Here is a 57,671-nt window from a genome sequence, read left to right on the forward strand (position 1 = left end):
CGACGTACCAATAGATGCTGGTGGCGCCCGCGCTCAGCTTGGCGCCCAGCTTGCGCATGCTGAGCCCGTCGAGGCCCTCCGCGTCGAGGATCTCGCTGCCGACCGTCGCGGTCGGGTCGAGCATGCGCTTGGGCTGCTGGTAGAGCATGGAGATCCGCCGGCCGCGTACGCCGTCCAACGCCCGTGAGGAGGCGGCGAGCAGGTCCAGGTCGCCCAGCCGCAGGCCCTCGGCGTGCATGTGCAACCCGGCCGGCAGCATGCGCAGCACCGAGTGGGCGGTCATGCTCTTGCCCGACCCCGATTCGCCGACCACGGCCAGCACCTCGCCGGGATCGAGGGTCAGGCTGATGCGGTCGAGGATGGGTGGGGCCTGTCCGGGCCGCCCGGCGTGAACGGTCAGGTCGCGGACCTCCAGACGCGCGCTCATGTCTGCTCCCGGGGATGCGGTGGGGCTTCTTGGTCGTCGCCGTGGCGGTAGCCGTCGGCGTGTTCGTGAGAGGCCGACGCATCCTGGTGGCGATGCGAGTGAGGGCGAAGGCGCTGCTTGGGCGGCTGGTCCGATGCCCCCGGCTGGAGCTCGCCGGCCTCGGCGAAGTGACGGTCCAGAAGCGCCTTGGCGGCGGACCTGTCACCGCTGGCGATGACGTGCAGCAGTTGCTCGTGCTCGGCCCACAGCTTGGAACGGTCGCTGTAGCTGTCGACGATCATCCGGAAGCACAGCTGCATCTCGTTGGCGATGAGGCCGTACAGCCGGTCCAGCCGGGTGCTGCCGGCGGCGCTGACCAGCCGGCGATGGAAGGCGAGGTCCAGGGCGGCCAGCGCGCTCTCGTCCGCGTGGCCGACGGCGTCCCTCATCCGCGCGACGATCACCTCGAGGTCGGCGACCAGGCCCGCGGAAACCCCTCGGGCGGTGACCCGGCGCAGTGCCTCCCGCTCGATCGCCTGGCGGGCGACGAAGATGTCCTCCAGGTCCTCTGCGGTCAGGGTGGGGACGAAGACCCCTTGGCGGGGGTAGCTGACCAGCAGGCCTTCTTGCACCAGACGCTGCATCGCCTCGCGCAACGGGCCGCGCGAGACCTCGAAGTACGCCGCGAGCTCGACTTCGTTCATCTGGGTCCCTGGCGGGAACTCCCCGCCGAGGATGCGGTCCCGCAACAGCCCGGTGACCACCTCCGTCAGCGTCCGCTTCGAGGTCCTGCCCGCCGGGGCCGGGGTCTGTTGGCTCATGAGTGTGCTTCTCCGGGTTCGTGTTCCGTTCCCACCGCTCGCGCTCTCCAGCCGCAGGAGCGCGTGATCGTTTCCAGTGTGACCGCCGCGCGGGTGCGGCGGGACTCCGCAGCTCATGTGGACCGCCCTGCCCGGGCCCGGCGCGTCTCCAGGCCGCGACCGGCGAGGGTGACGCTGAGGGCGGCGATGAAGATCGCGGCACCTGGGGCCAGGACCAGCATGGGCAAGCGGTCCAGGTAGGGGATGGCCTCGGACAACATCGACCCCCAGTCGGAGAACGGTGGCTGGACGCCGAGTCCCAGGAAGGACAGGGCGCCGACGGTGATGAGCTTGTGGCCGAAGCGCACTGCCGCGTGGGCCAGCAACGGAGGCAGGGCGTTGGGAAGCAGGTGGCGGCGGATGATGAACCACCCCGAGCACCCCAGAGCCTGAGCCGCTTCGATGAAGTCACGGCCGTTGATCTCCAGCGCGACGCCGCGGGCCAGCCGGCAGAACGGCGTCCACCCGCCGATGGTCAGGGCGAGCACCAGCGTCAGGTCACCGGTGCCGAGGATCGCGACGAGGAAGAGCGCGACCACCATCTCGGGGAAGGCCAGCAGGATGTCGGTGACACGCATGACGACGGTGTCGAGCCAGCCGCCTCGCCGCGCGACGACGAACCCCACGAGAGTGCCGGTGACGGCGCAGATCAACAGCGTGACCGAGGCGACGGCCAGGGAGAACCGGCCCCCGTCCAGCAGCCTGCTGAGCACGTCGCGGCCCAGGTGGTCGGTGCCGAGCAGGTGGGCCGCGGAGCTGCCTTCCAGGCGCGCGACGAGGTCCTGCTGCGCCGGCGGATAGGGCGCCAGCCACGGTGCCAGCAGCAGGAGCGTGGCGATGACCCCGAACAGGATGGACCCGGCCAGCAGTGCCGGCGGCCACGTTCCGCGCCCGCGGCGCGGCGGGGCGGTGGCGGTCTCGGCCGGTGACGGCGGAGGCGCGGCGCCGGGTTCGTCGCGACGGGCGTCGTCGCCGAAGACGTCAAGCACGGACACGGCTCGTCCTCGCGTTCGGGTTGATGGCGGTGTAAAGGACATCGGTGAGGGTGGTGATGAGCACGGCCAGGCCGACGACCGCCACGACCCCACCCTGGATGAGCGGGACGTCGTTGTTGATGACCGCGTCGTACATCTGCCGCCCGACTCCGGGTACGGCGAAGATGACCTCGACGACGACCGACCCGCCGAGCAGGCCGGCCAGCCAGACCGCGAACAGGGTCAGGACCGGCAGAACGGAATTGCGAAGCCCGTGACGCAGCATGGTCTGGGCGAAGCTCAGCCCGCGCCCGCGGGCGGCGGTGATGTAGGGCGCCTCGAGCACCTCGATCATCGACGAGCGGGCTACCTGGGTGAAGTAGCTCATCGGCCGCAGCGCCACGGTCAGGCAGGGAAGCACCATCGACTCCACCCCGTGCCAGCCGGAGGAGGGCAGGACGCCGAGCTGCAGGGCGAACACCAGGACCAGGACCGGGCCGAGCCAGTACTCCGGGACGGCCACGAACGCCTGCGTGACGCCGGTGATCGCCCCGTCGAGCGGGGTCCCGCGCCGTACCGCGCAGACGGCTCCCAGCGGGACCGCCACGAACAGGGCGAGCAGGAGGGCGATGACGGCGATCGAGGCGGTGACCGACAACGCCCGCATCAGCTGGGGGAGGACCTCCGTGCCGTTGGTGAACGACCGGCCGAGGTCACCCTGCAGCGCCGAGCCCAGCCAGGACAGGTACTGCTGGAGCAGCGGCCGGTCCAGCCCGTACTCGACCCGGAGGCGGGCCAGCGTCTGCGGGTCCTGGACCAGGTCGCCCACCCTGGCCCGCAGGATCCGCGCGGCCGGGTCGCCGGGCGTGACGTAGGGGATGAGGAACACCAGGAAAGAGGCGACCAGCAGGGTCGTCACGAGGACGGCGAACCGTCTCAGCACGTACAACACTCGGGTACCTCCGGGTCGTCACACGTTCGCGGATCGATCAGCGCACGGCGTCGAGCGCGCGGAAGAACGCCCCGGCGGCCGGCAGGAACCAGGGCGGCCCGAAGTGGCCGGGAACCGGCGGGAACGCCAGCCCCTTCCAGGGGTTGACCGTGGGGTCGCCGCCGATGACGTCGGCCATGACCTTGCCCATGTGGGTGGCCATCTGGACCCCGTGGCCGCTGTAGCCGACGGAGTAGTGCATCCCGTCCCGTACGCCGGCGTGGACCATCTGATCCATCGTCATGTCGACCAGCCCGCCCCAGCAGTAGTCCAGCCGGACGTCACGCAGCCGCGGGAACACCTCGGTGACGGCCTTGCGCAGGATCTCGCCGCTCTTGAGGTCCGACTGGGCGTCCGACAGGGCGAACCGGGCCCGCCCGCCGAACAGCAACCTGTTGTCCGGCGTGGGACGGAAGTAGTACAGCAGGTTCTTGGTGTCCGACGCCATCCGCCGGTGCGGCATGAGCTGGGCGACGAGGTCGTCCGGCAGGGGTTCGGTGACGACGATGAAACTGCCCACCGGCACGATGCGGCGGCGCAGCCACGGGGTCAGCGACCCCGTGTACCCGCTGGTGGCGATGAGCACGTCTGAGGCGGTCAGGACGCCGCGCGTGGTCTGCACCCGATGCCCGTTGACCGGGCCGACGCGGCGGACGCCGGTCACCGCGGCGTTCTCCGCGACCAGGGCCCCGTGGCCGACCGCGGCGCGGGCCAGCCCCATGACCAGCTTCCCGACGTGGGCACCCGCCCCGTTCGGGTCGACCTGCGCACCGTGATAGCGGTCGCTGCCGAGCTCGTCCCGCATGCGGCCGCGGGGGACCAGCTGGACCGAGCGGCCGATGAGCCTCTCGATCATCTCCGCCGACCGCTCCAGCGCGGCGTAGTGCGCCGGTTTGGCGGCCAGGGTGAGCTTGCCGGACCGCATGAAGTCGCAGGCGATCTCCTCGTCGGTGACGATCTTCTCGACGGTGTCGATCGCGTCGTCGTAGGCGGTGAACATCGCCGTCGCACGCTCCGCGCCGTACCGCTTGACCGCGGCGGGGAAGGAGATGGCCAGGCCGGTCGTGGCCATGCCGCCGTTGCGGCCGGAGGCTCCCCAGCCCACGGTGTGCGACTCCAGCACGGCGACGCTGGCGCCGCGGCGGGCGAGGTGCAGCGCGGCGGACAGGCCGGTCAACCCGGCGCCGATGACCGCGACGTCGACCTGTTCGGGGAGTTCGGCACGGCGGAAGTCGCCGGCCGGTTCGGCGGTGTCGAGCCAGTAGCTGGTCAGCTTCACGACGTCCTCCTTCCGATCAGAGACCCAGCACAGCGGGGACGCCGGACAGGTCTGTGGTCTCGGCGTACCGGTAGAAGGGGGTGGAGGGGTCGTAGCCGCGGTTGACGTAGACCTTGTGCGGGATCCGCAGCTCGTGGGCGGGGATCAGGTCGTACCAGATGTGCGAGGAGACGTGCACGATCTCGTCGCGTTCGCAGCCCAGCTGGTCGAGCATGTACTCGAAGGCCTGGTAGCGCGGCTTGTAAGCCTTGGCCTGCTCGGCGGTGAACACCTTGTGGAAGGGGGCGCCGAGCTGGTCGACATTGTGCCGCAGCGCCTCGTCGACGGCGTTGGAGAGGATCACCAGAGGGTAGGCGTCGGCGAGCTTGGCCAGGGCCGGGGGAACGTCCGCATGGGGACCCCAGGTCGGCACGCAGGCCACGATGGCCTTGCCGTCGGAGGCGCGGTAGCCGATGCCCCAGCGTTCGCAGGTGCGCCTGAAGGAGTCCTTGAGCACGTCGGGGTAGAGCTTGAACTCGCCGAGCACCTCGTCCATCCGGTACGCGCGGTAGTCCTTGAGGAAGAGCGGCATGTCCTCCTCGGAGATCCGGTCGGCGACCAGCGGCTTGACGGTGAGGTTGAGATCGAAGCTGGTCAGGGTCCCATAGCAGTCGAAGGTGATGTATTTGGGGCGCACGCTGGTCAGGTCCACGAGCAGTTCCTCCGGTGGGGGTCGGTCCGGTGGGAGTGGGAGCGTCGGTGCGAGCGGCGAGATGTCACGCTCGGTGTCAGCCGCCTGAGGCGACTGGCCGTGTGGTGTCTGGAACGCTAAGCATCCGATTCTCTGCTGTCAACAATTCCGAGCCGCCTGCTTGTAAAGAGTATGTTTCCCCAGCTTCTGTCGATCTTCAGGAGCTGATTGCCTGGTATTGGTGCTGATTTTCACTGCCCGTACGCTCCTCGTCTCCGGAAGATTGTTGACAACAGTTGACCGTCGCTGGCTGTTGTGGACAAGATGTGATGGCGCGGCAGACGCCACTCGGCAGCCGACCGCCCCTCTCCCGGTCCCGCGACTCACCCTCTCGGCCCCGCGACCCCCCCTCCCGGCCCCCGCGACTCACTCACCCAGTCCCGCGACTCACCCTCCGCCGGCATGAACGGACTCTCGATGCGAGCTTCCACGACCCCAGACGATCACGGCCACGGCCACGGACACGGACATGGCCACGACCACCCGCACGATGACGCTCCCGCCGCCGCCGTGAACGGGCACGGGCACGACCACCACGAGTCCGAGGTTTCGGCCGCCACCGGCCACGGGCACGGCCACGGACATGGGCACGGACATGGGCACGGACATGGGCACGGACATGGCCACGGCGACGACCACGGCCACGACCACGGCACCGGCCTGTGGGCGAGGGTCAAGCACACGCTGATCCCGCATGCCCACGACGCCAACGACGCGATCCAGAGCGCCGAGGAGTCGGCCCAGGACGGGATCCGCACGGCCTGGATCGGGCTGGCCGGCATGATGGCCACCGCGATCGGCCAGATGGTCATCGTCGCGGTGTCCGGCTCGATCGCCCTGCTGGCCGACACCATCCACAACCTCGGGCACGCCGCGACCACGATCCCCCTGATCATCGCCTTCCGGCTGGGCCGGCGCGCGGCGACCAAGAAGTACTCCTACGGTTACCGGCGCGCCGAGGACCTGGTCGGGCTGTTCATCTCCCTGGTCATCGTCGCCTCGATCGGGTTGATCATCTGGGAGTCGATCGACGCGCTGATCAACCCGCACCCGCTGACCAACCTGTGGTGGGTCTTCGCCGCGGGGCTCGTCGGCTTCCTCGGCAACGAGATGGTGGCCGTGTACCGCATCCGGACCGGCCGTCGCATCGGCTCGGCCGCGCTGATCGCCGAGGGCCAGCATGCCCGCGCCGACGGATACACCTCGATCGCCGTCATCGCCGGTGTGGTCGGCGTGTGGCTCGGGTTCGACCGCGCCGACGCCATCGTCGGCCTCCTCATCGCCGTGGCGATCAGCGGCATCCTGGTCAACTCCCTGATCATCATCGTCCGCCGCCTCATGGACGGTGTGGAGCCGGAAACGATCGACCGGATGCGCACCACCATCGCGGGCGTCGACGGCGTCGTGTCCGTCGGCGAGGTCCGCGTCCGCTGGTCGGGTCACCGCATGGAGGGAGACGCCGAGATCGGCCTCGACTCCGGGCTGAGCATGATCGAGGCCCACGCCGTGGCCGAGAACGTGCAGCACTCCCTGATGCACGCGGTGGGCAACCTCGACCGGGTCACCGTCCACGTCCACCCCACCTTCGACGGCGTGATCCCCGACGACCTCCACGAGCTGTCCGGCCACCACGCCTCGAAGGAGGCCCGGGAGGCGTACCGGGCGAAGCTCGCCACGCAGGGAGCGGGGTGACTCCCGTGGAATGGTCGATCCACCCGCTGAGCGAGCGCACCCTGCCCGGCGCCCAGTCGGTGATGCGGCGCAGCATCGCCGAGGACTTCGGCGACGCCTACGACCCGCGGATCCACGCCGACGTCGACGACCCCATGACCCACTACGCCCCGGGAAACGGCCCCTTCCTCCTGGTGGTGACCGACGACGGCACGGGTGAGGTCCTGGCGACGGGCGGCATCCGCAGCGGACGGCTGAAGCCCGGCCTCACCCCGCAACACGTCGTCGACCGCTACGAGGACGGCCGGCACGGCCAGCTCGTACGCGTCTACGTCCGCAAGGAAGCCCGCCGCGGCGGCATCGCCAGGGCCCTGGTCCGCGCGGGGCTCGACCGCGCGGACCAGGAGGGGCACTACGAGGCCATCGCTCTGCACACCTATCGCCACTCCCCGGGCGCCGTCGCCTTCTGGGAGTCCTTCGGCGCCCGGCTCGTCCATGACGACACGCAGGGAGCCAGCGGCGCGGTCTTCTACGACCTGCCGCGCAGTCCTCACAGCCACCCCCACCGCACTGGCGAGACAGGAGAACACCATGTCCAAGCGTCGTGACGTCTTCATCTTCGTTGCCGAGCCCACCAAGATCGAGGATGCCCGCACCAGCCTCGTCGACTGGCTGCGCAGCCTCGAGGGCCACCCCGGCTACCTCGGGGGTTCGGTCCTGCGCGAGTGCGCCGGCGAGCTCATCCCGAACACGCTGGTGATGACGCTGGAGTTCGAGAGCACCGAGGCCGCCCGGGCCCTGTGGCCGAAGATCGAGAACACGATCAACCCGCTCTACCCCGATGACAAGTCCGACAAGTCGATCGACCAGGGTGCCGCGTTCTTCACCGGCGCGGACGCTCCCGTGGCGCCGGAGGACCTGAGGTTCACCCGCGGCAACGGCCTGGTGGCCCGGATGCTGCACATCCACGCCGAGGTCGTCGAGGACGTCGTGGTCGCCGCCTGACCTGCACCGTTCCCCACCCGTAGTCCCCACCCCGATGTGATGAGGAGCCTTTCTTGACGAGCACCAGCCTGTGGCATCCGCAGACCGCGATGTCCACCATCGAGGAAACCCTCACGGTCATCGCGTCGGGGCGGGGAGCCTCGGTGCGTACCGAGGACGGCCAGGACCTGCTCGACCTGCCGGCCAGCCTGTGGCACGCCAATGTCGGACACGGCCGGACCCGCATCGCCGACGCCGTCCGTCAGCAGATGAACGTTCTGGAGACGTACCACCTGTTCCAGGGCATGGCCAACCGCCCCGCCATCCGGCTCGCCGAGCGCCTCGCGGAGCTGAGCCCCATCCCCGACGCGAAGGTCTTCCTCACCAGCGGCGGCTCCGACTCCGTCGACACCGCCTGCAAGCTCGCGCGCCGGCACTGGCAGCTGGCCGGGCGGCCCGGCAAGCGCGTCATCGTCTCCCGGCAGCACGCCTACCACGGTCTGCACGGGTTCGGTACGAGCATCACGGGCATCCAGAGCAACCGCGACGGGTACGGCAGCGACTCGCTGATCCCCGAGACCGCCCGCGTCCCGTGGAACGACCTGGCCGCCACCGAGGCGGAGCTGCTCCGGCTCGGACCCGACAACGTCGCCGCCGTCATCGCCGAACCGATCATCGGCACCGGGGGCGTGCTGCTGCCCCCGCCCGGCTACCTCACCGGGCTGGCCGAACTGTGCCGTCGCCTGGACATCCTGCTCATCGCCGACGAGGTCATCACCGGTTTCGGGCGGGTCGGGCAGTGGTTCGCCTGCCAGCGCTTCGGCATCGAGCCGGATCTCCTCACCATGGCCAAGGGCATCACCTCCGGCTACCTGCCGCTGGGCGGCGTGCTGGTGTCCCGGCGCGTCTGGGAGCCCTTCTTCGCCGAGACCCCCGACGCCCCGACGTTCCGCCACGGTCTGACGTACTCGGGCCACGCCGCGGCCTGCGTCGCCGCCGAGGTGAACCTGAGCATCCTCGAGGAGGAAGGTCTGCTGGAGCGCGTCCTGGACCTCGAGCCCGTCCTGGCCCAGGCCCTCACCCCGCTGCGCGACCACGAAGCCGTCGTCGACGTCCGGGCCGGTGCCGGACTTCTCGCGGCGGTCCAGCTCGCCCCCGACGTCGACGCACGTCCCGTACTGCGCGCCGCGCGGGAGCGGGGCGTCCTCACCCGGCTGCTGGCCGACAACTCCCTGCACGTCAGTCCCCCGTTCGTCATCACCGCCGAGGAGATCTCCCGTGCCGCCGACGTCCTCAAGTCCGCTCTCGACCGTGCCCGTACCCTCGAATCCGCCTGAGCCCGCGCAGGCGTCGGCGCTGCGGCCGGCTGACATCGCCCGGCACCGCGACCTCACGGAGACCGCGGCCGCGTCGCTGCCCGGCGGCTTCCTGGCCGCCGAGTGGACGGCGCCGCGCTCCGGGCGGACCTTCGACGTCGCCGATCCCGCGCTCGGCCGGCCGGTCGCCGCCGTCGCCGACTGCGAGCCGGGTGACGCCCTGCTCGCGCTGACCGCGGCGAACGACGCGTTCCCCGCCTGGGCGGCCGCCCCGACCCGGCGGCGGGCGGACATCCTGTACGGGCTCTACCAGGCGATGCTCGCCGACGAGGAGCGCCTGGCGGCCCTCATCACCCTCGAGGTCGGCAAGACTCTCGCCGAGGCGCGCGGCGAGGTCCGTTACGCCGCCGAGTACGTCCGCTGGTACGCCGAGGAGGCGGTCCGCAGCTCCGGCCGCAGCACCCCGACCCCCGACGGCAGCTGGCACATCGTCACCGCCCCGCGTCCGGTCGGCCCCTGCCTGCTCATCACCCCGTGGAACGTGCCGCTGGCGATGGCCACCCGCAAGGTCGCGCCCGCCCTGGCCGCCGGCTGCACGGTCGTGCTGAAACCGGCCGAACTCACCCCGCTCACCACGCTGGCCTTCGCACAACTCGCACGGGACGCGGGCGTCCCGGCAGGAGTCCTCACCGTGGTCACCACCACGGACCCGGGGTCGGTCTGCGGCACGCTCATCGCCGACCCACGACTGCGGAAGGTGTCCTTCACCGGGTCCACCCCCGTCGGGAAACTGCTGCTGCAGCAGGCCGGCGCGCACGTGCTGCGCACGTCGATGGAACTCGGCGGCAACGCCCCGTTCCTGGTCTTCGACGACGCCGACCTCGACCTCGCGGTCCGTGAGGCGGTCATCGCCAAGATGCGCCTCGGGGGCCAGTCGTGCGTGGCCGCCAACCGGTTCCTCGTCCAGGAACCGGTGGCCGACGAGTTCGCGGCCCGCCTCACCGAGGCGCTCACCGCGATCAGGGTCGGGTTGGGAACCTCGGACGTCGACCTCGGCCCGCTCATAGACGACCGCGCGGTCGCCAAGGCCGACCGGCTGGTCGACGACGCCGTCGCGAAGGGGGCGACGCTGCTGGGGCGTGCCGACGCACCCGGCGGTCCCGGCAGCTGGTTCGCCCCTGTGGTGCTGGACCACCTCAGCGCCGACGCTCTCCTGCAGCAGGAGGAGGTCTTCGCCCCGGTCGCGGGCATCCGCCGGTTCCGGACGGAGGACGAGGGGGTGGCGCTGGCCAACGACACCCCGTTCGGGCTCGCGGCGTACCTGGTGGCGCGCGACAGCGACCGGATAGCCCGGGTCGCCGGCCGGTTGGACAGCGGCATGGTCGGCATCAACCGGGGGCTGCTGTCCCACGTGGCCGCGCCGTTCGGCGGGATCAAGGAGTCCGGGCTCGGCCGGGAGGGCGGCGCCGAAGGACTCGTCGAATACCAGAACCTCAAGTACCTCGCCGCCCCGGCGCTGGCCTCATGAGACTCGCCGGAACCGCTCGAAGGAGGGCGGCGGTCATCGGGACCGGAGCGGTGGGGAGCATGGCCGCCTGGCAGCTGGCCGAGCGCGGCCTGGAGGTGCATGCCTTCGATCGCTGGGGCGTCCCGCACCACCGCGGGGCCTCCGGCGGGCAGAGCCGCCGGTTCGCGGTCATCAGCATGGGCGACCCGGACCTGCCGCCGCTGGTCCTCCGGGCCGAGCAGCTGTGGCGCCGGCTGGAGGAGGCGACCGGACGGCGGCTGCTCGAGCAGACCGGCGGACTGATCCTCGGCCCCGCCGGCAGCACCTCCGTACGGAAGGCCGTGACCAGCTGCGAGAACTGGGGGCTGGCCCATCGCGTCCTCGACGCACAGGACGTGCGGCAGGCTTTCCCCCAGCACGCCGTCGAGGATGAGGACATCGCCGTCCATGACCCGGCGACCGGCTTTCTTCGTCCCGAGCCGGCGATCCTCGCCGCGATCGAACAGGCCACGACGCTCGGGGCGACCGTGCGCCACGACACCGAGGTCCTCGACATCGACGTGAGGTCCGAGACCGTCGGGCTGACCTACCGAAGCGGCGCGGACCGACCGCACAGCGAGACGTTCGACGCGGTGGTCATCGCCCCCGGCGCCTGGGCGGCCACGCTGCTGCCGGACGGGCTGCGGGAGGCGATCGGAGTGGCCGGGCTGACCGCGCGCCGGCTGGCGCAGACCTGGTTCGTACCGGACGACCTCTCGCTGTACGGTGCGGAACGCTTTCCGGTCTTCGAACGCGTCGCCATGCCGGACGGCGCCTCCATCTACGGCTTTCCCAGCCTGGACGGGGCAACGGTGAAGATCGGCGTGAAGAGCCGCCCGCACCCGGAGGTGGCCGACCCGGCGCGCCCGGATCCCCACCTCGCCGCCGACCACCTGGCGGAGATCCGCGATGTCGTCGGGCGCCGGCTACCCGGGCTCAACCCGCGTCCGGTGCAGACCTCGGTGCACGTGGAGTCGTACACAGCGGATGGTCAGCCCGTGGTCGGGCTGCTCCCGGGCGCGGCGCACGTCGCGGTCGCCGTCGGATTCTCGGGCGGAGGATTCAAGTACGCACCGGCGATCGGCGAGGCCCTGGGCGACCTCCTGGCGGACGGTGCCACCGAGGCCGGTATCCGGCAATTCGCACCGGGCCGCTCGGCGACGGTGTGAGCAGATCGCCCGGCCTCAGGGGACGGTGAGGGCGTTCCCCAACCCCTTCGTTCGCCAGGGCGATGGCGTAGGGGAGCGTCACCGGGCCGAGCCAGGTGAAGCCGAACGTGCCTCGAGGTACCGGCGGAGCGCCCCCTGCCCATCTGGAATGAACCGGTGCTGCTTCACGGCTTCGCTCAACTCGGCACTCGTCAGCCAGCCCACCCAGCTCACCGGCATCGGGACACCGTCACATTGGTGCGGGGTCACTTCGCCAGCACCCGGACTTGATCGGCCGGAGGAGCGGCCACCGTCGTGTCATCCCAGTTGGAGAAGGTGATCTCCATCGGCGTCTTCGCGGTCAGCCGTTGCCGCACTGGCCGCCCCTGGCCATCGAGCCAGAGCTCGTACGTGGCCTGCGCGCCGAACTCCTCGAGCAACTTGTCGAGCAGCCGCCCCTGCGCCGCCTTGTCGCCGGCCCGGACCATGGCGTACTCGTCCTCGGTGTCCTGCAGCATCGGCAGCGGGTCGTACACCTCCAGGAACGCGCTGAGGTCCAATCCGTCGAGTGCCGCCCGCACGTCGATGGTGACCGTGTAACGGTCGAGCCCGCCATCGAGTACGGGGCCGCTCGCTCGTCCCCGCGCTGCCAGCAGCGCATGCACCCGGTGACTGTTCACCAGCGTCGTAGCCTGGCTTGTCGCCACGCTGATGCCCAAGAGATTGTACGGCTCGTGCTCTTTGGTGATCTTGTCCCAGGTCTTGCCCGGTGCCACTTCCTCCTCCAGCATCTGCATATACGTGGCACCGCCCGTCCGGATGAGCCGTCCGCGCAAGCCATCGCCCAGATCGGCGGAGACATCCTGGTCCTGCCCCTTGATGACCACGGTGGCGCTCTGGGCCCCCTTCTTCGCCATCCGCTTGACGTCAGGGTGCGCCTGCAAATACGTCCCGACATATCCGGCGACCTCGGGAGCGGTCTTCGCTCCCGAACCACAACCCGCCGCCAGCAGCGCCAACACGGCGATCATCACATATCTGCGCACGCCGGGCATGCTTGCACGTCTGCGTGCAGAACCCTGCGGGCGGGAGGTGCAGATCGCGTGCAGAAAGACCTGTCCACAGCCCCGAAACCGCGGCGGATCCGATCCGGAGCGGGCTGCCGAGCTTCTCCTCCCACGGGGTGAACCAGCAGCGCCTCCCGAACCCGGTCGGTCTGCCGCTCCTTGTCGCACACGTTCGCGGCCGGCCACGAGGCCGCCTTGTCCAAGCCGGCGAGTGCGCACTCCCGGAACCTGAAGTATCGGCGGATCTCGCTGCGATGCTTTCCGTGTCGAAGAGAAGCCGCGGTGAGGGCCGCCTGTCAGCGTCAGGCCAGGACGGGGCCACGCTCCGGCAGCGTTTTGGAACCGGCAGCCGAGCCCATCGGTGCCGGCCGTCAGCTCGGACACCACCATCATGATGGCCCCTGGCCCCTCGAGGCGAATGAGGGTGCCGCCGAACGTGGTGTCGGCAGGGGCGGAAACTCGGATGACGTGCCGCCCGGTCAGCGATCACGATAGCGGTCATGCTGGTCGATCACTTTCCGCCGGCCGGGCTGCGGCTGACCACGCCGCGGCTCGAGCTGCGGCTGCCATCCCCCGAGGAGCTGGCCGAGCTGGCCGGGCTGGCCGCCGACGGCGTCCATGACCCCGACGCCTCGCCGTTCCTCGTACGGTGGACCGACGCGCCGCCCGCCGAGGCCGCCCGCAGCGTGGTCCACCACCACTGGCGGCAGCTCGGCGCGTGGACGCCGCAGGAGTGGTCGCTCGACCTCACCGTGTTCCGCGACGGTGTGGTGGCCGGGCAGCAGAGCCTCTCCGCCCGGGACCTGGGCATCACGCGTCAGGTACGCACGACCTCCTGGCTCGGGCGCCGCCACCAGGGGCAGGGGATCGGCACCGAGATGCGGGCGGCCGTACTCCACCTCGCCTTCGCCGGTCTGGACGCCGAGGTGGCGCTGTCAGGCGCGCTCGAGCACAACGTCGCCTCCCTGGCCGTCTCCCGCAAGCTCGGCTACGAGCCCGACGGCCACTGGCGGCACGCGATGGACGGGAAGATGGTCGTGGAGCACCGGTTGCGCCTGACCAGGGACGCGTGGGAGCGGCACCGCACCGTTCCCGTCCAGATCGACGGGCTTGAGCCCTGCCTGCCCCTGATGGGCCTCGACGTGCCGTCGAGCCGCTGAGTCTGTCATCGATCGCGTGCGCTGTGCCGCATGAAACCGACGGTCTGCGTGACCAGAACGAGCAGGCGACTGGCGGTCAACGCGATCCACAGGCCCGCCAGGCCCCAGGCCGTCGTCACCGGTGTCATGGCCAGAGCGAGCAGGCCGTTCCCCACGATGGCCGAGCCCAGGGTCCAGGTCGAGCGCTTGAGACCCGTCAGGCCGGTGGCCATCACGACCCCGCAGTTGTCGGCCAGGGTGTAGGCCGCCAGCAGCGGTAACAGGGGCAGGGTCAGGGCGAGCACCCGGGCATCGGAGGTGAACAGGCCCAACACCGGCTCGCCCAGCGAGAGGACGATGAGCGCGCCGGTGAGCACGCCGATGGCCGCGACCGTCAGGGCCGCCCGGTTGACGCGACGGGCCTCACTAGGGGAGGTCGCTCTGGCGATCTCCGGCGTCGCGGCCTGCCCGACGGCGAAGGCGGTCAGGCCGAGGGGTCCGGCCAGCGACGTGAGGATCGCGTGGGCGGCAGCGCCCTGAACCCCTGTCCGGGCGGCGGCGTAGGCCGCGCCACCCATGACCGTGAACTTGATGACCACCGTGGCCGACATCGGGAGGCCCACCTTGGCCATGCGCCAGATCTCCCGCGGGCGGGGGCGTCCGGGCCACGGCGATCCTCCCGCCAGTCCCGGCAGGCGCAGCAGGAGAACGTTGGACACGGTGACGGCCAAGGGAGGTGCCGACGAGCTGGGCGATGACCCCGGCGCTCATGGACAGGAAGAGAGGCGCGGCCGCGTTCAGGATCATGCGATGAGGAGTGGGCATGAAAAGCAAAATCCCGGGCGGCCAACCGCTCGGGACAAGCTGATTATACCCCGACCGAGCTCGCGCCGGGTGGTGGCAGCGGCGAGTAGGGTGCCCGGATGATCGGGATACCGGAGGTGTTCGCGCGGAGCACGGCCGAGCGTGAGGGAGACCCGGGCGCGGCGTGGCTCGCGGAACTGCCCGGGATCGTGGACGAGCTGCTGGAGCGTTGGGGGTGCGTGCCGGACGGCGAGGTCATGCACGGAGGGGTCGGCGTCGTCGTCCCGGTGCGGCGGCGCGGTGAGGGGGTGGACGCAGTGCTGAAGGTGTCGTTCCCGCATCCGGGCAACGTTCATGAGCCGGACGCGTTCGCGGCGTGGGACGGGCGTGGGGCCGTCCGGCTGTACGAGCGCGACGACGAGCGTTTCGCCATGCTGCTCGAACGGGTCCAGGCGTCGACCCTGGCGGAGGTCGAGGACGGCGACGAGGTCGTCACGGTCGCGGGGCAGATCAATCGCCGCCTGGCCATCCCCGCGCCCCCTGGCCTGCCCCGGCTGCGGGAGCGGGCCGGCTCCTGGGAGGAGCAGCTGCGCAAGGACGCCGAGGAGCTGCCGCACACACTGCCGCGCCACGTGGTGGACGCCGCGGTGGCGACCGTACGCGAGCTGGGCTCCGTCCAGCCGGACGTCCTCATCCACGGGGACCTCCATCCCAGGAACATCCTGCGCGCCGACCGCGAGCCATGGCTGGCCGTCGATCCCAAGGGGCACGCGGGAGACCCCGCCTACGACGGCGGCACGCTGCTCAAGTCGCGCGCGCTGACCCTCCTCGAAGCGGACGACCTGCGCAAGGCCCTCCACCGTACGCTGGACGTCTTCGCCGAGGCGGCGGAGCTCGATCGCGAACGCACTCGGCGCTGGGCCCAGTTCCACGCCGTCCAGGCCGCGTTCTGGGGTCGGCGTCACGGGTTCCGCATCGCCCGCGGTGGGCCGCGGTTGGACTGGCTCGTCGAGTTCGCGGATCGCCTGTCGGAGTTGCTCATGGAACGCTCGTAGCGGAACCCCGACCACCGACGGGTGGGCGAGGCCCCGGCGAACGCCTGCACCGGGGTCAGCGCATGAGCTTGGTGGTGAGGGCCACGCGTGAGCTCACCCCCAGCTTGGCGTACGCGTTCCCCAGGTGGTACTCGATCGTCTTCACGCTCAGCACCAGCTCCCTGGCCACCTGCCGGTTCGTCATCCCGGTGGCCACCAGCCGCGCCACCGCCTGCTCCTGCGGGGTCAGCCGCAGCAGCGGCGAGGTGCCCGACCCGGCGCGCGGCAGCCCGCACGCGCTCAGCTCCCGCTCGCACCGCCCCACGTACGGCGCCGCGCCCAGCTTGGCGAACAGCCCGAGCGCCAGTTCCAGGTGCGACTGGGCCTGCCTGCGGCGGCCCAGCCTGCGCAGGAACCGCCCGTACGCCAGCCGCAGCCGGGCCTCGTCGAACGGCAGCCCGGCCCCCGCCCCGGCGTGCGCGAGAGCGGTGGTGAAGGCGGTGTCGGCCAGGGCGTTCTCGTGGCGGGCCGCGTGCAGGCCGCCCCGGCAGCGGGCCGCCGTGGCCAGCGCCGAACGCCTGCCGCGCCGCCCCGCCAGCCGCTCGACCGCGACCAGACAGGTCTCGGCCCGGTCCAGCTCGCCCAGCCCCACCAGGGCGTCGATGAACAGGTCGAGCCACTGTACGACGCCGGGCTCGTACACGATGTCGTGCTCCTCCACCGCCCGCAGCGGCTCCAGCGCCGCCACCGTCGCGGCGTGGTCGCCCCTGGCGGCGGCCAGGTGCGCGGCGGCGCTGCATCCGTGCGCGAGCGCCGCCATCGAGTCCGCGCCGGCGACGGCAGCCCGGACGTGGGACTCCGCGAGCGGCCAGTCGCCGCGCGAGGCCGGGACGAGGGCGGCCAGCCCGTGGCAGATGGGCGAGAGCCACCGCTGGTCGGCGTCGTCGGCCACGGACGCCGCGGTCTCGGTGTGCAGGGCGGCGTCGTCCCAGCGGCCGGAACGGTACTCGACCTGCCCCAGCATGGCCGTGGCCAGCATGCGGAACGGCACCGAACGCTCCCCGCACGCCGCCACCACCCCCGACAGGTCGGCCAGCCCGCCCGCCAGGTCGTCGGAGCAGGTGCGCAGCAGCCCGCGGCCGAGCAGCGCGTCCAGGTCGGCGATCGTGGCCGACGCGGGCGGCGGCAGGTCGGCGGTCGCGGCCAGCGCCGCGTCGATCTCGCCGGAGACGGCCAGGCCGGTGAGCTGGGTGAAGCGGTTGTAGTCGATGCTGAGGCGGTAGCCGGGGGAGTCGCGGGCGCGTTCGGCCCAGCGGGCGGCCTGCCCGCCCTCGGCCTTGACCAGGCAGAGCATGGCGAGCTGCTGCGCCGCCCGCGCCGCCAGGCCCGACTCGGGCGGCCCCGCCTGCTCCCATGCCGTGATGAGCTGCGCCCGCGCCTCCTCGACCTGGCCGCGCACCATGGCCAGGTGGCCGAGCGCGTAGCCGCGCACCGCCGGGTGCGCGTCCTCGGGCAGGCTCGCGGTCAGCCCGGCCGCCTCGTCGACCCGGCCGTCCAGCAGCAGCGCCTCCACCGCCTCGGCGGCCAGCGGCGCGGGGTCGCCCGACAGCTCCGCCGCCGCCTTCAGATGCTCGGCCGCGCCGCCGAACGCGCCCAGCCGTACCTGCGCCCGGCCCAGCTCCGCCAGCTCGGCGGCCAGCTCCGGGCTCGGGCCCGCCACCGCCTCGATGCGGTGCCGCAGCCGCGCCTGCTCGCCCTCCGCCACCAGCGCCGCCCGCGCGTGCAGGGCCGAGCGCTGCGCCGGGCCGAGGTCGCGGTAGACGGCCGCGCGGATCAGCGGATGCGCGAACGCCGCCACGGGCCCGCGCGAAGAGGACCGTTCCAGCAGCACGCCCTCGCGCACGGCCTGCTCGAGCGCCTGCAGCGGCTCAGCCACCCCAGCCACCCGCGCCGCCAGGTGTAGCGGGCACGACATGCCCAGCACACTGACCGCGCCGACCAGCTCGCGCACCGGCGGCGCGCACCGGGCCACCTTGGCCAGCACCAGCATCGTGTACGACCTGGGCGCCGGCAGCGGCTGCGCCAGGTCGTCCAGCGCCTCCAGCGGCACCTCCTCCAGCAGCGCCCGCAGGTGCAGCGGCACGCCCTCGGTGTGGGCGACCAGCCTGGCCACGGCCCGCTGCGACACCCGCCCGCCGACCAGCGTGGCCACCTCCGGCTCCCGCAGCCCGCGCAGCCGCAGCCGGTGTGTGGTGTCGGCGGCGATGAGCCGCCGCAGCCCCTCGGGGCCCGGCAACGTGGCGGCCTCGCGCAGCATGAGCACCGCCATGACCCGGTCCACGCGCAGCCTGCGCAGGCAGAACGTCAGCGCCCGCAACGTCGGCGCGTCCGCCCAGTGCACGTCGTCCACGACCAGGCAGAGCGGCTCGCTCGCCTGCCGCTCGCTCAGCTCCGGCAGCAGCGCGGCCCCGACCGCGAGCGGATCGGGCGGCTCCGCCGTGGCCGGCGCCTCGATCTGCGCGGGGAGCCCGCCGAACAGCCTGGTCAGCGTCCCGTACGGCAGCAGCGCCTCACCCTCGTCGCCGTCGGTGAACAGCACGTTGCCCGTCCCGCACGTCTCCAGGAACCGCTGGACCAGCGTCGTCTTCCCGATCCCCGCCGGTCCTTCGACCACCACGAGCCTGGGCAGTCCGGCGCGGGCGCGCTCGAACTCCGCGGCCAGGCATCGGAGCTCCTGATCCCGTCCGACGAACGTCATACCGGCCTCCGCACGCTGGGAAATCCAACGTTGCGCGGCAGGGCGGGCGGCTCAAGTAAGACTTGCCTGTCCCCTTGTCCAGAGTTCGCGCGAAAACCAGGGGTTATCCCCAGGTCGCCGGGGCCGGTCCGGGTCCCCGCCGCCGTCGTACGGGTGGCCGGATCTGCCGCGCGGGCGCGAAGGCCCGTACTCCAGGGGAAATCCCCGGGGCGCTCCCTGAAGCGCGGGGCCCCGGGGCGGCGGATCATGTGAGGCGGGCCTCATCGGGAGGGGTGCGGGCGAGGGCTGCCGACGGTTCGCGCAGGGCGGTCACGGTCCTCGCCGCGCAGGAGGGCACGCCTCCCGGACCCGTGTCACCATCGCCACACGGGAGGCCCGGCGGGGCGGTCACGAGCGTAGCCACAGGTGGCCGCCCCGATCCCGTTCATCGACTCGCGCCAGACCCGGCCGCGGGCCCGCGGTTGCCCGGGCCTTTACCGATCTGTGCTTCGCGCCATCATTGCACTGTGTGATAGTAATGTGACGTTGCGTATCCGATGAGTTTCGGGAGATTCTTCATGGTGGCGTACACGCTCTCAGTCGTGGCGGCGGTGGGCGCGGTGGCGCTCACCGCGCTGATCTTCAGGAAGGTCAAACGAGCCGAAGAGGACCGCGACCCCGGCGGGCCGTCGGTCGCGCACGCGGGAGCGATGCTGTCGGCGATGTTCCTGCTGGTCTTCGCCATCGCGATCATCGTTCCCTGGACCACGGCCGACGCCGCCCGCCTCAACACCCACACCGAGAGCCAGGCGGCCGTCGACGCCTACTGGGCGGCCGACGCACTGCCGGGCACCGCGCCCCAGGACGTGCGCAGGGCGCTGCGCGACTACATCACGTTCGTGGTCAGGGACGAGTGGCCGCTCATGGGCGAGGGCAGGATGGACCCGGTCGGCGCCGCCAGGATGGACGAGCTGCGCGGCCGCGTCACCGACCTGCAGGTGACCGGCGACAAGCAGGACGACGCCAAGAGCGCCGTGCTGGAGAAGCTCAGCGCGATCTCCACCGCGCGGGCCCAGCGCACCGCCGACGCCGCCGCCACGCCTCCCGCGGGGCTGCTGCACCTGACCATCCTCACCGGGGTCCTGGTCACCATCTTCCCGTTCCTGGCGGGGGCCAGGCCGAGAGGGCTGGCGCTGCTGCCGCTGCTGGCGACGGCCGCGCTGCTGGGCTTCGGCATCTACCTGACGTGGGACATCTCCCACGCCTTCGCCGGGCCGCTGGCCGTCGGGCCCGAGGCGTTCCAGGGGGCGCTGCAGGAGTTCACCCGCATCGGCGGGGGAGTGTGAGCGTGGGCGTCCGGCGTGCTCCGCTGCTGTTCGCCGTCGCCCTGGCCGCCGTGACCGTCGCGGGCCCCGCGGCGGCCGACGGGGTGCCGTGGCCGCGCCCGGTGCCGCGGGTGACCGTACGTCCCCCGGCGCCGCCGGCACCCCCGAAGAACGTGACCGTCGGCCCCACGGTGACGGTTCCCCGGGTCCGGACGCGGCGTTCACCCAGGCCCAAGGTGTCGATCTCGGTGCCGCCCCGCAAGCGCTGGGCGCCCCCCGCGGTCGTGCTGCCGCACGTGACGGTCTACCGGGACGGCGTGTGCACGGCGGATGTTCAGGTGGGGGAGTGCCCGCGCAGGAGAGCGGGCCGGGTGCGCCCGTCCGCCCCCTGGTCGGCGCCGGTGCCGGTACCGACGCCCACCCCCACGAAGACGACGCCCAAGCCGAAGGCGGCCGTCCCGCTGACGCGCTACCAGCGGGCCGCGGCAGGCCCGGCCCGGCGCAAGAGCCCGCTCAACACCGTGCTGGTGATGACCGTGGTGGTGTCGGCGATCACCTCGACGACGGCCGTGGCCTTCCGCTCCCGCCGCTGAGCCGTTATTCGGATGCCCTGTCCCGGTGCCACGTGACACACTGACCGCCGGGCCCCGGAGATCATCGTCCGGGCCCGGCGGTGATCGGGAGGCGGCCGTGGCCGACGAAGAGGTGCTGACCGGTGGCGGCGTCAACCACGTGGTCCGGGGCTGCGGCCGGTTCTACGATGCGGACATGGCGCACCTGGCCCGCTGCGAGCCCGCGTTCCGGTCCGCCCTTGTGACACCCCGATGATCGGGCCGGCCGCGGCACGCCCGTCGAGGCGAGGAGGCACGATGCCGGACACCCCCAGGCGCGCCACTCTGGCCACCGTAGCCGCCTCGGCCGGCGTGTCGGTCGCGACCGTCTCCAAGGTGCTCAACGGCCGCAGCGACGTCGCGCCCGCCACCCGATCGCTGGTGGAGTCGCTGCTGCGGGAGCACGAGTACGTCCCGGCCACGGCGCGGCGCGAGCCGTGCGGGAGCGTCGAGCTGCAGTTCGACGACGACCTGAACGCCTACTCCATCGAGATCATCCAGGGCGCGGTCCAGGCCGGGGCCGAGATCGGCGTCGGGATCGTCGTCAGCATCAAGAAGGACGCCGGCCACAGCACCGCCTGGGTCCGCGACCTGGTCGCCGCCGGCCGCACCGCGCTGATCGCCGTCACCTGCGAACAGCTGGCCGCCCAGCAGGTGGCCGCGCTGGCGCGGGCCCGCCTGCCGCTGGTGCTGATCGACCCGCTCAATCTGCAGAGCGCCAGCGTGACCAGCGTCGGCTCCACGAACTTCTCCGGCGGGCTGGCCGCCACCCGCCACCTGCTCTCGCTCGGCCACCGCCGCATCGCCTACGTCGGCGGCCCGGCGACCGCCGCCTGCAACCAGGCCCGGCTGCACGGCTACCGCGCCGCCCTGGAGGCCGAGGGTGCGCCGGTGATCCCCGGCTACGTGTGGACCGGCCAGTTCCGCTACCACGACGGGCTGCTGGGCGGCGCGGCCGTCCTCGATCTGCCGCGGGCGCCGACGGCGATCTTCGCGGGCTGCGACGAGCTGGCCCTGGGGGTCATGGAGGCCGCCCGGGCGCGCGGGCTGCGCATCCCCGAGGACCTCAGCGTCGTGGGCTACGACGACACCCAGGTCGCCCGGATGGCCTCGCCGCCGCTGACCACGGTCCGCCAGCCGCTGCGGGAGATGGGCGGGATGGCGCTGCGCACCGCGTTGCGGCTGGCGGCCGGCGAGAGGATCGACTCCCGTCACGTGGAGCTGGCCACCGAGCTGATCGTCCGCAGGTCCACGGCACCCGTGCCCGGGTGAGGCCAACCAATCGAGCCCCATCCGCATCAAAAGTCACGTGGAGAGTCTGGCGCCGGGTGATCCGGTCAAGATCGGCAAATACTGGCTCGCCGGGCGGCTCGGCTCCGGCGGCCAGGGTGTCGTCTATGAGGCCTACGACGACGACGGCGGCCGGTACGCGCTCAAGGTGCTGCACGCGGAGGTACGCGACCGGCTGGCCAAGGAGGCCGCCGCCGCCCGCAGGGTCGCGTCGTTCTGCACCGCCAGGGTGATCGACGCCGACCCGGCCGCCACCCCGCCGTACATCGTGAGCGAATACGTCGAGGGCGTGGACCTGCGGCGCGCCGGGCGGCGGTTCGCGGGCGACGACCTGCACCGGCTGGCCACCGCCGTGGCGACCGCGCTGACCGCGATCCACGAGGCCGGGGTCGTGCACCGGGACCTCAAACCGGACAACGTCCTGCTCGGACCCGACGGGCCGCGCGTGATCGACTTCGGCATCGCCCGCACCGAGGAGATGTCGCGCACGGCCGGCGACTACATCGCGGGCACGCCCACGTACATGGCGCCGGAGGTCTTCTCCGGAGACCGGGCCGGCGTCGCGGCCGACGTGTTCGCGTGGGGCGGGATCATGGTGTTCGCCGCCACCGGGCAGGACCCGTTCAGGGCGGAGACCCTGGCGGGGGTCATGCACCGGGTGCTCACCTTCGAGCCCGACCTGGACACGCTGCCCGCGTCGCTGCGGCCGCTGGTGGCGGCGGCGCTGAGCAAGGACCCCGGGCGGCGGCCGAGCGCGCGCGGGCTGCTGCTCGCCCTGGTCGGAGGCGCGATCGACCCGCTCGGCGAGGGCAGCCAGCGCGGCGAGGGCCTGCGCGCTGCGGCGGCCGACCCGGGGCTCGGCACCCTGGCCGAGGACGCGTACGACCTGCTCGCCCCCGAGGAGCGCGAGCTGGTGCCCGACCTGCTGCTGCGGCTGATCACGATCGACGGTGACGGCACGGAGACCGTACGGCGCGCGTCCGTGGACGACCTGCTCCCCGAGCGGCCCGCGCAGCGGCGGCGCATCCTGGACGTCTTCGGCTACATCCTCACCGAACGCGACGGCGAGGTGAGCATCGTCCGCCCGGCCGTGCTGCGCGCCTGGCCCCGGCTGCGCGGCTGGGTGGAGGCCGACCGGCAGGGGCTCGGCGTCCTGCCCGAGATCTCCCGCGCCGCCCACGCCTGGCACGACCACGGCCGCAAGGACGGCGACCTGCTCCAGGGCAGCAAGCTCGAGGCCGTGCTCGACTGGGCCGCCACCGGCCGGAACCAGGTGACGCTGACGCCGCTGGAACGCGACTTCCTGGGCGCCGCGAGCGGCGTCACCCGGCGCCGGGCCGGCCGCCGCCGCCTGCTCACCGTGGCGCTGGCGGGACTGCTGGTGGTGGCGGTGATCGGCGCCGGGGTAGCGGTCCAGCAGGGACGCCAGGCCGCCGAGCAGCGCGACCAGGTGGCGGCCGAACGCGACCGCGCCCGTGGCCGCGAGCTGGTCCACCAGGCCGCCGACCTGCGCACGGTGAACCCGGTGCGGGCCATGCTGCTCAGCGTCGCCGCCTGGCGGCTGGCCCCGGGCACCGACACCCGCTCCAGCCTCACCTCGGCCGTCTACCAGCGCGAGACCACGTCGTTCAGCCCGCCCGCCGACAAGGGCGCGGCCACGCGGGCGGTCAGCGGCGACGGCCGCGTCCTCGCCGCCGTGAGCGAGCGCGGAGTGCGCGTGTACGAGGTCGCGACCGGCCGCCAGGTCGCCTCCTGGACCTCGCCGCGGCTGGCCGAGGGCGTGAACCAGGTGGCGCTGAGCCGTACCGGCCGGCTGCTGGCCGTCGCGGCCGGCCAGGCCGTGACCGTGTGGCAGACGCGCACCGGCCGCCTCGTCGGTGTCAAGAAGAAGCCGGGCGATGACCCGGAGCTGCTCCGCCCCGATTTCGGCGACCAGGACTCGCTGCTGTCGATCAGCGTCACCGACGGCGTGACGGACCTGTGGGACGCCGAGCGCGGCCGCGAGATCCCCACCAAGGAGTGGGGCGAGGTCCCCCAGTTCACCGTCGCCTCGTCGGGCAGGCTGGTCGCGAGCGTGGCGCCCCCGGGGCAGACGATCCGCGTGTGGCGGCTGCCGGGCATGCGGCGCGTGCCCGCTCTCGAGAAGAGCTGCGGCATGGAACCGGTCGTGGGATTCAGCGCGGACAGCCGGCTCATGTACTGCGCCGGGGAGCGGTTCCAGCTCCGGGACACCGCCTCGGGCAGGCTGGTCGCCGACTCGGAGGCGGAGGAGGACGGCCTGACCTGGGGGGATGCGGTGAGCCAGGCGGCCCCCGGCACCCGGTGGGCGGTCCGGCTCAGCGCCGACAACCAGCTGGTCGCCGGCGCGCGCGGGCAGCGCGTCTGGGTCTGGAACGTGACCACGCACCAGGAGATCCTCAGATACGAGGCGCCGGGCGAGGTCACCGAGGTGTGGTTCGACCCGACCGGCCGGACGCTGCGCTACCGGGTGGACGAGCGCATCGTCAGCCTCGCCCTGCGGTCCGGCACCGCGAGCGCCCGGGCGCCCTCCGGAGCGCGGATCGAAGCGATCAGCCCGGACGCGCGCCGGCTGCTGATCAGCACGTCGTCCGCGTACCGGACGTGGGACGTGGCCGCGCGGCGCTCGATCGCGTCGTACCCCAATCCCGGCAACCCGACGCCGTGGCTGTTCAGCCCCGCCAACGACAGCCTGGTCTTCCAGGACGGGGAGGCGGTCATCGCGTACAGCCTCACCGACGGGCGGCGGCTGTGGTCGTTCGGGGGCATTCCGGCGTTCCTCCCCACGGGCGGGGCCTACAGCAGGGACGGCCGCCTGTTCGCGGCGGTCTTCGCACAGAACAATCAGAAACAGGATGACTTCCGCCTGCGAGTGTGGGACGCGCGCACCGGGAAGGAGGTCAGCAGCGTGAAACTGCCGTTCGTCACCCGCGACTTCGTCTTCCTCGCCGACGGCAGGACGATCGCGTCGGCGAGCGGGCGGTTCTACGACATCATGACCGGCAAGCCCGTCGGCACCGGGTTCGGCGCGGCGCGGAACCAGGGTTTCATGGTCGTCGATCCCGCCGGGCGGCGGCTGGCCACGCACGACGGGCACCGCCTCAGCCTGTGGGACCTGAGCGCCCGGCAGCTGCTCGTACCCGACCTGCGCGTTCCCGGCCAGGAGTTCGACGCCGTCGTGTTCGCCCCCCGAGGGGACGTGGTCGCCGTCTCCGACGCGGGCGGTGGGATCCATCTGTGGGACGTGGCGACCCGGCAGCCGCTGGGCGGGGAGATCCGGCTCGACAACAACGGCAGCGTGCACCTCATGGCCTTCACCGGCGACGGGAGACTGCTGCGGGTGGTCGACGTGTCGGAGCGGGTTCATGACCTGCCGGTCGCGCCGGAGGCGATGGTGGGCCAGGTGTGCGCGCGGGCCGGACGCACGCTCAGTGTCCAGGAGTGGCGCGAGTATCTGGGTGCCACGCCGTACCGGGACGTGTGCGCGAAGACGTGAGGGAAGAGCGCGGGCCCGGCGGCGGTTTCACCTGATCGTGGAAGAGACCGAAGTGGTGGTGATCGGCGCCGGGCAGGCCGGGCTGTCCGGCGCGTACTTCCTGCGCCGGTACGGGTTCGAGCCGGTCGTCCTGGACGCGGCCGACGGCGCGGGAGGGGCGTGGCGCCACCGGTCGCCGTCGCTGACCATGGACAAGGTGCACGGCATCTTCGACCTGCCCGGCATCGCCCGTCCCCCGGGCGTGGACGGGCGCCGTCCCGCCGCCGAGGTGGTCCCCGCGTACTACGCGGCCTACGAGGAAGAGCTGGGGCTGGACGTCGTACGGCCGGTGCGGGTCGCCTCCGTCCGGCACGGCGACGGCGGCCGGCTGGTGATCGGCACGGACGCGGGGGAGTGGTCGGCCCGCGCCGTGATCAACGCGACGGGCACCTGGACCCGGCCCCACTGGCCCTACTACCCAGGCGCGCCGGACTTCGCGGGCCGCCAGCTCCACTACGCGGGTTACCGGGGGCCGGAGGAGTTCGCGGGGCGGCGCGTGGTCGTGGTGGGCGGCGGGGCCTCGGCGATGCACGTGCTGTCGGAGATCGCCGGGGTCGCCGCGACCACGGCCTGGGTGACGCGGCGGCCGCCGGTGTTCCGGGACGACGACTTCGGCGAGAACGCCCGGCGCGAGGCCGTCGCGCTGGTCGAGGCGCGTGTGCGCGCGGGGCTCCCGCCGCAGAGCGTGGTGAGCGTCACCGGCCTCGGCTACAGCACGGTCGTACGCGAGGCCCTGGCCAAGGGTGCGCTGGAACGCCTCCCCATGTTCCGGCGCATCACCGCGGACGGCGTCACCTGGTCCGACGGCCTCCACCTGGAGGCGGACACGATCGTCTGGGCCACCGGCTTCCGCTCGGCCCTCGACCACCTCGCACCCCTGCGGCTCAGGGAGCCGGGCGGCGGGATCAAGGTGGACGGCACCCAGGCCGTCAGGGAGCCGGCCCTGCAACTGGTCGGGTACGGCCCCTCGGCCAGCACCATCGGCGCGAACCGCGCCGGACGCGCGGCGGCGCGCAACGTCCACGGCTACCTGGCGCGGCAGGCGGCCTGACCGAACCTACTATGCGAAGTAGTAAGAATACCGATTGCGGCAGCGGTCCGGTTACTCCCGCGAAGGGACTCGACACGGGGTGTGACCCCAGGTTAGCGTCCTGACATAAGGATCTTTATCCGGTCAGGAGGTCCCACATGGAAGTTCCCGGCTACACCGAGATCCGGGAACTCGGACACGGCGGGACAGGCCGGGTGATGCTCGCCGTACGGGACTCAGACGGGCTGGCCGTCGCGATCAAGCACCTGTCCGAGCCGCTGCGCGCGGACGCGGGGTTCGTCGAGCGGTTCCGGGCGGAGGCCGAGGTCATCCGCGAGATCGACAGCCCGCACACCGCCCGCCTGCTCGAATACGTCGAGGGCCAGGACGACGCCGTCATCGTGATGGAGCTGGTCGACGGCGTCACGCTGCGGCGGCTGCTGGAGCACGAGGGCGCGACGGGCCCGGAGGCGGCGCTCGTGGTGCTGAAGGGCGCGCTGCTCGGGCTGGCCGAGGCGCACCGGCGCGGTGTCGTCCACCGGGACTTCAAACCCGAGAACGTCATCATCACCCAGGACGGCCAGAGCAAGCTCGTCGACTTCGGCGTGGCGGCCCACTTCGGGGAGACGGCCGCGCTCGTCGGCACGCCCCCGTACATGGCGCCCGAGCAGTGGGACGACGGGCCGGCCAGCGCCGCGACCGACGTGTACGCCGCCACGCTGGTGTTCTTCGAGTGCCTGACCGGCCACCGCGCCTTCCAGGGTGAGAACGTGGCCGCGCTCGCCTACCAGCACCAGCACATCCTGCCCCCGCTGGGGGAGGTCGAGGAGCCGCTGCGGCCGCTGCTCGAACACGGCCTGGCCAAGGACCCGGCCGGGCGGCCCGCGTCGGCGGAGGCGTTCCTGGCCGAGCTGGAGGGGGCCGCGCTCGCCGAGTACGGCGAGGAATGGGAGACGCGCGGGCGGGCCGGGCTCGGCATCTTGATGCTGCCGCTGGCCGCGCTGTTACCGAAGCCGCAACCGGTTGCCGAGAGCACCACCAGCGTGGTGCAGAGCACGCTGGCGCCGGCGGCCAAGTTCGCGGTGACGGGCGGGCTGGTGCTGGCGACCGCCGCCGCGGTCGTGTCGGCGTTCGTGATCCTGGGGGACTCGCCGGAGCCGGGGCCTGGGCCGGGCATCGCGCTGCCGCCCGCCACGTCCGCCGCGCCGGAGCCGTCGCGGACCCCGGCGCCCGCCTCGCCGACCTCCGCGCCGCCCACCTCCGCCGAGCCCACCCCGAGCGGGTCGATCACGGGGACGCCGCCCGTCACGTACGCCGGTCAGCCGACGGCTCCCCCTACGGCTCCTCCCACGGCTCTTCCCACGGGCGGCCCCGGCTCGCGGCCGCCCACCGCCACCCGGGAGCCGACCCGGGAGCCGACCCGGGAGCCGACCCGGGAGCCGACCCGGGAGCCGACGCGGTCCGGCCGGCCGACCGGGCCGACCGAGCGGCCCACCACGCGGCCGCCCACCGGCGAACCCCCGGCCACGAGACCCCCGGCGACCAGGCCGCCCGCCACCCAGCCGCCCGCCACCCAGCCGCCCGCCACCCGGCCTCCGGCCACGAGCCCGCCCGACCCCGGCACGCCGCCCGCGACCAGGAACCGGGAGCCGCTCATCTCCGTCTCCGTCAAGGTGTCGGTGAACCTGCCGATCCTCGGCGGCGGCGGCGATGACGGGCTGCTGGACGCCGACATCGACCTCGGTCTGGGGTCGAGCCTCCTGGGGATGCTGGTCGTACCGGGCTCGGTATTGGTCGGACGGCAGATCGTGGCGCGGAGGGTACGACGGCCGCGCGATACCGAAAAGTTGTGAGTTGTGTGCGGAGCGGGATGATCCCCTACTATCAGCAGTCGGATAGAGGGCGTCCCCCCGGCCTGGATTACTGCTGACCGGAACCTGCCCTGCGGCTCGGGGTGAGGAGAAGTGTGGCGGTTGCGTCCCGCGCCGACCGGCTACGCGGACTGGTCCGTACGCTCTCCGCGGCGACGCTCGCCGTGGCGCTGCTGACGGCGGGGGCTCCGGCGCAGGCCGCGCCCAAGCCCACGGTGAAGCAGCTCAAGAAGGAGCTCGCCGCGCTGCAGAAGGACTCGGAGAAGCTCATCACCGACTACTACAGCAGCAGAATCGCCCAGCAAAAGGCCGATAAATCGGAAAAGTCGGCGCGGGAGAAGCTGGCCGCGGCCCAGGCGGTCTACGACCGCGAGTCCGCCGAGCTCCGCGCCATGGCCGTCGCCCAGTACATCGGCGGCGACCCCGGCCAGATCTCCATGCTCACCTCCGACCGGGACCCGACGTCCCTGCTCGGCCGGATGGCGCTCAACCAGCACCTCGTCGTGCTCCAGGAGACCCGGCTGCGCGGCTACGCCCAAGTCAGGGACGCCCACCAGCAGGCCAAGGACGAGGCCGACGCGCGCGCCAAGGAGCTCGCCGAGACGGTGGACGAGCTGGAGAAGCGCAAGAAGAAGGCCGAGAAGCAGATCGACCGGATCAAGGAGAGGATCGACCAGCTGTACGTCGGGCCGGGCGTGCGGCGGCCGGACGGCACGTGGGTGCCGCAGCTGCCCGGCGGGGCCGACAACATCACGCCCCGGATGCGGCTGGTCAAGCAGCTCGTCCAGGAGCGGTTCGGCGTCCCGAACGGGATCGGGTGTTACCGGGCGATCCAGGACGGCGGCGAGCATCCGCTCGGGCGGGCCTGCGACTTCATGCTGAGCCGCGGCGGCGCGATGCCGTCCGGGGCGGAGGTCGCGCGCGGCAACGAGATCGCGGAGTGGGCGATCAAGAACTCGAAGCGGCTCGGGATCATGTACATCATCTACCGGCAGCGGATCTGGCACGCCAGAACGGGCTCCTGGCGCACCATGTCGGACCGGGGTGGCACGACGGCGAACCACTACGATCATCCCCATATTTCGGTCTATTAGGGGGTTTGGGCGATGCGCTGTCGGCTGCCGGAGCTGTTCCTCGGGGCGATGACGTTCGGGGCGCAGGGCGGGGTGGACGCGCCACGCTGAGCGCGGCCCCGCCCGCGGGGCGGTCAAGCGCGGTGGTACTGCACGGGGGTGGCGACCTGGCCCCCGAGCTCCGCTGCGGCCTGACGGGCCCAGTAGGGGTTGCGCAGGAGCTCGCGGCCCAGCAGGACGGCGTCCGCCTGTCCCGAGGCGATGATCTGCTGGGCTTGGGCAGGGTCGGTGATCAGGCCGACGGCCGCGGTGGGCATTCCGGTTTCGTTGCGGACCTGCTCGGCGAAGGGCACCTGGTAATGCGGGCCTGTCACGATCTTGGCGCCGGGAGCGTTGCCGCCGGTGGAGACGTCCAGCAGGTCCACGCCGCGGGCGTGGAGTTCCTTGGCGAGGCGGACGGTGTTGTCGGCGGTCCAGCCGTCGCGGTCATCCTCGGGGTTCTCGGTGAGCCAGTCGGTGGCGGAGACGCGGAAGAAGACCGGCAGTTCCTCGGGCCACACCGCGCGTACGGCGTCGACGACCTCCAGGGCGAAGCGGGTCCGGCCCTCGAACGAGCCGCCGTACTCGTCGGTGCGGTGGTTGCTGTGCGGGGAGAGGAACTGGTGGATCAGGTAACCATGGGCTCCATGGATCTCGGCGACCTCGAATCCGGCCTCGAGCCCGCGCCGGGCGGCGTCGGCGAACTCCTGGACGATCGCTCGGATGCGGTCCGTGGTGAGTTCCTCGGGCGTCGTCGACGCGCGCGCGAAGGAGATCGCGCTGGGGCCCAGCGGAGTCCAGCCGTACGGCTCGTCCGGGGTGATCGGGCGCCCGCCGTCGACCCAGGTGCGCTCGGTGGACGCCTTGCGTCCGGCGTGGGCGAGCTGGATGGCGGGGACAGTGCCCTGCGACTTCAGGAACGCCGTGATGCGCTGGAACGCGGCTACCTGAGTGTCGTTCCAGATGCCGAGGTCATAGGGGGAGATGCGGCCCTCGGGGCTGACAGCGGTGGCCTCGGTGACGATCAGGCCGGTCCCCCCGGAGGCGCGTGCGGCGAGGTGGGCGAAGTGCCAGTCTGTCGGGACGCCCACCGTCTCGCCCTCCGGCTCCGCGCTGTACTGGCACATCGCCGCCATCCAGATCCGGTTGGGGATGGTCAGCGATCTGAGGGTGACCGGGGTGAACAGAGAGGCCATGCCGAAACTCCTGGTACGCGCCTGAGAGGTCGGCCGCCGGGCGAGAGGCGCGTCACCCGCATCCGGCGCTGTGCAGAACACCCACAATAGTTGCATACGCGTGCTATTTATTCCTGCGTTAGCCAGCGTATGCAACCATATGGAGACTCTCAGCTGCTGATGAACCCGGCAAACGCGTCTCACAGGGTGAGCGTTTAGGCTGCCGCGTCCCGTTCGAACTGCGCGTCGCCACCTTCGGCCGCACCTGATATCGAGGGCCCGACGGCACCTGGCAAGGGGCAAGTCCACCGGAGCTGGTCCTACCGCAGGCTCGCCGCAGGAGATGACACGCCGGCGGTGTGCTTCTCGCACAGGTCACGGATCGCGGTGACGTTCGGGTGCCAGGGCCGGCCGGTCGGGCCGGTCAGGACAAGCCGGCGTTCCAGGCGCGGTCGCGGCTCCTCGCCCGCCAGCGGGTGGTCGCTGCGCACCACGGCCTCGTATCTTTGTCTGGCCGTATACCACCACCAGGCCGCCCCGTACGAGCCGTTGTTGGCGATCATCGTGACGGTCAGCTTCAGGGTGCAGGAGGCGGTGTTGACGGTCATCATGGCCAGCAGCGCGATCGGCCGGACTTGGCCGCCATCCCTCCAGCCCACCATGAGACATGCGGATCGTGGAGAACGAGCTAGTCTTCGGCGTCTTTGGCCAGGGCCGCCAGCAGCCGGTCCTCCGTGACCTCGGGCCCGACCAGCTGATCGGTGATCGCCCCGTCGCGCAGCACGACCACGCTGTCGCAGTTCTCCACCAGCTCGCTCACGTCCGACGAGATCAGCAGGATCGCAAGCCCGTCCACCGCCAGCTCGTCCAGCAGGGCCTGCATGTCCACCTTCGTCGCCACGTCCACGCCCCGGGTCGGCTCGTCCAGCAGCAGCACCTTCGGGTGCATGGCCAGCCACCGTGCCAGCAGCACCTTCTGCTGGTTCCCGCCCGACAGCTCCCCGGCGGGCTGTCGGGGGGAGACGGCCTTGATCCCGAGCCGCTTCATGAACGTCGCCACGATGCTGTCCACCCGCGCGTCCGACACGATCCCCGCCCGCGACAACCGGGGCAGGGCCGCCAGCGCGATGTTGTCACGCACCGACAGCGTGGGCACGATGCCCTCGGTCTTCCGGTTCTCCGGCACGAGGCCGACGCCGGCGCGGATGGCGTTCCTGATCGACCACTTGCGGGAACGCGCTCCCGCCACCGTCACCTGGCCCGCGTCCACCGGCAGCACGCCCGCGATGGCCCGGGCCGTCTCGCTGCGCCCCGCGCCGAGCAGCCCGCCCAGGCCGACCACCTCGCCGGCCCGCATCGCGAGCGACACCCCGTCCAGTACGTGATGGCGGGTCAGCCCCTTGGCCTCGAGCACGGGCAGGTCGGCGGACTCGGCCGGCTCGCCGGTGTTCAGGGTGGGCTCCACGGGGTGGAACGGCCGTCCCAGCATGAGCGAGACCAGCCGTAACCGGTCGAGCCCCGCCAGCGGTCCCGTGTGCACGACCCGCCCCTCGCGCAGCACGGTGACCCGGTCGCAGATCCCGTACAGCTCCTCCAGCCGGTGCGTGACGTACACGACCGACCGGCCCTCCTCGCGCAGCCGCCGCACGGCCCCGAACAGCGTCTCCAGCTCGCCGTGCGCCAGCGCCGACGTGGGCTCGTCCATGATGACCACCCGCGCGTCCGCCGAGGCGGCCCTGGCCAGCGCGACGAGCTGGCGCGCGCCCTCGCCCAGCGCGCCGAGCGGCCGGCGCACGTCCACCTCCAGCCCGTACGTGGCCAGCACCCGCTCGGCCTGCGCGTGCACGGCCGCGGAGTCGATCAACCCGAGCCGCCCCCTGGGCTCCCTCCCCAGGAGGAGGTTGCGGGCGACGCTCATGGTCGGTACGAGGTTCGTCTCCTGGTGGACGGTGGCGATCCCGGCCCGCTTGGCGTCGGCCGGGCTGGCGAACCTGACCGGCTCACCCATGAGGCGCAACTCGCCCGCGTCCGGCTGGTGGACCCCGGAGAGCACCTTCACCAGGGTCGACTTGCCCGCCCCGTTGCCGCCGATCAGCGCATGCACCTCGCCGGGGCGTACGGACAGGGTGACGTGGTCGAGGGCGGTGACACCCTGGAACGTCTTGAGAACGCCTGCCACCTGTAGCACGGTTGCCTCCGCCTCGATCGTGGTCGAGGAAGGAAACATTACAGTAACGGCCTTGTCACATTCGATCAGAAACGAGCGCAACCCGTCACACCCACTCCGGCGCCAACCGTCCATCCCCCCCGAACACCGAGCCCCGTCGGCACAGCGCACGTCATCCACTGCCACCACCCACACCGGGCCGACGGGCTCGCTCCTTCGGCAGCCTGCGGACGATCCTTAGCAAGGCGTCCCCTTGGCCACCGGCAGCCCCAGCCGTGCCTCCAACCCGGGCTCTGGCGTGTTATCGGTCGGGCAGGCAGGCCAATCAACCCGGCCACCTGCTCGGCGAACGCCGGCACCCACGGACGGCTATCCCTATGAGGCGGTGAAGCCTGGTCGGGACCGCGTGAGAGAGAGGATCGCGGGGACCGGGAAGAGCATGAGGTAGAGGTTCGGCAGCCACCAGACCAGCGAGAAGTCGCCGCGCAATGTCCAGAACGCGATCGCCATCAAGCCGGAGGCCATGGTCAGCACGAGCGAGACCAGCATCAGTCCCGGCCCGGACGGCGAGCCTCGGCGCAGGAGGTACAGGCTGGCCAGGCCGGTGGCGCTGGCCAGCAGGTCGATCCAGAGAAACGACCAGTTCCAATCGACCATCAGCGGGTTGGTGTAGTCGGCGAACGCCCATTCGGGCGGGATCAGGCCCAGCCCGGTGATGGTGAAGTAGGCGACGAATGCCAGATCCGTGAGCAGCATCAACGCCTTAGTGACGCGTAGCACGGTCGATTTCCTCCATCAGGTAGCGCCTGGTCTGTTCGTGCAGGGCCGCGTCCGGTTCGCCGAGTCCGAGAAGCCTGGCCGCCCACCAACCGTCGATGGCCAGCCGTACCGCCGTCGCCGCGGCCGGGTCGATGCCGTCGTCGGTCAATCTGGCCTGCCAGGCGGCGAACCGCTCTCTCAGCGGCGCAAGCCCTGCCGGATCCACGAGCACCGCGGCCAGCAACGCGGCGGTCACCCGGTCGGCCGGAGCGTTGGCCGCCGTGTGGTGTTCGGGGATCGTCGCGTTCAGGTAAGCGCGCAGAAAGTCGCCCGGCTCGGCACCGGTCTCGGCCAGTGCTTGGTCGAAAGCCTTGGTCAGGCGGTCGACCATGGTGGCGACCAATGCCTGCTTGGTGGGGAAGTGGTAGAACAAGCCGCCCTTGGACACGCCTGCCCGCCGTGCCACCGCTTCCAGAGTCAGGGCCTCGGCCCCCTCGGACAGCAACACCTCGGCCGCGGCGTCGAGCAGTCGTTCTTTCGAGCTGGGTCGCGGCATGGAGGAAACTATACCGGCTGACCGGTACAGTTTCCAGGCAGCCGCCGTGCTCGATTACCTTGCCCGCCCCTGTACTCGGCTGCCTTGCTCATGCCCCTGTGCTCGGTCGCCTCGTCGGCAGGCTGTCCGGCCGCCGTTGCTCGGCACCCACACGCCCGTCTCCCGCGCCTGCCCGCCTGTGCTCGTCTCCCGCGCCTGTCCGCGGCGCTCGGCTACCGCGCCGGCTCACTTCCCGCGCCTGCTCGCCTGCGCTCGGCTACCGCGCCGGCTCGCCTCCCGCGCCTGCTCGCCGGCGCTCGGCTACCGCGCCCGCCCACCTCGTCGCCTGCGCCTCCGCTCGCGCCCGCCCAGGTCGCCTGCCGTTCGTCCGCGCTCGTCCGCGTTCGCCCGCAGCGTCGCCCGGGCCCGTCCCGCATGTCCGCTTCCTCGCCCGCGCCCGCCTGGGCCACCTGCCACTGGCCCGCGCCCGCCTGGGCCACCTGCCACCGGCCCGCGCCCGTTCGCCAGCAGGGCGTTAACCGTCCCCGGTCCGCCTGTTTGCCGACCTGCGTTCGGCTGCGTTTGCTCGTCCGCTTTCGTGCGCCCGCCTGCGCCCGTGTTGGGCGCGGCCGTTCGCCGGGCCATGGTCGCCGCGCCTGCTCCGTGCCGATCCTCCGCCCGCGGATGTCCCCCACCGGGGCCGGGGCGGTGTACGGGCGACGTCGGGGCGCTCGGCCGGAAGGGGGTCAGAACTGGGCGATGTGGAGGCGGACGCCGCGGGCGCTCAGGTCGTCGAGCACGTCCCGGGGTGCCGCGTCGTCCGTGACCAGGTGGTCGATCCGGTCCGGCGGCACCGTCTGGACCATCGTGTCCACGCCGATCTTGGTGTGGTCGGCCAGCACCACGACCTCCTCCGCGGCCGCCGCCAGCGCTCGGTCAACACCCGCCACCTGCATGTTGGGTGTCGACAGGCCGCGCTCGGCAGTCAGGCCGTTGCCCGAGATGAACGCCCGGCGCACCCGCAGCCCCGCCAGCGAGTGCTCGGCGGCGCTGCCCACCAGGGCCAGGATCGAGCCGCGCAGCGTGCCGCCGGTGAGCATCACCTCCACCCGCGGCGTCCCGGCCAGCACTTGGGCGACCAGCAGGGAGCTGGTCACCACGGCCAGCTCGGAGTGCCTGGTCAGGCGGCGGGCGAACTCCTGCGTGGTGGTGCCGGGCCCGATCACGATCGCGTCGCCGTCCTCGACGAGGGCGGCGGCCAGGTCGGCGATGGCGGCCTTCTCGGCCGACTCGAGCGACACCTTGTGCGCGTATCCGGCCTCGCGCGACAGCTCGCCGGGCAGGGTGGCGCCGCCGTGGTGGCGGTTGAGCAGGCCCTCCGACTCCAGCGCGCGCAGGTCGCGGCGGACGGTGACCTCGGAGGAGTGCACGGCCTGGGCGAGCTCGCGCAGCGACACCGCACCGTTGGCGCGCACCAGCTCCAGGATGCGCTGCCGGCGCTCAGCGGCGAACACGGGTCGGCGTCCGTCGCTCTGCGTGTCGCTCACGTCCCGATCATAGTGGACAGGCCAAGATGAGTTCACCTCTGATCGTATGAGAACGAATTTGATCGGAAATCTTGACCGGCTCGGTCCATCGGTGCTTACTTGAGAGCGTGTCAGGGTCAAAAGCTGTCCGAACCTGATCGGCGCGTTTTGAAAGGACCCCCCGTGCGCAAGCGCCTCGCGTTCCCGCTGGCCGTACTGATGTCACTGTTATGGCAGCCGTCGCTCCCCGCCACCGCCGCAGCTCCCGACCAGGCTGCCGCCGCCCCGAACGGGCTGCGCGGTGACTACTACCTCGCCTCCGGGGCGGGGAAGTTCGACTTTGCCGAGCTGAAAGCCAGCGTCGTCGACCCCAACCTGGAGCTGACAGACCTGAATCCGACGTTCAGGCTGCTAGCCGGCAGGGATGACGACGTCTCTGTACGGTGGACGGGCCAGATCCAGCCCAAGTACTCCGAGACGTACACCTTCTCCATCATCGGCGACAACGGCTTCCGGCTCTGGGTGGACGGCAAGCCGATCATCGACCACTGGGTGGACGACTGGGACCGGGAGCAGGCCGGCACCCCGATCGCCCTGGAGGCGGGCAAGAAGTACGACTTCAAGGTCGAGTACTTCGAGCACTTCGGCGGCGCGAACCTGCGGCTGCGCTGGCAGAGCCCGAGCCAGCCGAGGCAGATCGTGCCCGCGGAGGCGTTCACGCTGCCCGAGGGGTTCGCGCCGCCCGGACCGTCCGACGCCAGGGTGAACGCGGCCGGTGACGTCGCGGCGCTGACGTTCGCCAAGCCCCTCGGCGCGCTGCCGGCGGACGCCCTCAGCAAGCTGGACATCACGGTCGCGGGCACCAAGTGGCCCACAAGCTCCGTAATCCTGAAAAATCCGCAAACGGTGGAGCTGAAGCTCAAATATCCGATCCCGTCCAAGGCCGGCAGCAGCATCCGCGCCGCCTACAACGGCACCGGCGGCCTCACCTACGCCGACGGTAGCGCGGTCGAAGCCTTCCCGTACGCCTACGTCGCCAACGGCTCCGCCTACATCCTGCGGACGAAGTGGTCTGACGACGTCAACCCGGCCGGCCCGCTGCCCGAGTACCCCCGGCCCCAGCTCGTCCGGGACCGCTGGCGCAGCCTCAACGGCAAGTGGCAGTTCGCCCCCGCCAAGGCGGACGAGGCCGCGCCCGTCGGCCGCGACCTGCCCGAGCGCATCGTCGTGCCGTACCCGGTGGAGTCGCAGCTGTCCGGCATCGGCCGGCACGAGGAGCGCATGTGGTACCGCAGGACGTTCGACGTGCCCCGCTCGTGGCGCGGCGAGCGGCTGCTGCTGCACCTCGACGCGGTGGACTGGCAGTCCACGGTGTACGTGAACGGCAAGCAGGTCACCACCCACAAGGGCGGCTACGGCCGGATCACCGTGGACGTGACCGACGCGCTCAGGCGCAGCGGCCCGCAGGAGCTGATCGTCGGCGTGTACGACCCGACCGACGCCGGCACCCAGGCCATCGGCAAGCAGCGGCTCGACCCGAGCGGCATCTGGTACACCGCGAACTCCGGCATCTGGCAGACCGTCTGGATCGAGCCGGTCGCCAAGCAGCGCATCGACCGCGTCGACACCGTGCCCGACCTGCGCGGCCAGGCGCTCTACGTGACCGTCCAGGGAACCGGCGGCACGGCGACGGTCACCGCCAGGGACGGCCGCCGCGTCGTGGGCAAGGTGACCGGCCCGGTGGGCCGCGAGCTCAGACTCCCGGTGCCCAATCCCAAGCTCTGGACCCCCGACAACCCGCACCTGTACGACCTGGAGGTCAAACTCAAGGATGACAAGGTCGAGTCCTACTTCGGGATGCGCTCCATCGCGGTCTCCGGCAACCGCATCCTGCTGAACGGACAGCCCGTCTTCCAGCTCGGCCCCCTCGACCAGGGCTTCTGGCCGGACGGCATCTACACCCCGCCAACCGACGAGGCGCTGCGGTACGACCTGGAGCAGACCAAGGCGCTCGGCTTCAACGCCGTCCGCAAGCACGTCAAGGTCGAGTCCGACCGCTGGTACTACCACGCCGACAAGCTCGGCCTGCTGGTCTGGCAGGACATGCCGGCGGCGTTCCGTACGGATGACAGACCCCAGTTCGAGGCCGAGCTGCGCGAGCTCGTCGAACAGCACCGCAGCAGCCCGTCGATCATCATGTGGGTGCCGTTCAACGAGGGCTGGGGCCAGTACGACCAGGCGCGCATCGCCGATCTGGTCAAGAGCTGGGACCCGTCGCGCCTGGTGAACAACATGAGCGGGATCAACTGCTGCGGCGCGGTCGACGGCGGCAACGGCGACGTCAAGGACTTCCACATCTACCCCGGCCCCGGCAACCCCGGCAAGCCGTCGGGTACGCGGGCGAACGTGCTCGGCGAGTACGGCGGGCTCGGCCTGCCGCTGATCGGCCACACCTGGTCGGGCGGCGGCTGGGGCTACGCGGTCGAACCCGACCCGGAGGCCCTCACCACCCGGTACGTCGGGATGGTCAAGGAACTCGAGCGACTGCACGCCTGCGAGCAGCTCAGCGCCGCGATCTACACCCAGACCACCGACGTGGAGACCGAGCTGAACGGCCTGATGACATACGACCGGGCGGTCACGAAGCCGGACGTGAAGCGCGTACACGACGCCAACACGGCCCTGACGAGCGCCATCAACCCAACCTGCACCTGAAACACCCCACCTGGACCACCGCACCCGTTACACGGCGCGGCTGAAACACCGCACCTGAAACGCCGCACCTGGAAGACCGTGCGTGGAAGACCGTGCGTGGGACACCGCGTCTGGGAGCCACGTGCGCAGATCCTGCTCGAACCGCGTGCGCCGAGCCCCGCCTCAACCGCGGGCGTGGACACGGCGCTCACGGGTGAACGCCGGTCGCCCGGGCCCCTGTGGCCCGGGCGCCGGGACTGATAGGAAAGGAACGCCATGACCCCCCATATCCGGACAGCCGCATTAACACTGGCCGTCCTCCTCACCGCGACCGCGTGCGCCAAGGCGGAGGCGCCGCAGAGCGCGCCCGCCGCCGCGAGCACGGCGGGGCAGCAGGTCGTCCAGTCGCCCTCCGGCTCGGCCGGGCCGACGTGCACGCTGGATCAGTTCGGCGGGACGAAGTTCGACCTCAAGACGGCCACGGTCGGGTTCTCCCAATCGGAGAAGGAGGCCAACCCCTTCCGCATCGCCGAGACCAAGTCGATCAAAGACGAGGCCGCCAAACTCGGCATCGCGAACCTCAAGGTCACCAACGCCCAGTCGCAGTTCTCCAAGCAGATCACCGACGTGCAGCAGCTCATCGCCCAGGGCGTGCGGCTCCTGGTCATCGCGCCCCTGAACTCCGACGGCTGGGAGCCGGTCCTCCAGCAGGCCGCCGCCAAGAAGATCCCGATCATCACGGTGGACCGGAAGATCAACGCCAAGGCGTGCAGCGACTACCTGACGTTCATCGGCTCGGACTTCTACGAGCAGGGCAAGCGCGCCGCCGACCGCATGATCGAGGCGCTTGGAGGCGAGGGCAGCAAGAGCAGGGTCGCCATCCTCCTCGGCGCCCCCGGCAACAACGTCACCACCGAGCGGACGAACGGCTTCAAGGACCGCGTCAAGGAGAAGGCGCCCGGGATCACGATCTCGTTCGAGCAGACCGGCGAGTTCGCCCGTGAGAAGGGGCAGCAGGTCACCGAGCAGCTCATCCAGTCCAACCCCGACATCAACGGCATCTACGCCGAGAACGACGAGATGGCCCTGGGCGCCGTCACCGCGCTGAAGGGCGCGGGCAAGGAGCCCGGCAACATCAAGATCGTGTCGGTGGACGGCACCCGCAGCGCCGTCCAGGGCATCGCGGACGGCTGGCTGCACGCGGTCATCGAGTCGAACCCCCGCTTCGGGCCGCTCGCCTTCGAGACCGCGCAGAAGTTCCTCGACGGGCAGCCCATCCCGGACAAGGTGGTCATCTCCGACCGGGACTACGACACGGGCAACGCCAAGGACTCCCTCGGTGAGGCGTACTGACTTGGAACCGGTTCTCGAGGCCCGGGCGGTCAGCAAACGCTTCCCCGGCGTGCTCGCTCTCGACGGTGTGTCCCTCGCCCTCCGCCCGGGCGAGGTGCACGCCCTCGTCGGCGAGAACGGCGCGGGCAAGTCCACGCTGATCAAGGTCTTCACCGGCGTGTACCGGCCGGACGGCGGCGAGCTGCGCTACCAGGGCGCTCCCGCCGTCTTCGGCACCCCCATGGAAGCGCAGCGCGCCGGGATCTCCACCATCTACCAGGAGGTCAACCTCGTCCCGATGATGAGCGTGGCCCGCAACCTGCTGCTCGGCCGCGAGCCGCGCGGCCGCTTCGGGGTGATCGACGCGGCCGCGATGCACGGGGAGGCGCAACGCGTTCTCGCCGGGTACGGGGTCGCGACCGACGTCCGCCGGCCGCTGCGCACCCTCGGGGTCGGGGCCCAGCAGATGGTCGCCCTGGCCAGGGCGGTCTCGGTGGACGCGCGGGTGGTCATCATGGACGAGCCCACCTCCTCGCTGGAGCCGCGGGAGGTGGAGACGCTGTTCGGGGTGATCCGGCGGCTGCGGGACGCGGGGATCGCCGTCATGTACGTCAGCCATCGGCTGGACGAGCTGTACCGGGTGTGCGACCAGGTGACGGTGCTTCGGGACGGCCGCGTCGCCCACTCGGGGCCGCTCGCCGAGGTGGAGCGGCTGCGGCTCATCTCGCTCATGCTGGGCCGCGACCTGAACGAGGTCCGTACGGGCGGCCTCACCCGCTTCTCCCGCACCCGCCACCGCACCACCACCCTTGCATCGTCTACATCCTCCCCACCGGGTCCCACAGCATCGGCGGCCTCCGAGGGGTCTGCGGTGTCGGCGGGGGCTGCGGGTGTGCCCGGTTCCGGTGCTTCGGTGACCGGCGGCGCCTCGGCTGAGCCGCCGCTCGAGTCCGATGGGCTGGGCGTCGGGGTGGGTGCGCCTGTGGTCGAGGCACGAGGGCTCACCCGCCGTCACGTCCTCGACGGCGTGGACGTGGCCATCGCGCCCGGTGAGGTCGTCGGGCTGGGCGGACTGCTCGGCGCGGGGCGGACCGAGACCGCGAAGGCCATCGTCGGCGCGCTCCCGCTCGACGGCGGCCAGGTGCTGGTGGCGGGCCGGCCCGTCCGTAAGGGGACGAAGGCGGCGATCGGGGCAGGGGTGAGCCTGCTGCCCGAGGACCGCAAGGCCGAGGGCATCATCCCGACCCTCTCGGTACGGGAGAACATCGCGCTGGCCGCCCTCCCCACTCTGGGTACGGCAGGCGTGGTGTCCGATGCGAAGATCGACCGGGTGGTCGGGATCTTCATGCGGAGGCTGAGGATCAAGGCGGCGTCGCCGCATCAGCTGGTGTCCGAGCTGTCCGGCGGCAACCAGCAGAAGGTGCTGCTCGCCCGCTGGCTGGCCGTGCGGCCCAAGGTGCTGCTGCTCGACGAGCCCACCCGGGGCATCGACGTCGGCGCGAAGGCCGAGGTGCAGGCGCTGATCGACGAGCTGGCCGAGGAGGGGCTGGGCGTGCTGCTGATCTCCTCCGACCTGGAGGAACTGGTCGAGGGCGCCGACAGGATCCTGGTGCTGCGCGAGGGCGCGGTCGTCGGGGAGTTGTCGGGCGACGAGGTCACCGAGGAGAGGATCATGGCGACGATCGCGGAGCACACGGTCGTGGGGCAGGCGGGCGAGGAGCGGGGCGATGGCTGAGCTCACCGTGCAGGGGCGCGTCGCGGTGCTCAAACCGCGCGTGTTCGCCTGGGTCCAGGACTACGGCGTGTACGCGGCGGTGCTGGCGCTGCTGCTGTTCAACGTGCTGTTCACCCCGCACTTCCTGGACGCCGCGAACTTCCGCACCCAGCTCGTCCAGGTCACCCCCATCGTGATCGTCTCGCTCGGGATGGCGCTGGTGATCGGCACCCAGGGCATCGACCTGTCGGTCGGCTCGGTGATGGCACTCGCGGCCGCGCTGGTCGTGCTCTACCTCGGGTACGGCTGGCTGCCCGCGCTGATCGTGGCCGTGGCCGGAGGCGCCGTGGTCGGAGCGGCGGGCGGGGCGCTGGTCGCGTACGTCGGGGTGCAGCCGATCGTGGCCACCCTGGCGCTGCTGGTCGGTGTACGCGGGCTGGCGAACGTCCTGGTGCCGCAGCTCGTCGAGTTCCGCAACCCGGACCTGATCGCGCTCGGCAGCAGTTCGGTCGCCGGGATCCCGGTCATCGTGCTCATCGCGGCGGCGCTGACGGTGGTCATGCTGTTCGTGGTGCGGCGGACCACGTTCGGGCGGCAGGTGGTGGCGATCGGCGGCAACCGGTCGGCCAGCGAGCTGTCCGGGCTGCCGGTCAAACGCGTGCTCCTGACCGTCTACGTGATCTCGGGGCTGCTGGCGGCGCTGGCCGGGGTGCTGGCCACGGCCCGGCTGCAGGCCAGCGACCCGACCTCGCTCGGGCTCTTCATCGAGCTGTCGGCGATCACGGCGGTCGTGGTCGGCGGCACCCCGCTGACCGGCGGCCGCATCAGGGTGCTGAGCACGGTCATGGGCGCGCTGCTCATGCAGTTGCTGTCGGCCACGCTGATCAAGCACAACCTGCCGCAGTCGTGGACCCAGATGGTCCAGGCGGTCATCATCCTGGCCGCCGTCTACGCCACCCGGGAGCGCCGATGAACCGTGAACAGGTGAGCCGCATCCTCCAGCAGCACGGCGCCATGATGGTGCTCGGCCTGCTGGTGATCGTGGGCAGCCTGGCGTTCGACTCGTTCGCCACGCCGGAGAACGCGGCCAGCGTCGTCGTGTCCTCGTCCTTCCTGGCGATCATCGCGATCGGGATGACGTTCGTCATCATCAGCGGCGGGATCGACCTGTCGGTGGGGTCGCTGTTCGTGCTCGGCGGCGTGCTCGCCGCGTACGGGTCGCAGTACGGGCTGATCGTGGCGCTGCTGCTGCCCCTGGCCGTGTGCGGGGTGGTCGGCCTGCTCCAGGGCCTGGTCATCGCGCGTACGGGGATGGCGCCGTTCATCGTGACCCTGGCGGGGCTGCTCGGCGTGCGCGGGCTGATGCTCGCGATCTCGAACGAGGGCGCCACCACCTATCTCGTGAAAAATCGGGCCTTCGCCACCCTCGGCCAGGGCGAGCTCCTCGGCCTGTCGTATCCCGTCTACATCACGATCATCCTGGCCCTGCTGGCGATGGTCCTGCTGCAACGCACCGGCTTCGGCCAGAACGTCTACGCCATCGGCGGCAACGAACAGGCGGCGGCCTTCATGGGCGTCCCGGTCGTGCGCACGAAGGTCTACGTGTACGTGATGTCCGCCCTCCTCGCGGGCCTGGCGGGGGCGTTGAACGCCGCCCGGCTCTCCTCCGGGGTGACGATCCTCGGCATCGGCCTCGAACTGGACGCCATCGCGGCCGTGGTGATCGGCGGCACGTTGCTGACCGGGGGAGCGGGCGGCATCACCGGGACCGTGGCCGGCGTGCTGCTGCTCGGCGTCATCCAGAGCCTGATCAACCAGGTCGGGAGCCTGACGTCGGCGTTCCAGCAGGTGGTCAGCGGGATGTTCCTGGCGCTGGTCGTGGTGGCGCAGCGGTTGCTGAGCAAGGCGCAGCGGCTGACGTAAGGGCGAGCCGTTCTGCCGCCACGCGGACGGGAGGAAGGCTCACGATTGATGTAAGCCGTTTGCAAGATTCGGCGCTCATAATGCGCGCATGCCGCCGATAACTGAACTCAGAGCAGGAGATCCCTCCGGTCTCGGAGGCTACGAGATCCGGGGACGGCTGGGAGAAGGCGTTCAGGGTGTCGTCTATCTGGGCGTCGACGAGCAGGGGAGGCAGGCGGCCGTCAAATGGCTGCGGCCTGAGCTGGCGGGTGACGGGGCGGCGGCGGAGCGGTTCGCCAGGGAGGTGGCGGCGGCGCGGCGGGTGGCGCCGTTCTGCACCGCGAAGGTGCTGGACAGCGGCGTGCACGAGGGCCGCCCGTACATCGTCAGCGAGTACGTGGACGGCCTGGCGCTGGAGCGCGCGGTGCGCGAGGAGGGGCCGCGCACCGGGCCCGCGCTGCACCGGCTGGCCATCGGCACCGCCACCGCCCTCGCCGCGATCCACCAGGCGGGCATCGTGCACCGCGACTTCAGCCCCGGCAACGTGCTGCTGGGCAGCGAGGGGCCCAGGGTGATCGGTTTCGGGATCGCCAGGGCGCTCGACGTGACCTCGGGCGACACGACCGTGCCGGTGGGCGATTCGGCGTTCCTTGCGCCCGAGCAGCTTTTGGGGGATCCCGCCGGGCCGGCGGCCGACATGTTCGCCTGGGCGTGCACCGTCGTCTACGCGGCCTCCGGTGCGGGGCCGTTCGCGGGCGGCACCTTGCCCGCGACCGTGCAGCGCGTCCTCAACGCCGAGCCGGACCTGGGGCGGCTGGCGGGGACGTTGCGCGAACTGGTCGCGGCCTGCCTGTCCAAGGACCCCGGGCGGCGGCCGACTGCCGAGCAGGTGATCCACCGCCTCCTGGAGCACCCGACCTCGAACCCGGACGCCCTCCACCAGACCGCCGCCGCCTTCGGCGCCACCCCTCCGACGGGTGGCGAGCCTTCGGCCGGGGACGGGTCGCCGTTGGGTGGCGCGACCCCGCCGGGTGGCGCGGCTCCGGTGGGTGGGTGGTCCCAGGCGGGCGGGGCGCCTTCGGCGAGTGGCGAGGTGCCGGGTGGTGGTGCGGGCTCGGTGGGAAGCGGGGGTTCGGGGGGTGGGGGGTCTGCGTGGCGGGCGCCGGGCGGTGATCGGGCCGGTGGGTCTGGGCCGCAGGCGTGGGCCGGGCAGCCGCCGCACCCCCAGGCGCCGCACCCCCGGCAGCCGTATCCCCAGCCGCCGCACCCCCAGGCGCCGTACCCCCAGCAGCCCTACCCTCAGCCGCCGTATCCCCCGCCGACCCCGCCGCCGCCCCCGGGTCAGTATCGGCCGTTGGGCGGGGATCAGCCGCCGCCGCCCGGCGCCCGGCCGGGGTTCGAGCCGCCCGCCCCCTTCCAGCAGCCGGGCACCCCACCCAGAGGCATCCCGTACGGTGGCCCGCCCCCGCGCCCGTCCGGCGGCAACCGGAAGAACTGGCTGATCGGCGGAGCCATCGCGGGCGTGGCGCTGGTGGCGGCGATCGCCATCGTCGTGGTGACCGTCATCAACCTGCCGCCCAAGCCGCAGGCGCTCCCCACCCCCGTTCCGAACACCGCGACCGCGTCCCCGAGCCCCACCGTGTCCCCGGTCCCGACCGCGAACCTCACCCCGGTCCGGCTCCCCGACACCGACGCCACCGTGTACGAGAGCCCGGACGACCCGGTCAGGCTGACGACGTACATGGTCAAGGACACCAAGACCAAGGACTGGGTGTACTACGCCCGCGACTCCCTGACGGGAGGTTTCACGAAATATCAGGACCAGTGGGAGAGCATGCTCTCCCCGGACGGCCGCTACCTCGCCCAGCGCGGCAAGAACTTCATCGACCACTACGACTCCGTGGAGGTCACCGACAAGACGACGGGCGAGCGGTTCTCGGTCAAGACCTCGCGGCAGCCGCTCAGCGCGTACATCCAGGCCTGGTCCCGCGACAGCACCCGCGTGCTGCTCAACGTCGGCAACCCCGTCAAGGACACCTGGCAGTCGACCGGCTTCGCCATCGTGGACGTGACCACCAGGAAGGCCACGGTCGCCTCCCTCAGGGAGAGCTCGCTGAAGGACATCAGGTACGGCTTCGACGACACCGACACCGGCGTGGTCGCCATGTCGATCGACGCCGAGCAGCAGGCCCTGCGCTTCTTCGACGCGAGCGGCCTGCGCGTCCGCCGCATCCCGAACGTCGGCGCCGGCATCGCCGACGAGCTGTTCTCGCCGTCGGGCAGGCGGTTCGTCACCGACTGCCCGGGTCTGGAGAGCGGCAACAACTGCGTGTACGACAGCCGCACCGGCGCCGAGGTGAAGCGGATCGAGTCGGCCTGCGGCGGCCTGGCCGCCTGGTTCGACGACGATCACCTGCTCTGCTGGGTGCGCCCGGACGGCAGCTCCGACAAGCAGCAGGTCCAGGTGATCGACTTCACCGGGAAGATGGTGCGCCTCCTGGCCGAGGTACCGACCAGGGGCGACGACATCGAGGTCGTCTACACGTTCAGGAAGGGCTAGCGCACCCGCCCGCGCGGCTTCAGCCGGATGGCGGGCAGGACGGGCGCGGGGAGCGGCGCCCCGTCGAACCCCTCGACGGCGCCGAACCCCTCGCCCTCCATCCAGTCCTCGCGGAACGCGGCGATCTCGTCGTGGGAGTGGCCGACGAAGTTCCACCACATGACGATCTCCTCGCCGAAGGGCTCGCCGCCGATCAGCAGGACCCGGCCGCGCCCCGACAGCCGCAGCGCGGAGCGCCCCGGCGGCAGGTACACCAGCGGCCCCGGCTCCAGCTGCTCGACCGCGCCGTCGAGCAGCAGCACGCCGTGCTCGAACCCGGGCGAGAGCGGCACCTCGCACGTGCCGTCCACCGCGATCTCGGCCCCCACCAGCGGGCTGAACGCGGTGGCCGGCGATTCGACCCCGCCGAGCGACCCCATGGCGACGATCGCCTCGAAACCGGGCCCCGCGAGCACGGGCAGCGCCGGATGGTGTTCGAACGCGGGCCCGGTGTGCCGGTGCTCGCCGGGCAGCGCCACCCACAGCTGCACCCCGTGCAGCACCGTCTCCGGCGACTCCTCCGAATGGGAGATGCCCCGGCCGGCGGTCATCAGGTTGAGCTGGCCGGGGCGGATCTCCTGAAGGCTGCCGAGGCTGTCGCGGTGCAGCACCTCGCCCTCGACCAGCCAGCTCACCGTCTGCAGCCCGGTGTGCGGGTGCGGCGGCACCCGCATCGTGGCGCGCTGGGGCCCGTAGGCGTCCACGAAACACCATGCGCCGATCATGCGCCGGTGCACGCCCGGCAGCGTCCTGCTCACCATCATCGCGCGTGGCCCGCCCAGCGGCACCTCGCGCCCCACCAGCACCTCGCCGTCCGCGCCCGCCTCGGTGCCGCAGCGGATCTCCTGCGGGTCAAGCTCCAGGTTGCTCACGCCATGACTGTACGGGCAGCGGGGGCGCCGCCGGCGGGCAGGGGCTCAGCCGAGGATCTCCCACCAACCCTCCACCACCTGGGCGGCGGAGGTGTCGACGGCCTCGCCGGGCCGGGGGACGGCGATCTTGACGTCGCGTGCCTTGGACTCGCGCCACAGCCGTTCCACCGGCTCGGACCACGGGTGCAGGGCCAGCGTGAAGGTCGCCCAGTGGACGGGGAGCAGCAGCGAGCCGCCGAGGTCGAGGTGGGCGTTGACGGCCTCCTCCGGGTTCATGTGGATGTCGGGCCAGGCGGGGCTGTAGGCGCCGATCGGCATCAGCGTCAGGTCGAACGGCCCGTGCGCCGACCCGATGCCCCGGTAGCCCTCGAAGTATCCGGAGTCGCCCGCGTAGAAGACCCGCTTGTTCGCCCCGGCCACCACCCAGGATCCCCACAACGTGTCATTACGGGTGAAGGCCCGGCCGGAGAAGTGCCGGGCCGCCGTGGCGACGAAGCGCAGCCCCGCCACCTCGGCCTCCTCCTCCCAGTCGAGCTCGATGATCCGGAACGCCGGCACGCCCCACCGCTCCAGGTGCGCCCCGATGCCCAGCGGCACCAGGAACGGGGCCTTCTGCGTCCTGAGCAGCGTGCGCACGGTCGCCAGGTCGAGGTGGTCGTAGTGGTCGTGCGAGATCGCGATGGCGTCGACCATCGGCAGCTCGCCGAGCTCGACGGGCACCGGGTGGTGCCGCTTGGGGCCGACGAACTGCGACGGCGAGGGTCGGTTGCTCCACACCGGGTCGAACAGCACCCGCTTGCCCTCGATCTCCACCAGCGTCGAGGCGTGGCCGTACCAGATCGCGCGCACGCCGTCGGCCGGCGGCGGGCCGGACGGCGGGACGCGCAGCGGGATGGGGCCCGCGGGGCGGCGCTGCTCCTTGTTCTTGGCCAGCTCGCCGAGCAGGCCGGCGGGCGGGGCCGTCATCATGTTGGTCGGCTCCGGCATCGGGTTGAAGAACGTGCCGTCCCTGAACTGCCGCGAGCGGCGCATCCGCGCCGCCCGGTCCGGCCCCGACGTCAGAGGCCGTACGCCCAGCTCGGCGGGGACATCGCGCAACGCCCAGCCCGCAGCCGCCAGGGCCACGCCGCCCGCGAGGACCCGCCGTGCCGTACGCATTCCTGCCATCAGCCACACTCCCCTGGAAAGTCTGTGCATCCCGCTCAACCGAGCGGGATTCCCCGGTGTTCCCGTCCTACGATATATCGCGATAGGTCAGGTTGCTTCGATCGTTTCGCCGACGCTCCCCAGCGTGCGGCGACCTCATCGACCGGAAGAACCTACCGGTCGTCATCCTCGCGCCTCGCGGCAGCCCCTGCCGTCACCGGGCGGGGTGTCGCCGCACCCGGGTTCACGGCCCCGGTCGGGGAAGGGCCACGGGTTGGGGCGGCAGCGGTCCAGCGACTTCGACTGCTGGGTCATGACGGGGGCGAGGCGGCCGGGCCCGGGACAGGGCTCGTGGCCGTGCCCCAGGCTGTGCCCGACCTCGTGGCTGATCAGGTAGGCCCGGTACGCGGTCAGGTCGCCGCGGTACTGCGGGACACCCTTCGCCCAGCGCAGGGCGTTGATGACCGAGCGGGTGCCGTTCCAGCAGGACAGCTCGCCCCCCGTGCGCAGGGGCTCGCACTGGAGGGTCGTGAGCAAGGGACTCGACAGGGCGACGCGGACCTGCACCGGGCCGTGGTCGACGCGTTCGAAGCGCGCCCAGCCGCGTACGTCGTTGAGCACCCGATGCACGTCGGCGGCGAACGCGGCCGGCTCGAACGGCAGGCCGGACTCCACCTCCACCAGGTACCGCACCACCTCCCCGGCCCCCGGCCGGGCCGGCGCGCCGCCGGGCACGACCGCGTACCGGCCCGAGGCGGCGTACGGGACCCACACCTCCTTGGCGGGCGGGCGCTTCCTGGGAGTCGGGGAAGGACGACTTGGTGGGGGCGAGGGCACGGGCGCAGGTAGGGGGGCGGGCGGCGCGGAGGCGCAGGAGGTCACCAGCAGGAGCAACATCCAGAGAGCGAGCAGCGGCAACGCGGCCTCCCCACGGCGTCACGGTGGGGAGGAATCTGATGTTACGTGAGTGCTTGCTGTGATTATCCGACGGCGGGCGCGTACGGCGTGATGTCGATCGGCGGCTCCTCGCCGAGCGCGAGCGCGGCGGCGATCTCGCCGGTGAACGGGCCCGCCGTCAGCCCGTACGCGCTCAGGCCCGTCGCCACCACCACGCGCCCGGTCAGCGGCCCGATGAGGGGGGAGCCGGGGGCGTACACGGGACGCAGGCCGACCCTGGTCTCCGCGACGGTCGCGTTGAACAGGCCGGGCGCCACCCGCAGCCCCGCCTGGATCACCTCGTCCAGCCCGCCCAGCGTGACCCGCGGGGCGAACCCCACGTCCTCCACGGTCGCCCCGATCACGACGCGGGAGTCGGGGAAACCCAGCAGGTAAGGCCCGACCCTCGGCAGCACGATCGGCCACCACGCGGTGTCCACGCCCTCCAGCGTCACGTGCATGATCTGCCCCCGCCGGGGGAACACCGGCAGCTCCACGCCCAAGGGCCGGCACACCTCGCCCGTCCAGGCCCCGGCGGCCACGATCACCATGTCGGCGTCGAGCGGCTCGCCCTCGCCGGCGAACCGGCGCGCCCCCGTCGGCACGGGAGGCTCGGCCGCCCGCGCGGTGGGCGCGCCCTGCCGCCAGGACCCGCCCTGATCGAGGGGCTCGTCGGGCACGCCCGCGGCCGCGTGGGCCGGGATCCACGGCTCGCCCTCGGCGTGTGCCTCGCCGGCCGGGGCGTGCACGAACACCTCACCGCCCGGGGTGAGCCGCGCGGCGCCCACGCGTACCTCCGCCCCCTGCGCCACGGCGGCGCGCAGGAGCTCGTCGCGGACCGAGCAGCCGTCCACGCGCGCCGCGCCCGGCACGAGGATGGCGCTCAGGTCGTCAGACAGCGGCGGGAACAGCTCGGACGGGGTCGCCACGTCGACGACGTCGCCCATCTCGGGCGCGCCGGCGTGCCGGCGGCGCAGCAGCGCGCGCACCGGCTCCAGATCGACCGGATCGGCGGCGACCAGCAGCGCGCCCACCTTGGCGTAGCCGATGTCCTCGCCCAGCGCCTCCACCAGCCCCGGGTAGCGGCGGGTGCCCTCGCGGGTCAGCTGATACCAGTCGTCGTCCTCCGGGTGGTCCACCCACGGGCACACGATGCCGGCCCCCGCCTGGGTGGCCTCGCCCGGATATCCGCCGTCCACCACGGTCACCGCGGCGCCCCGCCGGCTCAGGTAGTAGGCCGCACCGGCCCCGACGATGCCGCTCCCGATCACCACAACACGCATGCGTCCCATGATCCCAGTCCGCCTGGCCTCGGCTGATACGGGGATCGCCCCCTTACCTACCGCATACCCCCGCGCGGGCCTCTCAGTGCTCGGGCATGTCGCTCGGGGCGGGGGCTGGCGCGGGGGGCCCGGACGGTTATGGTCAGCGCATGGATGTCGCCGTCACGAGGATCGACCTGCCGTGGCCCGCCCGGGTCGCCGCGTCGGACGGGACCACGGTCTGGTGCTCGGCGGCCGGCCGGATGCGGGTCTACACCGCCTCCGGCACACCGCTGGACGGCGGCGAGTCGGTGCGGCTGCCGGAGCTGAGCTCCCTGGCGGCGGTCCCGGCGACCGTGCCGCGCACGGCGGGCCTGCCGGGCACGTTGCCCGAGACCGTGGTCGTGCCCAGGACGTTCGCTGGGCCGCCCCACCTGGGCTCGTTATCCGAAAGCCCGCTGCGGGGAACGCTGGCGGGGACCGCGGAGGGCCGGGTCCACTGGCTCGATCCCACCGGCGCCCCGCTCGCCGACGCGTCCTTCGACGGCCGCGTGCTGGCGGGCGGCGGCGAGATCTGGGCCGTCGGCGCGGAGCGGGCACGCAGGCTGACCGCGCCCGGCGACTTCGGCGAGCCGGTGGAGTTACCCGGCCTGGACCAGTGCGCGGTCGAGGGCGAGCGGCTGTGGTGGACGTCGAAGCGGGACACCTGGCTGCGCGGCGGCCCGCGGGAGGTGGACCTCTGGACCCGCGAGCGCGGCGGCATGACCGTCTGCGCGGGTTCCCTGTGGATCAGCGTGGCGGGCGGCCTGGAGCGGGTGTCCGCCTGGTCGGGGGAGCAGCGCCGGTTCGTGAAGGTGCCGAAGGGGCCGGTGCCGTTCCTGGTCTGCGCGAACGGGGTGCTGGCGGGCGGGGAACGCGACCTGTTCGTGCTGGATCCGGCCGTGGGGCCCGCCCTCCGCGTGGTCCGGCTGGGGCTGAAGGCCCGCCTGGCCTTGGTGGTCGCGGCCGGCAAGCACATCTGGGCCTTCCCCGCCGACCGTCCCCAGGCGCTGATCGTGCCGTTGTGAGCGGCCGGTGCCTCCGTAGCCGAACTCATGCCTCCCGGCCGGGCGGCACCGGATCCGGTCAGGCACCGGTGGCGGCGGTGGCTCGGAGGGTGTCCGGGGTTGTCCCGGTCCAGGTGCGGAACGCCCGGTAGAAGGAGTTGGAGTCGTCATAGCCCAGGAGGTAGGCGATTTCGGCGGTGCGCATCGCGCTGTGGCTCAGATAGTGGCGGGCGAGGTCCTCGCGAGTGCTGGCGAGGACTTCTTGGAAGGTGGTGCCCTCGAGTTGCAGCTGTCGCTGCAGCGTGCGCGCGCTGACGGCGAGATGGCGGGTGACCTCCGTCATGGAGGCGCCGCCGGCCGGCAGCGTCTCGTGCAGGGCCGCGCGCACGCGGTCGGCGACGCTGGCCGCGGCCTGCAGGTCGGAAAGGCGTCTGCGCAGTTCGGGTGCGAAGAAGCGCCACATCTGCTCGTTCTCGGTCAGGAACGGGCGGTGCGCGTCGTGGCGGTCGAAGGTGATGGCGTGGGCGGGCCCGGTGCGTACGCGTACCCCGAAGAAGCCCTCGAGTGCGAGGCGGTCTGCGGGTGGTTGCGGGACGCTGACGTCAACCGGCCGTACGTGGTGGCGGGTCGCGATCCGGGCCAGGGCGGCCCAGAACACCAGCTCGGCCGTGGCCAGCAGCTGCGGCGGGGTCATGCCCGCAGGCCAGTGGCAGGTGATCGTCAACCCGTCGCCGCCCTGGTCGAGCTCCAGCCGCATGGGGCCGATCAGCGGCTTGTACGTCGCGATGCGCTGCGCGGCGGTCGCGAGGTCGGCGCTGCACAGAGCGGCGAAGATGGGCGGGTTGAACATCTCGACCGAGATCGACCGGCCGATCGCGACAGCGAGATCGCGATCGCCGCCCTCGGCGTCGAGCGCCTCCCAGAACCGGAAGTACTCCTCGGGCGCGAGGGCGATCGGCCCGCGGCCGAACAGGTCGGTCGGCAGTTGGGCGCGGCGCAGCACGCGCGTCGGCGATACGCCGAGATCGTTCAGCAGCGCCTTGATGCTCGGGTCGAGGGTGAATCGCCGGCCGCTCATCGGTCCAGCCTAGAGGCCGCGAGCTCCGATGGTACTTACGGATCACGCCACCGTGCTTGCCGATCACGTCACGGTGTGCAGTGGCGCCAGATGCAAGTGGATCGGCGCGGTGTGCTAGTCGATGAGCCCGGATGGGCTCCTAGCGTTGGTGGCGAAGGTCGAGATCCCCTCGGAAGGCCGGCGGGAGCGGCACGACGGGTGCGCCCGCGCGCCGACGACAACCGAGCTCCGACACGTTAGAAGGAACCACCATGGCAACCAAGGTCGCACTGGTCACCGGCGCCTCCTCCGGCATCGGCGAGGCCACCGCGCTCAAGCTCCACGAGGCCGGCTACACCGTCTACGGCGCAGCGCGGCGGGTGCAGCGCATGCAACACCTCGCCGAGTCGGGCATCCGCCTGCTCGCGATGGACGTGACCGTCGACTCCTCCATGCAGGACGGGGTCGAGAAGATCATCGCGGCGACCGGCCGGATCGACGTGCTGGTCAACAATGCCGGCTACGGCTCCTATGGCGCGCTCGAGGACGTGCCCATGGACGAGGCCCGCGACCAGTTCGAGGTCAACGTCTTCGGCGCCGCGCGCCTGACCCAGCTGGTGCTGCCGCACATGCGCGCGCAGCGGTCGGGCACGATCGTGAACATCACCTCCATGGGAGGCAAGATCTACACCTCCCTCGGCGCGTGGTACCACGCCACCAAGTTCGCGCTCGAGGCGATCAGCGACTGCCTGCGCATGGAGGTCAAGCCCTTCGGGATCGACGTCGTGGTGGTCGAGCCGGGCGGCGTCAAGTCCGAGTGGGGCGGCATCGCCGCGCAGAAGGTCCGCGCCGTCTCCGGCACCGGCCCTTACGCGCCGCAGGGCAACGCCGTGGCCGATTCGCTCAGCTCCGAGGCCAACGAGGGCCGCCTCTCGGCACCCGAGCTGATCGCCAAGACGATCGTGAAGGCCGTCAAGGCGCGCCGTCCCAGGACGCGGTACGCGGTCGGCTTCGCCGCCAAGCCGATGATCTTCCTGCACGGTGTGCTGCCCAACCGCACGTTCGACGCGTTCATGCGCCGGGTCACCGGTGTGCCCGCGTCCTGAGGCACGGCGGACGACGTTTGCGGCACGGCGCGGTCAGTGGGTGCCTGGTCTGGGGATATGGATGCCGGCGGCGCGGAGCTTGGTCTCGACGAGTGCGACCCCCCGGGCCGCGGCCGATCCCTGCCCTTCGCCGTGGAGAGCGATCAGCTTGTACCGGGTCGCGGCCTCGGTGCGGGCTTGCAGCCCGGTCACGATCTTCAGGTGTGCGGGGTTGGCGAGGAAGTGGTCGGCCATGGCGGTGGCGAGCTCGGCGATGCGCGGGTCGTCCGGTTCCCAGGCCGCGGCTTCGGCGCCGCGCTTGATCAAGGCGACGAACCGGGTGTCGTCGAGGGCGTGCTCCACATGGCTGAGGTAGTCGTCGAAGCCCTCGGGGACCAGGGCCCTGGCCAGTACCCAGCCCTCCCTGGTGGCCGCCACCTCCTCCGCGGGGAAGCCGAGGCCGGACAGCCGCTCCAGCAGCGCCACGGCACGGTCGGGCAGCAGGGCCCGGTCCCCGTCGGCGAGCCGGCGCAGCGTGTCACGGCGCGCGATCAGCTCCTCGATCCGTTCGGTGAGCTGCCGCTCGACGTCGGCGAGTGCGGCGGCGAACAGCGCGGGGTCGGCGTCGAGCATCGGCGCGATCTCGGCCAGCGGCACTCCGGCGCCGGCCAGCGTCCGGACCTGCACCAGCCGCAACAGCTCGGCCGATCCGTACCTGCGGTAGCCGGAGCTGTCGCGTTCCGGCTCCTTCACCAGGCCGAGCTTGTGGTAGTGCCGCACCGTCTTCACCGTGACGCCGACGAACGCCGCCGCCTGCCCGATCGTGACTCCGTTCATCTGCGCAATCCTGCCTTGCGCTCGAGCTCGGCGACCAAGCAGGTCACGGCCGAGCATGTGGACGGGCCACGCCGAGCTCGTCGAGCTCGGCGTGGCCCCTTGAGGCGTACGGGTCACAGGTGCTCAGCTCGTCGGCCGAACACCTCGTTGAGGAGCCTCTGCTGGGCCTTCTGGAACGCCGCCGCGATGGACAAGCCGGCGTCGTCCACGCAGCTCAGTGCGGCGGTCAGGGTCTTGCTGCCGTCGGGGGTGCTGTACATCAGCGCCGCGTGGCCCACGGCGGCGCCGTTGTGGGAGATGACCGTGCCGCCGTCGTCCGTGGTCACCACGAACACTCCCAGGCCGTAGTCCATGTTCGGGATGCCCGTCGGGTGCGGGGCGCACATCTCGGCCAGCAGCGGGGCCGGCAGGAGCTTGCCGCCCAGCAGCGCGGAGACGAACGTGTGCAGGTCCTGGGTGGTCGAGATCATGTCACCGCCGGTGGAGATCCAGGAGGGGTTCTGGCGGGTGATGTCGATCGTCTGCTGCTCGCCGGCGTCCTCGTACCGGTAGTAGGCGTGCGCGTGCGGCTCGGGGATCTCCGGCGAGGCGTCCGGCACCACGGTGCCCGACAGGTCGAGCGGGCCCAGGATCCGCCGCCGCATCTCCTCGGCCAGCGAGCGGCCGGTGACCTTCTCGATCAGCAGCCTGGCCAGCACGTAGTTGGTGTTGGAATAGCTCCAGCCCGTCCCCGGCTCGAACCGCGCCGGCTTGGACAACGCCAGCTCCAGCAACTCCTGCGGCCGGTAGGTCTTGAGCCGGTTGTCCACCCACTCCTTGCCCGTGGTGCCGTAGGGGATGGGGATCCCCGGCACGACCGTCCCGTCGTCGTAGACCTCGCCGGTGAAGTTGAACAGCCCGCTGGTGTGCTGCAGCAGCATCCGCACCGTGATCCGCCGGTCCAGCCCGAACTCGGGCAGGTAGTCCGCCGCCGGGATGTCGAGCCCGAGCCTGTCCTCGGCCACCAGCAGCAGCACCAGGGTCGCGGTGAAGGTCTTGGTGTTGCTGCCGATCCGGACATGCCCGTCGATCGGCGGCTTGGCGGTCCCGCCCAGCTCGCGTGCCCCGGCGCTGCCGGCCCACTCGCCGCGCTCATCGTGCACGCGCAGCGACACCCCGACGAATCCGGACTCGACGATCTCCTCGATCGCCTTCCGCAGCTCCGGGCGATCCTGCCCGGCCGCAGCTTCCGGTACGGCCCCGCTGTCCGCGGTGGCTGCCCCGGCGGCGTCGAGGGCTTCGGTGATCTTGCGGGCCATCGCGGCCGTGGCGGGGCTCGGCGGGCCCTGGTGCGTCTGGGCGGTCTCGACAGCGATGAGAACGGTGCTGCGGAAGTTGCCGGCCTCGGCCGGGTCCTGCTGCTTCAGGAGGTTCATGGCCGTGGTCAGGGCCGGCAGCACGCGGTTGGCGATCTCGGCCACGGACTTGCCGGCCAGGTCCCTGCCCTTGGGGTAGTCGGCGAGCACATGCCCGATCAGGCCGGTGGCCGAGCCCAGCGCGATGCTGCCAGTGGTGGCGATCTTGTGGGGCTTGCCGGCGGCGCCGGCCGCGGCCATCAACGCCACGGCGCCGTACGCGGCGATCCGCAGGGTGCTCTTGTCCTGGTCGGAAAGTGTGATCGTCATGGTGGTCTGCCCTTCAAAGGCGTTAGGTCCGGGTCGGCGTCTCGCCGCTGCGCCGAGCTTCCACCCTGACCCAAGGTCAACCTCAACCGTGATCTAGCTCACATCTGCATTGGGGTTTGAGACAGCTTCGGGTGGAGGAAGCCGTCACCCGCCGGGTGACAGTGGCATCTCGCACCTGCGAAGGCATGGCCCTGGCGAAGAAGAACGGCAAGGTCAAGGGCGAGCAACCCAAACTGCCCGACGCTCCATCCGCCGCCGCTACGCCGGGGGCGAGGTCTTTCGGGCGGACCTGGCCACCGAGTACAGCGTCGGCCGCTCCACCATCCACCGCATCATCCACGGCCAGCCGACAGACAGACCTAAGCGGCCTCACGATCCACCAGAGCTCACGCTCTACGTTGCCCCTGGGCACAGCCATAGGAGTCCCGGTCCTACATTGCGGCTCGCCGGGGCTTCAGGAGTTCCAGGCCAACCCGATGCGAACCGTCGCCGTCCCGCACAAGATCATTCTCTTCGATGACGGCTGTTCCTGGGTTCCTCGACCCCGGGACCCCGTTCACAGCAGCAGCGTGGCGAGATCTTCCCATTGACGCAGTGGCGGCCGGTCCGGTGTGGCCGTGAGCACGTGCAGGCTGACGTGATCCGCGCCGGCCTCGAGGTGCTCGCCGACGCGGCGGGCGACGTCCTCGGGGCCGCCGGTCGCCACCAGCGCGTCGACCAGCCGTTCGTCCAGTGACTCGGGGTCGTCGAAGCCCAGATCGCGCAGCGGCGTGAGCCGGTTGGGCAGGGCGGCGGCCGCGTGGGCGCGGGCCAGCTCGGCCGCGCGGGGACGAGACGGGTCGAGGACGGCGAGCTGGGTGACCGCGAGCAGCGCCCGCGGCCCGAGCAGGCCGCGGGCGTGGCGGGTGTGCGCGACCGGCATGCTCAGCGGGTGGGCTCCCGCGGCTCGTTCGGCGGCGAGCTTGAGCATCTTCGGGCCCAGCGCGGCCAGGACCCGGGGCCCCGCCGGGACCGGCGGGCCGAACGGGGCGGCGTCCATCGCGTCCAGGTAGGCGCGCATGGTCGCGACCGGCGGGCCGAAGCGATGGCCGCGCATGTCGGTGACCAGGGCGGGGTGGCCGACGCCGAGGCCGAGCAGGAACCGCCCGGGGAACGCCTCGGCGAGGGTGCGCTGCGCGGCCGCGGTGGTGATGGCGTCACGGGCGTAGATCCCGGCGGCGCCGGTGGCGACGACGGTCCGCCGGGTGAGCGACAGCAGCAGGGCCGCCTGCGCCATGGCCTCGCGGCCGGTCGTCTCGGGGAACCACAACGCCGGGTAGCCGAGGTCCTCGACGGCCGCGGCCGCTTCGCGCAGGACGGGGGCCGGGTGGCGGTCCAGTTCGCCCGCCCAGATGCCGACCTGTCCGAGTTCGGGTGCGGTCATCGGGCGCTCTGGGCGGTCAGGAAGCCGTCGATCGCGGCCGCGCCGGTGCGGGCCAGCCAGGTGCGCAGATCCATCAGCCCTGGGTGCAGCGCGCGGGCGAAGGAGACGTCGGCGCGCCAGCCGCGTTCGTTGAGCCAGGTGTAGGCGAAGGCGAACTCCTCGCCGGCCCGGGCGATCACCTCGATCGGGATCTGTACGTAGGGCAGCGGCCGGCCGATGGCCTCGGACATGGCCGCGGCGATCTCCAGCGGGGTCAGCTCGTCCCCGGCCAAGTCCACCGCGCGGCCGATCCACTCCTCCGGCCGGGCTAAGGCCAGGGCCGCGAAGGCGCCGACGTCGTCGACGGCCATGATCTGCTGCGGTACGGCCGGGTCGAACGCGGTGGTCACGGCGCCGTCGTGCAGGTGGTAGGCGCCGGTGTAGTTCTCCATGAACGAGACCGGGCGCAGGAAGGTCGCGGGC

At 71.9% G+C, this 57,671-nt stretch carries 48 protein-coding genes (1 of these 48 running past the window's edge); 24 read left to right on the plus strand and 24 right to left on the minus strand.

All coding sequences use genetic code 11. The annotated features are described in order from the left end of the window. The 6 genes from ACWEPL_RS16165 to ACWEPL_RS16190 all read right to left on the minus strand — a co-directional run. Nucleotides 1–427: ATP-binding cassette domain-containing protein (locus ACWEPL_RS16165; RefSeq protein WP_452436591.1), on the minus strand; the 427-nt coding region annotated here is incomplete at its 3' end. Further along, entirely contained in the window at nt 424–1,227 is an 804-nt protein-coding gene (locus ACWEPL_RS16170; protein ID WP_363968984.1) for a GntR family transcriptional regulator, read from the minus strand. The genes ACWEPL_RS16170 and ACWEPL_RS16165, both read right to left, overlap by 4 nt. A 113-nt stretch (nt 1,228–1,340) precedes the next feature. Continuing rightward, nucleotides 1,341–2,261 (minus strand): ABC transporter permease, encoded by a 921-nt coding sequence (locus tag ACWEPL_RS16175; RefSeq protein WP_452436592.1) that lies wholly within the window; start codon nt 2,259–2,261, stop codon nt 1,341–1,343. Further along, nucleotides 2,248–3,183 carry an ABC transporter permease gene (locus ACWEPL_RS16180; RefSeq protein WP_363968981.1) on the minus strand — a complete coding sequence of 312 codons (936 nt, stop codon included), beginning with the start codon at nt 3,181–3,183 and terminating at the stop codon, nt 2,248–2,250. Before ACWEPL_RS16180 ends, ACWEPL_RS16175 begins: the two co-directional genes overlap by 14 nt. A 46-nt stretch (nt 3,184–3,229) precedes the next feature. After that, on the minus strand, nt 3,230–4,510 hold the full coding sequence (locus ACWEPL_RS16185; RefSeq protein WP_452436593.1) for an NAD(P)/FAD-dependent oxidoreductase: 1,281 nt from the start codon (nt 4,508–4,510) through the stop codon (nt 3,230–3,232). A gap of 16 nt (nt 4,511–4,526) precedes the next feature. Further along, nucleotides 4,527–5,201 (minus strand): haloacid dehalogenase type II, encoded by a 675-nt coding sequence (locus tag ACWEPL_RS16190; RefSeq protein WP_452436594.1) that lies wholly within the window; start codon nt 5,199–5,201, stop codon nt 4,527–4,529. Between the two features lie 441 nt (nt 5,202–5,642). Between ACWEPL_RS16190 and ACWEPL_RS16195 the strand changes: the two genes are divergently transcribed. From ACWEPL_RS16195 to solA, 6 genes are read left to right on the plus strand one after another with little or no spacing between them, the layout of a single operon-like run. Beyond that, entirely contained in the window at nt 5,643–6,932 is a 1,290-nt protein-coding gene (locus ACWEPL_RS16195) for a cation diffusion facilitator family transporter (protein WP_452436595.1), read from the plus strand. Beyond that, entirely contained in the window at nt 6,929–7,519 is a 591-nt protein-coding gene (locus ACWEPL_RS16200; RefSeq protein WP_452436596.1) for a GNAT family N-acetyltransferase, read from the plus strand. Before ACWEPL_RS16195 ends, ACWEPL_RS16200 begins: the two co-directional genes overlap by 4 nt. Then, nucleotides 7,503–7,916 (plus strand): hypothetical protein, encoded by a 414-nt coding sequence (locus ACWEPL_RS16205; RefSeq protein WP_350740211.1) that lies wholly within the window; start codon nt 7,503–7,505, stop codon nt 7,914–7,916. The genes ACWEPL_RS16200 and ACWEPL_RS16205 overlap by 17 nt, the downstream gene beginning before the upstream one ends. A 53-nt stretch (nt 7,917–7,969) precedes the next feature. Next, complete coding sequence (locus tag ACWEPL_RS16210; RefSeq protein WP_452436597.1) at nt 7,970–9,232, plus strand: aminotransferase family protein; 1,263 nt, start codon at nt 7,970–7,972, stop codon at nt 9,230–9,232. Continuing rightward, on the plus strand, nt 9,207–10,739 hold the full coding sequence (locus tag ACWEPL_RS16215; protein ID WP_363968971.1) for an NAD-dependent succinate-semialdehyde dehydrogenase: 1,533 nt from the start codon (nt 9,207–9,209) through the stop codon (nt 10,737–10,739). Before ACWEPL_RS16210 ends, ACWEPL_RS16215 begins: the two co-directional genes overlap by 26 nt. Continuing rightward, a complete protein-coding gene (gene solA / locus ACWEPL_RS16220; protein ID WP_452436598.1) occupies nt 10,736–11,926 on the plus strand; it encodes an N-methyl-L-tryptophan oxidase in 1,191 nt (396 codons plus the stop codon). The genes ACWEPL_RS16215 and solA overlap by 4 nt, the downstream gene beginning before the upstream one ends. 245 nt (nt 11,927–12,171) lie before the next feature. Here solA and ACWEPL_RS16225 read toward each other — a convergent pair whose 3' ends face one another. After that, nucleotides 12,172–12,951 carry a hypothetical protein gene (locus ACWEPL_RS16225; RefSeq protein ID WP_452436599.1) on the minus strand — a complete coding sequence of 260 codons (780 nt, stop codon included), beginning with the start codon at nt 12,949–12,951 and terminating at the stop codon, nt 12,172–12,174. Nucleotides 12,952–13,472: 521 nt separating this feature from the next. On the opposite strand from ACWEPL_RS16225, the gene ACWEPL_RS16230 reads away from it, so the two are divergent. Next, nucleotides 13,473–14,132, plus strand: coding sequence for a GNAT family N-acetyltransferase (locus ACWEPL_RS16230; protein ID WP_452436600.1), 660 nt, complete (start codon nt 13,473–13,475; stop codon nt 14,130–14,132). Nucleotides 14,133–14,137: 5 nt separating this feature from the next. Here the strand turns inward: ACWEPL_RS16230 and ACWEPL_RS16235 are convergent, their stop codons facing one another. Then, nucleotides 14,138–14,830: an MATE family efflux transporter gene (locus ACWEPL_RS16235; RefSeq protein ID WP_452436601.1), complete on the minus strand. Its 693-nt coding sequence runs from the start codon at nt 14,828–14,830 to the stop codon at nt 14,138–14,140. A 204-nt stretch (nt 14,831–15,034) separates the two neighbouring features. On the opposite strand from ACWEPL_RS16235, the gene ACWEPL_RS16240 reads away from it, so the two are divergent. Then, nucleotides 15,035–15,970 carry an aminoglycoside phosphotransferase family protein gene (locus ACWEPL_RS16240; protein WP_452436602.1) on the plus strand — a complete coding sequence of 312 codons (936 nt, stop codon included), beginning with the start codon at nt 15,035–15,037 and terminating at the stop codon, nt 15,968–15,970. Nucleotides 15,971–16,025: 55 nt separating this feature from the next. Here the strand turns inward: ACWEPL_RS16240 and ACWEPL_RS16245 are convergent, their stop codons facing one another. Then, a complete protein-coding gene (locus ACWEPL_RS16245) occupies nt 16,026–18,707 on the minus strand; it encodes a helix-turn-helix transcriptional regulator (protein ID WP_452436603.1) in 2,682 nt (893 codons plus the stop codon). A gap of 536 nt (nt 18,708–19,243) precedes the next feature. Here ACWEPL_RS16245 and ACWEPL_RS16250 point away from each other — a divergent pair. From ACWEPL_RS16250 to ACWEPL_RS16285, 8 genes are all read left to right on the plus strand, one after another. Further along, nucleotides 19,244–20,032: a bestrophin-like domain gene (locus ACWEPL_RS16250; protein WP_355199184.1), complete on the plus strand. Its 789-nt coding sequence runs from the start codon at nt 19,244–19,246 to the stop codon at nt 20,030–20,032. Nucleotides 20,033–20,034: 2 nt separating this feature from the next. Next, nucleotides 20,035–20,604: a hypothetical protein gene (locus ACWEPL_RS16255; RefSeq protein WP_363968958.1), complete on the plus strand. Its 570-nt coding sequence runs from the start codon at nt 20,035–20,037 to the stop codon at nt 20,602–20,604. Nucleotides 20,605–20,629: 25 nt separating this feature from the next. Further along, nucleotides 20,630–20,839 carry a hypothetical protein gene (locus ACWEPL_RS16260; RefSeq protein WP_452436604.1) on the plus strand — a complete coding sequence of 70 codons (210 nt, stop codon included), beginning with the start codon at nt 20,630–20,632 and terminating at the stop codon, nt 20,837–20,839. Between the two features lie 41 nt (nt 20,840–20,880). Beyond that, a complete protein-coding gene (locus ACWEPL_RS16265) occupies nt 20,881–21,894 on the plus strand; it encodes a LacI family DNA-binding transcriptional regulator (RefSeq protein ID WP_452436605.1) in 1,014 nt (337 codons plus the stop codon). Nucleotides 21,895–21,931: 37 nt separating this feature from the next. Further along, nucleotides 21,932–25,426: a protein kinase domain-containing protein gene (locus ACWEPL_RS16270; protein WP_452436606.1), complete on the plus strand. Its 3,495-nt coding sequence runs from the start codon at nt 21,932–21,934 to the stop codon at nt 25,424–25,426. Between the two features lie 37 nt (nt 25,427–25,463). After that, nucleotides 25,464–26,516, plus strand: coding sequence for an NAD(P)-binding domain-containing protein (locus ACWEPL_RS16275; RefSeq protein WP_452436607.1), 1,053 nt, complete (start codon nt 25,464–25,466; stop codon nt 26,514–26,516). Nucleotides 26,517–26,653: 137 nt separating this feature from the next. Continuing rightward, nucleotides 26,654–28,348, plus strand: a complete 1,695-nt coding sequence (locus ACWEPL_RS16280; protein WP_452436608.1) for a protein kinase domain-containing protein — start codon at nt 26,654–26,656, stop codon at nt 28,346–28,348. A gap of 113 nt (nt 28,349–28,461) precedes the next feature. Next, complete coding sequence (locus ACWEPL_RS16285) at nt 28,462–29,460, plus strand: coiled-coil domain-containing protein (protein ID WP_452436609.1); 999 nt, start codon at nt 28,462–28,464, stop codon at nt 29,458–29,460. Between the two features lie 113 nt (nt 29,461–29,573). Here the strand turns inward: ACWEPL_RS16285 and ACWEPL_RS16290 are convergent, their stop codons facing one another. The 6 genes from ACWEPL_RS16290 to ACWEPL_RS16315 form a co-directional block, all read right to left on the minus strand. Next, the gene (locus ACWEPL_RS16290; RefSeq protein WP_452436610.1) at nt 29,574–30,674 is read right to left on the minus strand and encodes an NADH:flavin oxidoreductase/NADH oxidase; all 1,101 of its coding nucleotides are present in this window, start codon (nt 30,672–30,674) and stop codon (nt 29,574–29,576) included. 299 nt (nt 30,675–30,973) lie between these two features. Next, nucleotides 30,974–31,315 carry a hypothetical protein gene (locus tag ACWEPL_RS16295; protein WP_452436611.1) on the minus strand — a complete coding sequence of 114 codons (342 nt, stop codon included), beginning with the start codon at nt 31,313–31,315 and terminating at the stop codon, nt 30,974–30,976. A 26-nt stretch (nt 31,316–31,341) separates the two neighbouring features. Then, complete coding sequence (locus tag ACWEPL_RS16300) at nt 31,342–32,832, minus strand: sugar ABC transporter ATP-binding protein (protein ID WP_363968943.1); 1,491 nt, start codon at nt 32,830–32,832, stop codon at nt 31,342–31,344. Nucleotides 32,833–33,195: 363 nt separating this feature from the next. Beyond that, nucleotides 33,196–33,600 (minus strand): DUF5360 family protein, encoded by a 405-nt coding sequence (locus tag ACWEPL_RS16305; RefSeq protein WP_452436612.1) that lies wholly within the window; start codon nt 33,598–33,600, stop codon nt 33,196–33,198. Next, nucleotides 33,584–34,135: a TetR/AcrR family transcriptional regulator gene (locus tag ACWEPL_RS16310; protein ID WP_452436613.1), complete on the minus strand. Its 552-nt coding sequence runs from the start codon at nt 34,133–34,135 to the stop codon at nt 33,584–33,586. The genes ACWEPL_RS16305 and ACWEPL_RS16310 overlap by 17 nt, the downstream gene beginning before the upstream one ends. A 725-nt stretch (nt 34,136–34,860) precedes the next feature. Further along, nucleotides 34,861–35,661 carry a DeoR/GlpR family DNA-binding transcription regulator gene (locus ACWEPL_RS16315; RefSeq protein WP_350740321.1) on the minus strand — a complete coding sequence of 267 codons (801 nt, stop codon included), beginning with the start codon at nt 35,659–35,661 and terminating at the stop codon, nt 34,861–34,863. A gap of 162 nt (nt 35,662–35,823) precedes the next feature. Here ACWEPL_RS16315 and ACWEPL_RS16320 point away from each other — a divergent pair, with 162 nt between their 5' ends. The 6 genes from ACWEPL_RS16320 (at nt 35,824) to ACWEPL_RS16345 (ending at nt 45,842) form a co-directional block, all read left to right on the plus strand. Beyond that, nucleotides 35,824–38,355 carry a PA14 domain-containing protein gene (locus ACWEPL_RS16320; RefSeq protein ID WP_452436614.1) on the plus strand — a complete coding sequence of 844 codons (2,532 nt, stop codon included), beginning with the start codon at nt 35,824–35,826 and terminating at the stop codon, nt 38,353–38,355. A gap of 255 nt (nt 38,356–38,610) precedes the next feature. Further along, nucleotides 38,611–39,687, plus strand: coding sequence for an ABC transporter substrate-binding protein (locus ACWEPL_RS16325; protein WP_350740327.1), 1,077 nt, complete (start codon nt 38,611–38,613; stop codon nt 39,685–39,687). 1 nt (nt 39,688) lies between these two features. After that, nucleotides 39,689–41,401 carry a sugar ABC transporter ATP-binding protein gene (locus ACWEPL_RS16330; protein WP_452436615.1) on the plus strand — a complete coding sequence of 571 codons (1,713 nt, stop codon included), beginning with the start codon at nt 39,689–39,691 and terminating at the stop codon, nt 41,399–41,401. After that, nucleotides 41,394–42,353 (plus strand): ABC transporter permease, encoded by a 960-nt coding sequence (locus ACWEPL_RS16335; RefSeq protein WP_452436616.1) that lies wholly within the window; start codon nt 41,394–41,396, stop codon nt 42,351–42,353. Before ACWEPL_RS16330 ends, ACWEPL_RS16335 begins: the two co-directional genes overlap by 8 nt. Continuing rightward, the gene (locus ACWEPL_RS16340; RefSeq protein ID WP_350740333.1) at nt 42,350–43,303 is read left to right on the plus strand and encodes an ABC transporter permease; all 954 of its coding nucleotides are present in this window, start codon (nt 42,350–42,352) and stop codon (nt 43,301–43,303) included. Before ACWEPL_RS16335 ends, ACWEPL_RS16340 begins: the two co-directional genes overlap by 4 nt. 88 nt (nt 43,304–43,391) lie before the next feature. Then, nucleotides 43,392–45,842: a serine/threonine protein kinase gene (locus ACWEPL_RS16345; protein ID WP_452436617.1), complete on the plus strand. Its 2,451-nt coding sequence runs from the start codon at nt 43,392–43,394 to the stop codon at nt 45,840–45,842. Here ACWEPL_RS16345 and ACWEPL_RS16350 read toward each other — a convergent pair. From ACWEPL_RS16350 to ACWEPL_RS16365, 4 genes are all read right to left on the minus strand, one after another. After that, nucleotides 45,839–46,753, minus strand: a complete 915-nt coding sequence (locus ACWEPL_RS16350; protein WP_452436618.1) for a pirin family protein — start codon at nt 46,751–46,753, stop codon at nt 45,839–45,841. The genes ACWEPL_RS16345 and ACWEPL_RS16350 overlap by 4 nt on opposite strands. 45 nt (nt 46,754–46,798) lie before the next feature. Beyond that, nucleotides 46,799–47,920, minus strand: a complete 1,122-nt coding sequence (locus tag ACWEPL_RS16355; RefSeq protein WP_363968928.1) for an MBL fold metallo-hydrolase — start codon at nt 47,918–47,920, stop codon at nt 46,799–46,801. Nucleotides 47,921–48,082: 162 nt separating this feature from the next. After that, nucleotides 48,083–48,817, minus strand: coding sequence for a DUF3152 domain-containing protein (locus ACWEPL_RS16360; protein ID WP_363968926.1), 735 nt, complete (start codon nt 48,815–48,817; stop codon nt 48,083–48,085). A 62-nt stretch (nt 48,818–48,879) separates the two neighbouring features. After that, nucleotides 48,880–50,118: an NAD(P)/FAD-dependent oxidoreductase gene (locus ACWEPL_RS16365; protein WP_363968924.1), complete on the minus strand. Its 1,239-nt coding sequence runs from the start codon at nt 50,116–50,118 to the stop codon at nt 48,880–48,882. Nucleotides 50,119–50,267: 149 nt separating this feature from the next. Here ACWEPL_RS16365 and ACWEPL_RS16370 point away from each other — a divergent pair, with 149 nt between their 5' ends. Beyond that, nucleotides 50,268–51,164, plus strand: a complete 897-nt coding sequence (locus ACWEPL_RS16370; protein WP_452436619.1) for a hypothetical protein — start codon at nt 50,268–50,270, stop codon at nt 51,162–51,164. A gap of 58 nt (nt 51,165–51,222) precedes the next feature. On the opposite strand, the gene ACWEPL_RS16375 is transcribed toward ACWEPL_RS16370, so the two are convergent. Then, nucleotides 51,223–52,221 carry an AraC family transcriptional regulator ligand-binding domain-containing protein gene (locus ACWEPL_RS16375; RefSeq protein WP_452436620.1) on the minus strand — a complete coding sequence of 333 codons (999 nt, stop codon included), beginning with the start codon at nt 52,219–52,221 and terminating at the stop codon, nt 51,223–51,225. A gap of 251 nt (nt 52,222–52,472) precedes the next feature. Between ACWEPL_RS16375 and ACWEPL_RS16380 the strand changes: the two genes are divergently transcribed. After that, nucleotides 52,473–53,306: an oxidoreductase gene (locus tag ACWEPL_RS16380; RefSeq protein ID WP_363968918.1), complete on the plus strand. Its 834-nt coding sequence runs from the start codon at nt 52,473–52,475 to the stop codon at nt 53,304–53,306. A 33-nt stretch (nt 53,307–53,339) separates the two neighbouring features. Here the strand turns inward: ACWEPL_RS16380 and ACWEPL_RS16385 are convergent, their stop codons facing one another. The 4 genes from ACWEPL_RS16385 to ACWEPL_RS16400 form a co-directional block, all read right to left on the minus strand. Next, the gene (locus tag ACWEPL_RS16385; protein WP_452436621.1) at nt 53,340–54,122 is read right to left on the minus strand and encodes a MerR family transcriptional regulator; all 783 of its coding nucleotides are present in this window, start codon (nt 54,120–54,122) and stop codon (nt 53,340–53,342) included. 113 nt (nt 54,123–54,235) lie between these two features. Continuing rightward, complete coding sequence (locus ACWEPL_RS16390; RefSeq protein WP_452436622.1) at nt 54,236–55,786, minus strand: serine hydrolase domain-containing protein; 1,551 nt, start codon at nt 55,784–55,786, stop codon at nt 54,236–54,238. A 556-nt stretch (nt 55,787–56,342) separates the two neighbouring features. Beyond that, complete coding sequence (locus ACWEPL_RS16395; protein ID WP_452436623.1) at nt 56,343–57,209, minus strand: TIGR03620 family F420-dependent LLM class oxidoreductase; 867 nt, start codon at nt 57,207–57,209, stop codon at nt 56,343–56,345. Continuing rightward, nucleotides 57,206–57,671, minus strand: partial view of an NmrA/HSCARG family protein gene (locus ACWEPL_RS16400; RefSeq protein WP_452436624.1) — the 3' portion only. It continues 437 nt past the right edge of the window; only the last 466 of its 903 coding nucleotides appear in the window; its start codon lies off the right edge, out of view; it ends in the stop codon at nt 57,206–57,208. The genes ACWEPL_RS16395 and ACWEPL_RS16400 overlap by 4 nt, the downstream gene beginning before the upstream one ends.

The organism is Nonomuraea sp. NPDC004186, from assembly GCF_053603495.1.

Coding starts and splice junctions, on each gene's coding strand:
- ACWEPL_RS16170 (WP_363968984.1), bottom strand. CDS start 1,227: ATGAGCCAACAGACCCCGGCCCCGGCGGGCAGGACCTCGAAGCGGACG.
- ACWEPL_RS16195 (WP_452436595.1), top strand. CDS start 5,643: ATGAACGGACTCTCGATGCGAGCTTCCACGACCCCAGACGATCACGGC.
- ACWEPL_RS16205 (WP_350740211.1), top strand. CDS start 7,503: ATGTCCAAGCGTCGTGACGTCTTCATCTTCGTTGCCGAGCCCACCAAG.
- solA (WP_452436598.1), top strand. CDS start 10,736: ATGAGACTCGCCGGAACCGCTCGAAGGAGGGCGGCGGTCATCGGGACC.
- ACWEPL_RS16230 (WP_452436600.1), top strand. CDS start 13,473: ATGCTGGTCGATCACTTTCCGCCGGCCGGGCTGCGGCTGACCACGCCG.
- ACWEPL_RS16240 (WP_452436602.1), top strand. CDS start 15,035: ATGATCGGGATACCGGAGGTGTTCGCGCGGAGCACGGCCGAGCGTGAG.
- ACWEPL_RS16245 (WP_452436603.1), bottom strand. CDS start 18,707: ATGACGTTCGTCGGACGGGATCAGGAGCTCCGATGCCTGGCCGCGGAG.
- ACWEPL_RS16250 (WP_355199184.1), top strand. CDS start 19,244: ATGAGTTTCGGGAGATTCTTCATGGTGGCGTACACGCTCTCAGTCGTG.
- ACWEPL_RS16265 (WP_452436605.1), top strand. CDS start 20,881: ATGCCGGACACCCCCAGGCGCGCCACTCTGGCCACCGTAGCCGCCTCG.
- ACWEPL_RS16280 (WP_452436608.1), top strand. CDS start 26,654: ATGGAAGTTCCCGGCTACACCGAGATCCGGGAACTCGGACACGGCGGG.
- ACWEPL_RS16290 (WP_452436610.1), bottom strand. CDS start 30,674: ATGGCCTCTCTGTTCACCCCGGTCACCCTCAGATCGCTGACCATCCCC.
- ACWEPL_RS16295 (WP_452436611.1), bottom strand. CDS start 31,315: ATGGTGGGCTGGAGGGATGGCGGCCAAGTCCGGCCGATCGCGCTGCTG.
- ACWEPL_RS16310 (WP_452436613.1), bottom strand. CDS start 34,135: ATGCCGCGACCCAGCTCGAAAGAACGACTGCTCGACGCCGCGGCCGAG.
- ACWEPL_RS16325 (WP_350740327.1), top strand. CDS start 38,611: ATGACCCCCCATATCCGGACAGCCGCATTAACACTGGCCGTCCTCCTC.
- ACWEPL_RS16335 (WP_452436616.1), top strand. CDS start 41,394: ATGGCTGAGCTCACCGTGCAGGGGCGCGTCGCGGTGCTCAAACCGCGC.
- ACWEPL_RS16340 (WP_350740333.1), top strand. CDS start 42,350: ATGAACCGTGAACAGGTGAGCCGCATCCTCCAGCAGCACGGCGCCATG.
- ACWEPL_RS16345 (WP_452436617.1), top strand. CDS start 43,392: ATGCCGCCGATAACTGAACTCAGAGCAGGAGATCCCTCCGGTCTCGGA.
- ACWEPL_RS16355 (WP_363968928.1), bottom strand. CDS start 47,920: ATGGCAGGAATGCGTACGGCACGGCGGGTCCTCGCGGGCGGCGTGGCC.
- ACWEPL_RS16365 (WP_363968924.1), bottom strand. CDS start 50,118: ATGCGTGTTGTGGTGATCGGGAGCGGCATCGTCGGGGCCGGTGCGGCC.
- ACWEPL_RS16370 (WP_452436619.1), top strand. CDS start 50,268: ATGGATGTCGCCGTCACGAGGATCGACCTGCCGTGGCCCGCCCGGGTC.
- ACWEPL_RS16375 (WP_452436620.1), bottom strand. CDS start 52,221: ATGAGCGGCCGGCGATTCACCCTCGACCCGAGCATCAAGGCGCTGCTG.
- ACWEPL_RS16380 (WP_363968918.1), top strand. CDS start 52,473: ATGGCAACCAAGGTCGCACTGGTCACCGGCGCCTCCTCCGGCATCGGC.
- ACWEPL_RS16385 (WP_452436621.1), bottom strand. CDS start 54,122: ATGAACGGAGTCACGATCGGGCAGGCGGCGGCGTTCGTCGGCGTCACG.
- ACWEPL_RS16390 (WP_452436622.1), bottom strand. CDS start 55,786: ATGACGATCACACTTTCCGACCAGGACAAGAGCACCCTGCGGATCGCC.
- ACWEPL_RS16395 (WP_452436623.1), bottom strand. CDS start 57,209: ATGACCGCACCCGAACTCGGACAGGTCGGCATCTGGGCGGGCGAACTG.